We start from the raw sequence: 57,671 nt of genomic DNA on the forward strand, positions 1-57,671 counted from the left end.
CTTCTTCTTGCCCTTCGCGGCCGCACCCTTGCCCGCAGGCTTGCCCGGCCGGAAGCCGGTGGAGTTGCCGCCGGACGCGCCACCAGAGCCACTTCCTGCAGAGCTAAATCCGGAACCTGCACGGCCCGCACCGAAGGTACGCCCGCCGTCGAAACCGCCACTCCGGCTGCCGTAGCCGCCAGAACTACCCGAGCCCCAGCCCCCGGAGCGGCCCCAGCCTCCCGAGTAACCAGAGCCACCGCCGAAGCTGGAGCCATCGGCATAGCCACCACTGCCCCAGGATCCCGCCCAGTCCGGTTCCTCGCGGAGCCACTCCACCAGTTCCTCGGGCACCTCGGAGAGGAAGCGCGAGGGCGGGTTATTCACGGGCGCGCCCCAGCCGGAGCGGGTGATCGCGCGGCAGATGTAAAGCTTTTCCTTCGCACGGGTAATTCCCACGTACGCCAGGCGGCGTTCCTCGGCGAGCTCCGTCGGGTCACTGAGCGCACGCATGTGCGGGAACTGGCCGTCCTCCCAGCCGGTGAGGAAAACCACCGGGAACTCCAGCCCCTTGGCGGTGTGCAGGGTCATCAGCGTGATCTGGCCAGCGCCTTCTTCCGGGATCTGGTCGGCGTCGGCGACCAGGCTGACCCGCTCCAGGAAGGCCTGCACGCTGCCCAGCGGGGCTTCGCCCTCGTCGAGCATCGCGTCGGCGACGTCCTGCTTGAGCTGCACCTCGGGCTGCACCGCCTTGCCTGCGGGCATCTCCTCGTAGGCCTTCTGGTGGGCAGCCTCCTGGCTGAACTCGTGGCCCACGCTGATCAGCTCGTTGACGTTATCCAACCGGGTCTGGTCCTGCGGGTCATTGGACTTCTCCAGCTCGGCCCGGTAGCCGCTCTGCTCCACGATGGCGGCGATGATCGCGCCCAGGTCCGGCAGGCCCAGCGGGCTGCCGTCGGAGGCGCGCAATTCCGCATCCTCGACCGTTTTCCGCAAGTTCTCCATCATGCTGAGGAAACCCGCGATGGCGTTGCGACCGCGCCCACCGAGCCGGGCGACCTTGTCCTCAGCGGCATCCCGCAGCCCCTGCGCGAAGCTCACCCCCTGCGCTTCAGCGTGGACGGTGACCTGCGCAAGCGCCCGATCGCCGATGCCTCGCCGCGGGGTGTTGATGATGCGGCGCAGCGCGACCGTGTCCTCCGGGTTATCGAGCACCTTGAGGTAGGACACGATGTCGCGGATCTCCTTGCGCTCGTAGAAGCGGGTGCCACCCACGACCTTGTACGGCAGCCCGGAGCGCATGAGCACGTCCTCCAGCGCGCGGGAGGCGTTGTTGGTGCGGTACATGATGGAGATATCCCCGTAGGCCACGCCCTCGTCGACGAGCCGGTCGATCTCGCCTGCGATGAAGCGGGCCTCGTCGTGCTCGTTATCCGCCACGTAACCGGCGATCTTCTCGCCCTGGCCGAGGTCGGTCCACAGCTTCTTGGGTCGCCGCTCGGTGTTGCGGTCGATCACGGCGTTCGCCGCGGAGAGGATGGTCTGCGTAGAGCGGTAGTTCTGCTCCAGAAGGATGGTGTGGGCGTTCGGGTAGTCGCGCTCGAATTCCTCGATATTGCGGATCGTCGCGCCGCGGAAGGCGTAGATGGACTGGTCCGCATCACCCACCACGGCGAGCTCACCGCCCCCGCTGCCCTCTTCGCCGACCAGGGTGGAGACCAGCACGTATTGCGCGTGGTTGGTGTCCTGGTACTCATCGACGAGGACGTGGCGGAAGCGGCGGCGGTAATGCTCCGCGACCTGCGGGTTGTTGCGCAGGATGCCGACGACCTCGCCGATCAGGTCGTCGAAGTCCACGGCGTTCGCCGCCCGGAGGCGCTTTTGGTAATCCGCGTACAGGGAGGCGACGGTCTGCTTGTGGAAGTTGCTGTCCGCGTCCGCCTCAGCCTTCGCAGTACTAGGCCCGACGAGCTCGTTCTTCCAGTTGCTGATCGTGGACAGCACACCGCGGGGCGCGAATTCTTTGACGTCCAGGTTGTGGTCCTTGATGACCATGGTGATCAGGCGCTTGGAGTCATCCGAGTCGTAGATCGTGAAGTTGGTATTCAGCCCCGCCACGAGGTGAGCGTTGCTGCGCAGGATGCGCACGCACATGGAGTGGAAGGTGGAGACCCACATCCGCTCGGCGGCGGGGCCAACGAGGTCGGCGACACGCTCGCGCATCTCCGCCGCGGCCTTATTGGTGAAGGTGATCGCGAGGATCTGCCAGGGCGCAACACCGGTGGACAGCAGCCAGGCGATGCGGCGGGTCAGCACGCTGGTCTTCCCTGATCCCGCGCCCGCGACGATGAGCAGCGGGCTGCCGGTGTGCTGCACGGCTTCCTTCTGCTGCGGGTTGAGCCCGGCCAGCAGTTGCTCGCGGTTGTCCGGCGCGTGGCGTCGGTCGAAGGGGTTCACCGCGGTTGTGTCAGGACGTCGGTTCCCGCTGCTTGCAGTTCCCAGGAAGTCGTCGACGTCCCCGGCGTGCTGCGCTCCCTGACGTGGCTGGCGCTGCCCCTGCGACTGACTCTCCGTCGGCTGCGCGGGGGCGTGCTCGCCCTGCGCACCCGGCTGGGCCGTGGCCTCGTTCATGAGCGCGACCAGCTCCTCGTAGCCCGCGGGTGGGGCGTCCTCCGGGGGCGGGGCCGCATCAAACCCAGGGTCGAACTCAGGGTCGAACTCCGGCTCTGGCAGCGGCAGTTCCTCGGCCTGTTCTGCCTCCGGTCCGCTCGCACCGGTGGCTGGCTGCTCGCCGGCGTGGCTGGCCGCCTGGCCCGCCGGACGTGCGGCACCAGGGGTCATGGGAAAGAGGCTGTCTTGCTCATCAGGAGTGTTCATCGTCTACCAGGCTAGTAGATGCCCCAGACACGGCTGCGCGACGTACAATCAAAGCTATGACTAGCGAAGATGGCGCAGCGATGAACCCCGGCATCGGGGATGGGCCGGAGGCTCCGGCTAAGGACTTCGAGGTGCGCATGCCCTCCGGTACCGATGATCCGCTCTCCGATGAGGAGATTCAGAAGTATCGCCAGGAGATCAACCGGATGGACCGGACGATCATTGATGCGATCCACCGCCGCTCCGCCGTCTCGAAGGCCATCGGCAAGACCCGCCTGGGCTCCGGCGGTACCCGCCTGGTCTACACCCGTGAGGTTGCGATTATTAACCAGTTCCGCGAGGAGTTCGGCTCCGAGGGCGTGGAGATCGCCAAGGCGCTGCTGCAGCTTGGCCGTGGTCGGCTGGGCTAGCCCCGCCTTCACTCCCTGAGGCCCCTGCGCACCCTACCCCAACGCGCAGCTGCCCCCGACGATGTGTCGTCGGGGGCAGCTTTATGACCGAGGGTTCTGCGCTCGCGCTTGGGCGTCAGGGGCGTTGCTGTGCGCCGGCACGCCAGTGCTGCGCACTAGCGTTTTCCGCTCACGCTATCCGTTAGGGCAGGCGGAAGCCCGCGCCGGAACCGCCGAGCGCGTTCATGTCCGCCGCGATGGCATCCCAGGTGGTGGACACCGCCGGGGAGTGCAGCGGGCCCTGCAGCGGGGTGGTGCAGCTCGGCAGCGGCTGGAAGCCGCCGTTGAGGATGCCGACCAGGCGGCCGCCCGCGTAGACGGGTGCACCGGAGTCCCCGAGGGATGCGCAGATGTGGCTCACGAAGGTCTGGCCGAGTTGCCCCAGCACCGGACCGCACTTGGTACCGGTGGCCACACCAGTCTTGCAGGCCGCGTTTGGCACGCCAGGCACCGGGCCACCGATTCGGTTCAGCGCGACGCGGCCGTAGTTCCGGGTCAGCTGAACATCGGGGCGCAGGCGGATGACGGAATAGTCCAGGTTGCCGAACTTCACGACCTTGCCGATCACACCGGCCTCGGGGGCGTCGAGGGAACGCACCGGGCTGCCCGGCACGCCACAGTGAGCGGCGGTGATTCCCACCTTGTTGCCCGCGGCATCAATACCCGCCACCGAGAGGGTGCAGATGCTGTCGCCCACCATGATCGGGGTGGATGGACCCAGCAGAGCGCGAGGCTTGATGCGCTGCTGCTCAGCCGGCGCGGTGGGCGAGGTGAAGTAGTGCCCCGGCACGCGGTGCGGGCCCGGCTGACCGGTGGCCGTGAGCGCTGCGTCGAGGGAGCCCATCGGGTTGGCCGCCACCTGCCCGGCCGCGCCGACGCCCAGCCCAGCAGCCATGCCGAGGCTGGCGAGCAGGCCCGCAGCACCTCGCAGGATGCGCCCGCGCAGGGTGCGGTGGTGGCGGGCATGGGTCCGGGTGGTGCGCTGCATGGCGTGTTCCTTATGTGACAGGTGGGGCTCGATTCCCTCTAACCATAGCGCCCGCACCAGACACCGCCTACGCCAACGCGCATGGCGGTCCTGGCACTACCCCCAACACCACCCCACCCCAAAGTTCAATACATTGAACTTGGTGATTCATTGAACTGAACACTATTCTTGGCTGCCATGAGTATTAACGTCCAAAAGTTGAGCGTGAGCTACGGCGCGACTACCGCGATTCGGAACATCAGCTTCACCCTCGACTCCCCCGGCATGCACGGCATCATCGGCCCCAATGGCTCGGGCAAGTCCACCCTCATGAAGGCGATGCTTCAGATCCTGGACAAGCGTCACGTCCACGGCACAAGCACCACCGGCACCCCTGCCGACTACCCCGTCACCCTCGACGGCAAGGCCCCCGCCGAGCAGCGCCAAAAAATCGCTTATATCGAGCAGCGCTCGAACCTCGACCGCAACTTCCCCACCAGCGTCTTCGACACCGTCCTGATGGGCACTTACCCGCGCCTGGGGCTCTTCCACCGCCCCGGCAAGACCGAACGCGACGCAGCCACCCAGGCTCTCAAGGACGTCGACATGTGGGACTTCCGCCACCGCCACATCAGCGAACTCTCGGGCGGACAGTTCCAGCGCGTCCTCTTTGCCCGCGCCATTGTCCAGGACGCGGAATACATCTTCCTGGACGAGCCCTTCGTGGGCATCGACGTCCCCAGCGAGAAGACGATCGTGACCCTGCTGCGGCAGATGGCGGATGACGGCAAGCATGTCGTCGTCGTGCACCACGACATGAACACCGTCCGCGACTACTACGACGACCTCATCGTCCTCAACGGCGAGCTCGTCGCGGCGGGCCCCACCGAGGAGGTCTTCGTCCCCGACGTGCTGCAGAAAGCCTTCGGCGCGCTCGTCATCCGCGAGCCGGCGGCGGCAGAAAACCCCACGCCACGGCAGGCAGCACTCCAGGAGGAGAAGGCATGATCGCGGAGTTCCTCGACTCACTACTCAGCCACGGCTACCTGCAAAAAGCGCTGATCACCTCGGTGATCGTGGGCGTGGCCTGCGGCATCGTCGGCAGCTTCATCGTGCTACGCGGCATGGCCCTGATCGGCGACGCCATCTCGCACGCCGTATTACCGGGGGTCGCGGCCTCCTACCTACTGGGCACGAACCTCTTCCTCGGGGCGGTGGTCGCGGGCCTACTCGCCACACTGGCGATCGGGCTGATCAGCGAACGCTCCACGGTGAAGAATGATTCGGCGATCGGCATCGTCTTTTCCACCTTCTTCGCGATCGGCGTGCTGCTCATGGCGAAAGCACAGACGGCGACGGATCTGACGGAGATCCTCTTCGGCAACGTCCTGACCGTTCAGGACGCCGACCGCAACCTCTCGATCGGTATTGCCGCTGCCGTGCTGATTCTCACGCTGGTCTTTTACAAGGAGCTCAAGCTCAGCACCTTCGACCCCATCATGGCGCAGTCGGCTGGCGTGCCCGTGCGGGCAATCCACTACGGGCTGATGGTGGTGCTCACGCTGGTGACGGTCATTTCCCTGCAGACGGTGGGCGTGATCCTGGTGGTCTCCCTGCTGATCACTCCGGCGTCGGCGGCGTACCTGCTGACGAACCGGCTGGGAGTGATGATCGGGCTCTCAGTGGCGATCTCGGCGCTCAGCTCCGTAGTGGGGCTGTTCCTGAGCTATAGCTACAACGTGTCCTCCGGTGTCACGATCGTGCTGACCGCCAGCGCGCTGTTCCTGCTGGCTTTCCTCTTCGCGCCAGGCAAGGGACTGATTGCTCGCTCGCTGGGCAATAAGCCACTGGCCGCGCTGTTGGCCCTCCTGGTGGGCGGTGCCCTCGTGTTCGGGGCCGTGACCTTCTCGACGGAGGAGAAGGCAGACGGTGAGCAGCTGAACGTCGTCACCACCTTCACACTGCTGACGGACCTGGTGGAGGAGATCGGCGGCGAGGCGGTGAACGTCCATAACCTCGTGCCGACCGGCACGGACCCGCACGACTACGACCCCCTGCCCGCGGACCTGGATGCGACGAGCGACGCCGACCTGCTGTTCTACAACGGGCTGAACCTCGAGGGCGGCGAGCACGGCTGGCTCGCGAAACTGAAAAACACCGCGGGCCTGGACGATTCCCAGATGGTCGAGACCACCAAGGGCGTGGAACCGAAGTACCTCAAGGACGAAAAGGGCAATCAGGAGATCAACCCGCACGCCTTCCTTGACCCGACCGTCGGCATCGCGATGGCCGAAAACGTGACCGCGGCGCTGGCCGAGGCCCTGCCCGAGCGCGCCGAGCACATCGAGGAGAAGGGCGCGGAGTACAAGGCCATGCTGGAGAGCATCGACGCCGACTACCGCGAGCAGATCGGTGCGCTGCCGAAGGAAGATCGTGTGCTCGTGGCCAGCGAACACGCCTTCCAGTACATGGTCGATACCTACGACATGGAGCAGCTGTATATCTGGCAGATCGACACGGATGAAAACGGCTCCCCCGCGCAGATCGGACACCTCGTGCGCCAGCTGAAGGACAAGCGCCCGAAGCACCTGTTCGTGGAGTCGAACGTGGATACGCGCCCCATGAAGACCGTCTCGAAGGAGGCCGGGATTCCGATCTTCGACGAGCCACTGCACTCCGATGAGCTCGGCAAGCCGGGCACGGTCGCCGGGACCTACGAGGATTTCCTGCGCAGCAACTTGAAGACCATGATCGCGGGGCTGAAGCGCTAAAACGCGAATGCTCGAGGCCCCACATGCGTTGGGCTTCCCCGGTCGCATTCCCCCCCTGCTTTTCTTGCAGCAGGGTGGGTGGCGGGCCGCCCGCGGGCTTATTATTTGATGCATGGCTGAAACTATCTCCGAGCAGAGGCAGCGGATTCTGCCCTCTCGCGCTCACCTGCCGTACGGGCTGGTGCTCGCCGCCTGGTGGAGCGCATGCCTGCTGCTGATCGCGGGCGGGGCGATCGTCGGCGCCCGGTTGGTGGAGAAGCTCGCGGTGGTTGTGGCGCCGCTGGCCATCGCGGTGCTGTTTTCCGCGATGCTCACCCCGATCGTTAATTTTCTCGACGTCAAGCTGCGCCTCCCCCGCTCCCTGGCGTCTTTGCTGACGGTTCTGGGACTGATCGGACTCATCTCGGCCGGCGTGACGCTGTTTACCACCCAGCTGATCTCTGGGGTGCCCGCGATGCGGGATTCCGCCCGGGAGGGCGTGAATCAGATCGTTGATTGGCTGGAGAACGGCCCCTTCAAGCTCACCCAGGCGAAGCTCTCCGACATGGTCCACCACGTGCAGGGCGCGCTATCCGAGAACTCCAAGACCATCGCGGACGGCGCGGTGCGCACGGGCACGACGGCGGTGAACTCGGGGGCCGCGCTGCTGATCTTCCTGATCACCCTGTTCTTCTTCCTCTACGAGGGCCGGCGCATCTGGCTGTGGCTGGTGTCCCTGGCGCCCCGGGCCTCCCAGGTGCCGATGGATGAGGCTTTCCGCCGCGGGTGGGTCTCGCTGGGGACGTTCGCCCACGTCCAGGTGCTGGTCGCCGCGTTGAACGCGGTGTCAGTCGGCATTGGCTGCTGGGTGATGAAGGTGCCGTTCGCGATTCCGATTTCGGTGCTGGTCTTCATCGCTTCCTTCGTCCCGATCGTGGGCGCGCTGATCTCCGGTGCGGTGCCGGCGCTGATCGGCCTGGTGGACCAGGGCGTGTTCACCGCGATCGTCATGGTGATCATCGTGACGGCGGTGCACCAGATCGAGACGCACGTGCTGCAGCCCTTCCTGATGGGGCACGCGGTGGCGCTGCACCCGCTGGCGGTGATCGTGGTGGTGGCCGCGGGCACGTACCTCTTCGGCCTGGCGGGCGCGGTCTTCGCGGTGCCGGTGGCGGCACTGGTGAACTCGGTGGTGCGCTATCTGCGTGGCAATGACATGTTCCCCGCGCTCGGCGAGGCCTATGAGCTTCGGAAGCCGGGGACCACGAGGGGGCTGACCGACCCCAAGGAGGAGGCTTCTGGGGAGTCGGCGGCTGCCGATGCAGAGTCGGACGCCGAGGTCACAGCTCCGGCTCACAGCACCGAGCCCCGCGACTAGCGCCCTCTCCCCTTCACCACCGGCGCGCTCCTCCACCTCCAACTAGCAGGCTTCCCTAATGCCCAGCTGGGCACAGAAAATCCCCCACTCCGGTAAGTGCTGGCACTCACCGGATGGGGGACTTTTGCTGGATCTAGTAGCGCTCCGGCTCCTCACCGAGCTGGAAGCGCCGGCCGGAGATCTCCTCAGGGGTGATCTCCACGTAGTTGTACTTCAGGGTCGGCAGCCACGGCTTCAGCGGCAGCTCGTCGGCCTCCTGGATCTCGTCGGTCCTCTCCAGGATGCGAGCGCGTCCCTTCACGATGACGGACCATGCCTTGTCCTCGGTGTGATCATCGGCTTCGAAAAGCACCCGATCGTTGATGGACACGGTGAAGAGCTTGGAGCCCTCCGCGGTGCGGAAGTAGATCTTGTCCTCGTTCACCACATAGTTCAGCGGGTAGATGTCGAAGTCATCCTTGATGCGAACGACCAGGCGGCCGAGCTGCTGGTCGCCCATCAGCTCCAGGGCCTCGTCTTCCTTCAGGACCTCAATGGGGTTCTCAAAATCAGCCATACTTCCATTCTGGCACTGTTTTGCTTTTCGTGTCGTGGCGGAGTTTTTAAGCCTCAGGTCCGGTGATCAGCATCAAGGTCACCGTGGCTGGTCCGTCGACCGCGCGCAGTTCGTGGGAGACGTTCGCCGCCACCGAGATTGCGGTGCCCGGTTTGATGAGAAGTGTCTCCCCACCCACGTCGAACTCAACTTCACCGGTCTGACCAAGCACCATGATCGGCGCTGGTGCATGGTGATCCGCCATGACGTCGCCCTTTCGGAAGCTGATACGGACGACGGACGCGTGCCCAAGCTTTTCCTGGATGCGAACCTCAGGGACGGCACGGCCCTCCCCCTCTGCCTGGCTGTGTTCTGCGTCCAGCTGGGTGAGGTACGTCCAACCTTCGCCAGCGGAATTGTAGGGCTGCTTCGTGGAAGTGTCTTTATTAGCGCTCATGGCCCCCATGCTTCCACATAATTGCCACCGCAGGTATGACGAAGCCCCCCTTCACCAGCACCCGCTGTTCCTGCCGCAGAAGTAAAACACCGACAGCTCCGGCTCGGAAGCTGCCGCTTTTACCCGTCTACAGTATTCGGCCCCGACATCCTCGGGATTTCAGTTTAGGAAATGTTGAACCAGGGGGCGGATATCAGAAGATATGAGAAACAAGTACCCATGGGGCTTCACGCCAAAGTGGCGATCATGATCCAGCGGGCTGGCGCAACTGGGGCCTGTGTGTCGCCGGTGAAGGAGCGCAATTTACTTCGCAAGGTATATCGCCGACGTCGCTGAGCCTGCTCTTCTAACAGGCACGCTGGCACATCACCAGATCCCACTAGAAATGAAATGTAGAAGGGGGTCAGGCGCCGACAAACCAGATGCTTCTTCATCCTCGGATACAGTGACTCCATAAACCAGCAACGGCGATACCTATCACTAATTAGCTTCTATTTCCGAAAGGCTGACAGCTCGTCCCCATAATGATGCTGTCATTCGTGCCGCCTCCCGGCTGTGGGCTTCTTCTTCGACTTTCCCTTGGACGGCTTGCCATCCAGCAGGTCGGACACACTGTTCAGATTCTTCGAACAATTGCCTCCAGAAGCGCTCAATGGATTATAACCAACCGTGCTAGGCTCAGTTTATAATCCTTTCAAGTTAAGGAGCATGATGGGAATCTTCGGTCGGCTCTTCGGATCCGAGGATGAGGAAGTCCGCGACGATTCAGCCACTGACGCAGCCTACGAGGAAGAGACCGAAATCTGCGGAGTTTGTGGGGCAGTCGGTGACCGAAGTGACCTTTATGACATCGATGGCTTTCAGATCGACGGCCGCCCAGACCCAGTTAACGTCGTCTGTCACGACTGCTACGTCGAAAATGACCTGGACAGCGGCTACCCCAGCTACTGCTGCGGAATGATCTACGAAGACGGCGAAGAGTACTGCGCAAGCTGCGGCGATCCACTTTAGGTTGAGTCGGAGCCCGGGGACACGGAATCTTCCTGGGGTTCTTCGATCATTTCCTCTTTGACCGATTCAGTCTCCTCTGAAGGCACGGTGCCCGGTTTTTCGGCATCTTTGGCCCGCTGTTGCTTCCAATCCTTGAACTTCCGGTTCAGATAACGACCGCCCTCCAAGAAGGCCGCTGTCGCCACCACCGCAATCACAGCTCCTTCTTGCCTGCCGGTGGTACGGCCGTCGAAGAATCCCTTGCCGTAAACTGGGCTCCCCATGGACTATTATTCCTTTCGATACATCTATTCACCCCAGCCTAATGCAAGTGGCGCAGGTTAGTGCTGGGTTTGAGTGTCCATACGCTCGATGGCCCTGTAAATCATTGGCCCGGACACGTTGAACGTACGAGCTACGACGCTGACGGACTTACCGCCGTCGATTAGCTCCTTGGCGGCTTGCGCCTGTTCGTTACTGAGCTTCGGCTTTGGCCCGGCGCCCCTGCCCTGTGCTCGGGCATGTTCCACACCCTCACGGGTGCGCTGGATCAGAAGGTCTCTTCCCAGTCAGCAAGGCTTGCCATGGCGTTGAACACCACCTTGTCGCCAGGACGCGATGTGTCTAGCTCAGGCTCAAGCACCTTGACGTTGATATCTCGCCTAGCCAGATCAGCGATCGTATTCACAGTCTCAGCCAGGCCACGACCGAGGCGGTGGAGTCTGGTCACAACGAGAGCGCCATCAGGCCTCATGCACGCCAGTGCGTCGTCGAGGCCCGGCCGTTGCCACTTAGTCCCGGAAATTGTTCCCGCGTAAGCGTGGTTCGGATCGTAGCCGGCGTCGATGAGCGCCTCACGCAAGGTGCCGAGACTTTGCCCTGCTTCGACGTGGACACACACGCGCAATACCAACAAGCATGGTTATGCCTCCTCTGCTGCTTCTTGGAGGTCTGCTGGAAGGCTGTGATGCAGCACGTACTCGTGTAACAGCTTGTAGATGGCCGTGTGGACTTTAAAGCGCGATGGTTTCCTTCCCGCCGATTGATAGACGTACTGCGTTGCAGCGTCGAGATCAACAGAACTAATGACGTCATCGAAACGGCCGTATTCGTTGAGGTGGGCTTCATCCACGTGTGCGGCGAGGATTGACCGCAGAAGGTCAGGATCAACGCCGATAGCGCGCACAATCTGAGCGATCTCGCGGTCTTGCTGTGAGAGTTTGTACTCGTTGATGTAGTCCTGCACGGCCTTACCAGGCTCAAGAACAGCATCGCCGGACTGGATGTCATGGAGCCAGCGGTTAGCAAAGACCTGGTCGTCGGCGCTTAAGCGTGCAAAGCCAGCGTGCAGGGCTGAGAGCAGCTCATCAAGTTCAGCCTGCGGCAGGCCGGCCTCAATAGCGCGTAAGTACTTCGTGTACTTCGCGTTGAGGTAGTCCGCGTCGATACGTGCAGTGTCGATGTGGGTGATGTGGACGTTGATGTCGTACGGCGGGCGGTCATCACCGTCTCCTCCGCCTGGCGCTGGCTCTTGTTCGCCGTCTGACCGATCAAGTTCCTTGTAGCGCGACAGCAGCGCAATGTACACCGGCTCGGTTAGTTCCACTGCAAGCTCGGTGTCGGCAAACTGGTAGGTTCCCTGCTCCCAGGTAAAGCCCTGGACCTGGGCTGCTTGGAGATGCTCGTACAGTTCGGGAAGCACCTGTGCGAACTCAAGGCGATCAGCTTCATCGTCTGGCAACCGAGAAAAGTCGTCGATGCCAGCAAAAAGCCGCTTGATGCTCGTAAAGCACTGGTTGATCTGCATGAGGTGCTCGTCAAGGTGATCGACGAACAGCCCAAAGGGTTTATCACCGGAGTACAGTTTGACAGCATCGTCGATGTTGCGCTGCATCGTGTACGGCTTGCGGTAGTAGCGAATTGAGCCGAAGGGCTTTTCGGGGCCAAAGACACGGTTGGTGCGCGAAAACGCCTGGATGATGTTCTCGTACTCGATCTCCTTGTCGAGGTAGAGCGTACTGAGCCACTTCGAATCAAAACCCGTGAGCATCTGATTAACGACAATGAGCAGGTCAATCTGCTTATCGTGTGTAAACGCCGGCGTGTTGTATGGCGCCTTGTGCGCCAGCCGCGCAGCAATATCGCGCTTAAAGGCATCATGCGTCGGCATGGAGAAATGCTGACCGAACTTTGCGTTGTAGTGCTCCAGCACCTCGATAAGGCCGTCTTCTTTTCTGAGCTGGTCTTCCCCGGTGTTGTCGATGTTCGGATCGAAGAGTGCAGTGACGCTCAACTGCGGGTAGTTGTCGCGGAAGATGCGGAAGTACTCAATAGCCTCAGGGATCGACTGCGTGGCCAAGATCGCATGAAAAGCACTGTTACGGCTTAAATGCACCCAGTGCTCGGCGATGTCAGAAGCGACAGCAGCACGGTGTTCTGGCTGATTGTATTGCGACATCGGAACAAAGTCCTCGATGCCCTTGTCATAGGAGCCATCTTCGTGGCGCACGCCCGCCATCGGGACCTGTGCCTTGTCCATGTACTTCAGAAAGACCTTTTCCTTCTTCGGATCGCGGAAGGCCTCCTGCTCATCGACAGCCTTGGCCTGTTCGAGCGCGACAGACGTGCGCACGTCATGTGCGCGGTAGGTCTCGACCATCTCAGGGTCGAAGCCGAGCACATTGCCGTCACGGATACCATCGGCAATGGAATAGCGGTGCAGCTCATCGCCGAAGATCGTGGCAGTAGTGGAATGCACTTTCTGATTCTCGTCGTGGATCGGTGTGCCTGTAAAGCCAAAAAGCAGCGCGTCCGGCAGCGTGGTCTTGATGTTCAGCAGCATGTCGCCGAAGGTGGAGCGATGTGCCTCGTCGATGATGAAGACGATGCGCTTGTCACGCAGCTTCTTTAGCACCGGCTCACGCAGCGTTTCAGCCTGCAAGTGGTGGAACTTCTGCAGCGAGGTCACGATCAGCACAGACGTGTCGTTAGTCAGCAGCCGAAGCAGCTCGTCAGCGCTTGCGGTGTCTGCAACGTCGATGGTGTCGCCACCATAGCTGCGGTAGTTTGCCAGCGACTGCGTGCCCAGTTCCACACGGTCAAGCAGGAACACAACCTTGTCGGCGTTTTTGGAGTCAGCGATCAGCTGCGCGGTTTTGAAGCTGGTGATGGTCTTGCCAGAGCCGGTGGTGTGCCAGATGTAGCCACCCCTGTTACCGCTACCCCACTCGTGGCTTTCCACTCGGTCAGCGATGCGGTGGGCAGCAAAGTACTGATAGGAACGCATGACCATGAGCACGCCGGCTGCGCGGTCTGTCACCGTATAGAAGCCAATGAGCTGGTGCGCCATCGGGATCGACAGCAGAGAGGTCACAACTGTCGGCCAGTCATTGATCGGCTCATTGTTGAAGTCAGCCCAGCTGAAGAAGAAATCCGGGTTGAACTTGCCCCCAGGACCGGGATTGGCGAAGTAGAGCGTCTCTGTCGGCGTCATGCCAACGAAGATCTGCACCAGCGAAAACAAGCCAGTGAAGACGCCCTCGTGGGCGTATTTGATGATTTGGTTCGTCGCCTGCGAGACAGGCACGCCAGAGCGCTTGAGTTCCAGGTGGATGACCGGCATGCCGTTGATCAAGAGCATGAGGTCGCCCCTACGCTCCGGCATGAGCTTGTGAGCTGCAGTGGAGAACTTCGGCTGCCGTGCGATCTGATAACAGGACTGTCCACCCGCGATCTCGCGGCGGTCGTAGATTTTGAGCGAGACTTCTTTGCCGAGGTTGTGTGCCTCGGGTGCATCGCGGGTAATGGCCACGCTGCGTCCGTTAATGAACTCATTCAGACGCAACGGCGTGCGCAGCTCAGTGATCTGCTCGATTATCTGGTCCATCTCAGACGACGTCAGCGGCACATCGCCGAGCCGGTCCTGGTCACGATTGTTGTTATAGAGGATCTCAGCCCAGTTATCGATAAGCTGGCGCTCAGTGGGGCGGTCAAGCACCTCATCCCAGCCGTGGCGGCCCAGCATGGCGACAACGTCGTCTTCGAAGCGGGCCTCATCTGTGTACGTCAGTGGTGTAGTCATGGTGGGCACTCCTTAAACGAACATGCGCTGCAGCAGCGCAGTCTTCGCTTGGGTGAGTTGTGTGATGTAGCGGTGCTCAGCTGTGATAAGCGCATCAAGGTTGGAGAAGACCTCACCGATAGCACGCTGTTCTTCGAGGGTGGGAGGGATGGAGACAGAGGTCTGGCCGATAGTTACACTGGTGAGACTCGGCACGCCAGTAGCCGTGTTCTTGGATTTCCAATCAATCCGCTGGAACTGTGCGAGGAGAAATTGAAGATTCGCTCCTTCGCGGGCTGTTATGTAGAAAAGCGTGTCAACCGTCCAAAAAGGCGCTCGAAGCATGTACGGTTTATCGATTGTTCCCTTGCGTCCGATTCCAATTGCATCGGTTTTGTAGGACAAGGCTCGGTCTACTGACAACATGTAGCCGCCAGTCCCATAAACAGGGATATCACCTTCGTTGAGATGCTTATAGTCCAGCCCATTATTGATAGCCGTGAGTTCGCTCAATGTTCGAGACTCCCACACCCCGCTGAACACACCAAGCCGCAGCTCCGGCTCATCAGCGCCGTCTCGCGGGAACATGCGCTGCATGAGCGCAGTCTTAGTCTGCTGTAGGTTCGCGAGCTTGGCGCGGTGTTGCTCGATAAGGGCATCGAGAACAGCGAAGAGTACACCGATGGCGCGTTGTTCTTCAAAAGAGGAAGGAATTTTTATCGGGAGGGTACGTACCTTAAAAGCATTGAGATTCCGCTGGGTTCCGGTTGAAATATGCACATCCCACTCTGACATCAACTCCATTTTCGCAAGGTGGGCGTACACAAAACTTCGAGTCGCGTCATTCGAAAAAACCATGTTGTAGAACGCCTGGCTAGTCGTGAGCTCCATTCCCGCAATTCCTACTCGCCCTACACTGGCGTACATTGCGAGCGAGATCGCCCCTGCCGGTATTTTCCAAGCAGCACTATTTTTCAGCCCAAGCTCGGTAATAGTTTTGTTCGTGTGCGTGATCACTCGATCTCTGATATCCGCAATCCCGAGAAAAGGAATATCCCCACCATAGAATTCTGGACGTGATTTGGATGGCGTCCCACCAGACCCCCCATACTCAAAGAGTTGTTCCAGAGTAGTGTCACCCCACTCACCATCGAACCCATCAAACCGCAGCGCTGGTGTGTTGTACTTAGTCACGCTGACCACCGCCCAGCATCTGCTTCAGGGCTGCGACAGCCTGCATATCCGCATTCAAGCCAGTGAGCTGGTCCAGCGATGCAAGCAAGCTACGTTCAGTGGTAGCGATATTCGCATCTAGCTCAGTCAGTGGCGTGGCGTACTTATCCTGCAAGCGCTGCACCTTGCTTACAAATTTGACCAGCGCATACTCGGGCAAAAGCTCTAGTTCACTCTCTAAAGCCTTGATCCACTTAGTGTTAAGAACTTTATCAATCTGTTCTGGAGTCAAGCTCTCAAGGACCGCGCGAGTTTCAGATTCCAATTCTTCAGAGGCTTCCTTCAACTGCGCTTTAACTACTGACTGACGGTTAACGAGTTCGTATGCTTCCAGCACTACGGACTCAATACTCCCTTCAGGCCATTGCATCCCCATGGGTAAAGTATTGACCGTTTTTTCAAGACCACCCTTGAGGAAGCTATCTCCCTTCGCGTTAAGCAGGCCTGCGTGCTTACGCTTGTCCTCATCGCTGAGATCGTCCACCAGTGAACGTAGCCCGTTCTTAATGGTCTTAGCTTCATCTCGAAGTTCGTTCAGAGCATCAGGTTGCGAGTTTGACTCTTTAATCTTCTTCTTCACGACCGTTTGACGATTCATGAGCTCTAAGGCACGAAGCAACACAGCTCCCATGCTTCCATCAGGCCATTGGATGCTCTTAGACAAGGTCGCTATAACGACCTCTAGACCTGACTTAGTGAAAGCATCACCCTTGACATTGAGCGCTTCATCCACATCAAGCTTGTCTTCTTCACTCAAGCCTTCGATAATGCCATTGAGCTGGGCTTTGATGTCTTCCGCTTCGTCAGAAAGTGAAGCTACCTTCTCGGCTAGTTCGGGCAAATACAGACTGCGAACAATGGCAAACGGGGCTACACGGCCTTCCCAGCCAGTTTGGACTTCTTCCTTCTTCTTGTTCTTCGTCTTCCACTCCATCACAGGGTCAATGACACGCATTGCATCCCAGCCCTCGGTCTGCAGGATCGTTAGATCATTGGCAATGACAAGCCACTTCTCATGTAGCAGCTGGTAGCCCTGATACTCATTGACCAGCGGCACCGGGGCCAGACGCGCAAACAGATCAGCCTTGATCCCATCCTCTGCAGTGTTGACTGGAACAGACATCGCGTTGTCAATGAGGTCTGTTCCCAAGGACTCAGCAAACCCATCGAGTGTCTCGTTCAATGTGTCTGCCAGTGCTCCGGCAGCAGTGTGCCCTAAGACAGTGTTGCGAATATCGTCAGTGCGGATAGTTGCGTAACCGTTGTTATTCTCATCGAATAACGCCTCACGGAGGCCCGGCAGCACGTCCCAGTACTCAGCGAGAGCGTCGATCTCGCTAACGGGAATACCGCCATTGATGGTGGCAAAGAAGTCCACGGACTCCGGCGGCAGTGTTGCAGAAACGTAGCGCGGAATATTCAAGTTGTAGTCGTTGTCGCGAATCTCATCGCGAGACACAACACGTGCGAAGTGCTCTACGTCTCGGCGCTCATAAACAGTATCAACGATGCGCTCGATGTCACGCGCGCGCAGAAGGTTGTTCTTGCCGTCTTTAATAAAGCCCTGGGATGCGTCAATGAACAGCACGTCATCGTGACTGCGCTGCTTCTTGAGCACCATGATGATGGTCGGAATACCTGTGCCGTAGAAGATCGAACTCGGCAGGCCAATGATGGTGTCGATGTTATTGGCCTCGATAAGGCGCGTACGGATCGTCTCTTCTGCCCCACCACGGAAGAGCACACCGTGCGGCAGGACAATGGTCATAATGCCGTCTGGCTTGACGTGGAAAAGTTCGTGCAGCAAGAAGGCGTAATCAGCCTTATTCTGTGGCGCCAGACCATACTGCGTAAAGCGCGGATCGGTGTCCATGCCCTCTGGCTCCCACTTCTGCGAATAAGGAGGGTTCGATACAACAGCATCGACAAACAGCGGGTCATAGGTGTTTTTCGGGTCAGCCTCGTCAAACATCGGCCAGTCGTGTTTCAGGCTGTCTCCGTTACGAGCGACAATGTTGTCCGTCTTAACACCCCGCATAACCAAGTTCATACGCGTGAGGTTGAAGGTATTGTCTTTGAGTTCTTGGGCGTAGTACTTGATTGCATCTGGATCACCCATATGACGTGCAACGGCCTGGCCGATATTCAGCAGCAGCGAGCCAGAACCAGAGGTCGGGTCGTAAATGGTCAGGGTCTCACGGCCTTGGGTGTGCGCTGCAACAATTCGGCTCATCACCTCAGAGACCTCGTGCGGAGTGTAGAATTCGCCGGCCTTTTTGCCGGAGTTAGCCGCAAACTTCGAGATCAAGTACTCGTAGATAAACCCGAGCACGTCGTAGCCTTGGGCACCATCAGTGGGGATGTCGTTGATAAGGTCCAGCAGATCCTTAATCGCCTTGGTCTGCGAGACAGCACTACTACCCAGCTTCGACAGCCCTGTTTCTAGAGTGCGGAAGATGTCTTTGAACACGTGGCTGCGGCTCGGCAGGATGAGGCGTTCAAAAGCAGCGAGTGCATCACGCACATCAGCAACGTTGAAGTCACTACCGGCAGCACGCCACGTCGAGTGAAGGTTGTTATACGAGATGAAGTAGCCCAGCCGGTGCTGTACGAACTCCACTGTTTCGGGGTCGTCTTCGACGAGCACCTCAGCAAGCTCGTCAGGTTCGACGTCGTTGGCGTACATGAGTTGCTCGACCTGATCAGAGAGGAACTTATAGAAGATGAAGCCGAGAATGTAGTCCTTGTATTCCTGCGCCTCGATCTTGGAGCGCATGGTGTTCGCAGATTCCCAGATGCGCGATGCTAATTGTCGTTTATCCATGATGCAGTGTCTGTTACCTGTCAGTATTAAATCGCACCATCGCTTAACGCCGCCAAAACTGTTGAAGTGTCACCAACGTACATGGTGCAGGATTTTGAGCCTAGTGCACCATCTAGTGCACCAAATGGCGATTTCAGCACAAAATGAAGAAGGCCCCTACCAGCGTTTCCACTGGTAGGGGCCTTGCTCTTAGTAGCGGGGGCAGGATTCGAACCTACGACCTCTGGGTTATGAGCCCAGCGAGCTACCGAGCTGCTCCACCCCGCGACGCTTGCGAGTACAGACTCAACCAATTCCTTGGCTGACCTCTGTCTGCAACATCGACTAGCCTAACAAGGCTCCATACAAAAGCAAAATCGCCCGCTGGCCTGCACTCTTCCATCGAGCGCTGCGACCAACGGGCGATCAGCGGGCTAGCTACTGGGTCGCCATCCGGTCACCCAGCCTGCCCCTACTGCTGGGACTGCAGCTCGCGGACGGCCTTATCCAGCTCGTCGAGCGCCTTACCGAATTCCTCGAAGGAGCCGGACTGGCGGGTGCGGTTGACCTTGTCCATCGCATCCCGGACCTTGGCGGCAGCGTCGCCCTGTGGCAGCTGACCAGCCGCCCCGGAGCCCTGCTCCTGGCCCTTGTCCTCGTCCTTACCGGACTCGCCTTCGTCCTTCTTGTCGCCCTTGCTTGGATCCACGACGCTACCGTCGACCTCCTCCAGGTCCGTGGCGGCAGCCGGGTCGATGCCCACCTGCTCCAGGGCCTCGGCGATCGTCGGCGCGTAACCGACCTGACCGTTGTAGGACACCAGGACGCGCAGCAGCTTCGGGAACGCGGACTCCTGGTCCTTACGCTTGGAGTACACCGGCTCCACGTAGAGCACCTGGCCGTCGCCCACCGGCAGGGTCAGCAGGTTGCCGTTGATGACGTCGTTGGTGCCCTCAAGCAGGGTGCGCTCACGGGCGACCTCGTCGGAGGACATCATCGTGTCCTGTGCCTGCTTCGGACCCTGGGTCTGCGTCTGGGTCGGCAGCACGCGCACGTGGATCTTGCCGTAGCTCTCCGGGTCGGAGGAGACGGTCATGTGCGCAGCCAGGAACTCACGACGCAGACCACGGAACGGGGTGATCAGCTGGAAGCTCGGCTTGCCCGTCTCCGGGTCGGCGGCGACCACGTAGTACGGCGGCTGCGCCAGCTCACCCTTGTTCTCCTTGGCGGTCGGGTCGGAAGGCACAGACCAGAAGGCGTCGTTCTGGAAGAACACGCCCGGGTCACTGACGTGGTAGCGGGCGATGAGCTCGCGCTGCACCTTGAACATGTCACCTGGGTAGCGCATGTGCGCCATCAGCTCGTCGCTGATCTCGGACTTCGGCTTCACGACGTCCGGGAAAGCGCCACGCCAGGCCTTCAGCACCGGGTCCTTCTCGTCGAACTCGTAGAGCTCGACGGTGCCGTCGTAGGCGTCGACGGTGGCCTTGACGGAATTACGGATGTAGCTGACCTTGTCGGTGACCAGCTGCTCACGGCGGACACCATCGGGGTTGGTGGTGTCCGTCGTGGTCTCCGTCAGGCTGGTGCGCTCGGAGTAGGGCAGATCCGTCAGGGTGGTGTAGCCGTCGACGACCCACTTGATGCGGCCGTCGATGACGGTCGGGTAGGTCTTCGAGTCGGTGGTCAGCCACGGTGCAACCTTGTGCACGCGCTCGCGGGGGTCGCGGTTGTACAGGATGCGGGAGTCCTCGCCGATGCGGTCGGTGAGCAGCAGGTTCATCGACTCGAAGTGGGCGGCGTACATCAGGCGGTTGAATGGATTATTGACGTCCACCCCGCCCTTACCGGTGTAGGTGTAGTTGCTGTCCTCGGTGTCGTACTCCAGCGGGTTGCCACCGGTACGGCCGACGATGGCGTAGTCCGAGTTCGGCGTCGGGTTGGAGGCGATCAGCGGGCCGAAGTAGATACGCGGCTGCTTCAGATCCAGCTCCAGCTCGCCACCCTGGCGACCCCGCTCCAGGGACTGCAGGTCGGCGACGGTGTAGACCGGGTAGCCACCGCGGGCGGAACCGACGTCGCGGGCCACCTCGTCGACCTTGCGGGCCGGGGCGGCGATGAAGCCGTTGCCGTGGGTGTAGACGGTGTGGCGGTTAATCCAGTCCTGCTGGTTACCTTCCAGGGTGTTCGGGTTCAGCTCACGAGCGGCGACGACAAAGTCGCGCATCTTGCCATCAACCTCGTAGCGGTCCACGGCGAGCTCATCGGAGAAGCCGTAGAAGTTACGCAGCTGCTGTTGCTGGGTGAACGTCGGGGACAGAACCTGCGGGTCGAGAAGACGGATGTTGGAGAGAGTGACGTCGTCCTGGGCGATGGAGCGCTCCGCCTTCTTGCCGCCCTGCTTGGTGCCCCAGTTCCGCTCGTAGGTGACGTTATCGTCCCCGAGTCCGTAGGCGTGGCGGGTGGCGTCGATGTTGCGGGCGATGTACTCGCGCTCCTTCTCCGCGCGGTTCGGCGCGACGGAGAACTGCTCCAGGATTGCTGGCCAGGCTACGCCGGCGACCAGGGAGGTCAGCAGCATCAGGGCCACGGCGAGCGCCGGGATGCGCAGGTCCTTCATCACGATCGTGAGGAAGAACAGGGCGGCGACGAAGATCGCGACCACGAGCAGGACGATCTTCGCGGGCAGCACGGCGTTGATGTCCGTGTAGGAGCCACCGGTGAAGGTGTCGTGCTGGCGGTTGAGCAGGTCGTAGCGGTCGAACCAGTAGCCCACAGCCTTCACGATCATCCAGATACCCGCGATGATCGCCAGCTGGCGGCGGGCCACCGGGGCGACCTTGGCCTTCTCCCCCACCCGCGGGTTACCGGTGGTGATGGAGCCCAGCAGGTAGTGGCCAATGCCGTTGACGAAGAAGGCGATGATGATGATGAAGCTGAGCATCCCCAGGATGAGGTTCAGCATCGGCAGGTTGAACGCGTAGAAGCTTAAGTCCTTGCCGAACTGCGGGTCCTCCACCCCGAAGGAAGAGGAGTTCCAGAACAGCATCGCGCGGCGCCAGTTGCCCTGCGAGACCAAGCCGACGACGATGCCCGCCAGGATCGGCAGCCACACCAACATCGGTCGGACGGTCTGCCGGATCGTCGGTCGGTTCGCGGCCAATGGCGAGGCCGAGCCGAGCGACTCCAGGCTGGTCGGCCCCTTGCGGTAGGCGGCGAAGGCCGCGAGCCAGACGATCGCCCCCGCAACCAGACCGAAGATCAGGAATAGAATCACGCGGGTCACGATGACGCTGAAGAATACGCCCTGATATTCCAGGTCACGGAACCACTGCCAGTCCGTGTACGCACCAACCACGATGGGCACCAAGAAGAACGCCACGCCCAGCGCCATGACCAGGCCGGCGATAATCTTGGAACGGCGCGAGGGCGTGAAATTTGCAGATGAGGCGCCAGATGGAGGCTGTGCCGACATACTCAAGGGTTCACTACTTCCTACGCAGAATCAGATCTAACAGTCCAGGATACGTAGTAAAACTTCCCTCGCGAAATGAGTTTTTGCCCCTAGCGATGCTGGCTGCCGCCACATATGGGGCGGCGGGCTAAACTCGCGGCCATGAACCTCAACGATGACCGCATCTTGAACGCCGCCCTCATGGAGGCCGTGGACTTCATCCAGGCCGAGGGCTGGGATCGCCCCGCCACCCTGTTCGCCCTCGTTCCGACGGAGCTGGTCGCCGACGCCCTGGAACTCACCGAGGACCGCAACCCGCTCTCCCTGATCGTGCAGGACGACCTGCCGGAGCACATCCGCCCCGGCTCGGAGGAGCTGGGCGAGTTCGTCGCCTCCATCCGCTGGCCTGCGCAGGTGGTGGGCGCGATCCTGGCCCAGGAGATCTCCTTCGTGGACTCCTCCCTAGGCGAGGACGCAGCCCCGCAGCAGGCACGACTGTTCAGCGGCATCTTGGACGCGGGTGCCCGGGACGGCGCCGCGGCGGCGGGCGATGGTTCCGAGCGCACCTTGCTGCAGCTGCGCCCGACCGAGGAGGAGCTCGCGGCCGATCCCTTCGGCCAGGACCGCGTGGAGCTGCGGGGCGGGGAGGATATTGCGCCGGGCGTGATCGCCGCGCTGCGCGCCACCTTCGTGGACTAGGGCCTCGCTAGGGCCTCGCTGCGCCCTAGCTGCAGGTGTCGAAGTCGCCGCCGGAGCGGATGCCCTCCAGGTCCTTGACCGCGTCCTCGAGGGAGTCGACCTTCACCAGCTTCGGCCCGGCGTCCTCCACCGTGAGCGCCTCGGCGCAGTTACCGGCGGGCACCAGGAAGTATTCGGCCCCGGCGTCCGCGGCCGCGCGGATCTTGTGGGTGATCCCGCCGATGGCGCCGACCTGGCCGGCAGCATCGATGGAGCCGGTACCCGCGACGAACGCGCCACCCGTCAGATCTTGCGGGGTGAGCTTGTCCACGACGGCGAGGGAGAACATCAGTCCCGCGGAAGGGCCGCCGACGTCCTGCAGGTTATAGCGCACGCGGATCTCACCCGCGGGCTGGGATACAGAAGTCACGCCCAGGAAGGCGGAGCCCTGCTCGGCCCGCTGGAGATGCTTCGGTGGCTCGCCGAGCGTGACGGTCACCGTCTCCTCCTTGCCCTGCCGGTCGACCAGGACGTCGATCTCGTCGCCCGGTGAGTGCTCGCCGACCACCCGTGCGAGCTCGTCGGGGGTGGTGATGGTTCGGCCGCCAACCTCGCGGATGACGTCGTTGACCTTGATCTTTCCGGCTGCCGGCGCGTCGTCCAGGACGTCGATGACGGCGGTTTCCAGCGGCTTGTTGAGATAGTTCATCGCCGCGGTGGTGGCGTTGGATTCCGAGGCAGCAAAAGCCGCCTGGTTCTGCTGCTGGACTTCCTCGGGAGACTTATTCGCGGGGAAGATCTGCCCGATCGGCACGAGGGTGTCGTCGGTGGTCAGCCACCGGGCGAGCGCCTGGCCGAGCGTGAGCTTGGTGTGCACGGAGACGGTGGTCATGTTGAGGTGACCGGCGGGTTTATTGGTCTCCGCACCGGTGATCTCGACGACCTGCTTGCCGCCCTCCTCGCCGAGGGTGTTGAAGGTCGGCCCCTTGCCCTCTGCCGCGTAGGGAACCGTCAGGTCGATATCGGTGCCCGGGATGCTCGGCAGGCCAAGCAGGGTCACCAAGACGACGACCGGGGCGGCGCCCAGCGCGATCGTTCGGTTGCGACGGTTCCAGATTTTCATCGTTCATACCCTACCTGCTCGTGGGGACTGCTGGGTTGAGGCGAGGCCGGGCGGTGGGTGCGGGGTGACGTCCTCAATATGGAAAGGGTGACGGGAAGCGATGGCGGGACCGTTCGCTCACAGCACACGGAACGGGCGGTTTTTGGTGGGGCGCTGTCCGCTGCGATCAGTAAGGTTGTTGGCATGAGTAATTTCGGCTTCGGCATGCACCCCAATAACAACGGTGGCAACGGCGACGACAACGGCCGCGACGATGATGACCACAAGGATGGTCAGAACGGTGGCGACGGCCGTGGCGGCCAGGGCGACGGTCGAGGCAATAATCCTTTCGAATTCCTCTTCGGCAGCCCGGGCTCGGGTGGTTCTGAGCAGTCGAATCCCTTCGGCGGTGGCTTCGGCGGCGGGAATCTCGGCGACCTGCTGAACCAGTTCGGCTCGATGTTTAGCGGCTTCGGCGCGGATCTGAACAGCACGGGCGCAGATGATGCTGTGAACTATTCGATGGTGGAGCGCACCGCTCGCCAGCACATCCGCAGCAAGCAGCAGGCCAGCGAGGGTGGGCAGCACCCGTTCGGCGGTTTGTTCTTCGGCTTCGGCGCTGGCCCCCAGCGCGGATCGGGGTCCAGCACGCCGAGCCAGTCGGATTCCCAGGCCGTGGCGGAATCCGTGCGACTCGCGGAGCTGTGGCTGGACGGGGCGACCACGCTGCCTGCGGGCGCGACCGGCTCCGTCGCCTTCGGCCCGGAGCAGTGGCTGGAGGAAACGCTCGAGACGTGGAAGCGGATCTTCACCCCGCTGGCGGAGAAGCTCGGCGAGGCCGCGATGGGCGAGATCCCGGAGGAGATGCGGGATCAGATGGGCCGGTTGGCCGGCATCATGCGCCAGGTCAACGCGATGAACTTCTCCATGCAGTTGGGCCACACACTCGGCGAGCTGGCGACGGGTGTCAGCCACTCCACGCAGTGGGGTATGCCACTGGCAAGCGGCAACGTGGCGGCTGTGGCGACCGCACAACTGGAGTCCATGGCCGAGAAGCTGGGCACGGATAAGCGGGAGGCGCTGATCTACCTGGCGACCCGCGAGGCCGCACACCACCGCCTGTTCAAGCACGTCCCGTGGCTGGCCGAGCGCCTCATCCTGGATGTTGAGGAGTTCGCCCGCGGGCTGGCGCTGGATACCTCCGCGATGGAGGAGGCGATGCGGGAGTTCAACCCGGAGTCCATGAATGATCCCGCAAAGATGCAGGAAATGATGGCTCAGATGCAGGGCCAGGACCTCTCCCCCAAGGTCGTGTCCGCGAACGCGCACGCCCGCGAGCGGCTGGAGACTAGCCTGAGCCTCGTGGAGGGCTGGGTGGACTACGTGGTCGGCCAGGCGCTGGCGGACCGGATGCCGAATGCGTCGATCCTCACCGCGGCGTGGTCCTCTTACCGCAACACCGAGTCCCCGGAGATGGAGGCGCTGAGCAAGACCGTGGGCATTTCCCTGCTCGCGCCGCGCGCCAACGATGCCGCTGGTCTGTGGCACAAGCTGGACGAGGCCGTGGGCGCGGAGAAGCGCGACGGAATCTGGGATCACCCGGACCTGCTGCCGCTGGCCAAAGACCTGGACAACCCGGCTGGATTCATCGGCAAGGTGGCCTTCGACGGCGAGGACGAGGACTTCGACCCGATCAGCGAGATCGAGAAGCTGGAGGCGGAGCTGAACCGCCAGGGCGGGCCGCGCGAGGAGCGCACCAACCGCCGCCGCCCAGAGCAGGACGATAAGCCGGATAAGGGCTCGGAGTCTGAGGACGACGAGGACGATTAAGGCTGCGGTTCCGGGCCGTCGCCCGGGCAGCCCCAGCGCTGATAGGCCTCAAGGTAGCCGCGGGCCCGCTCGAGCTGTGGCGCGCGGCTAGCCCAGTGCCAGAAGTCCGCACCGTGGTTGGGGATCCACGTGTGCACGAGTTCGTGGATGATCACGGAGTTCAGGACGTAATCCGGCACCTGTTTAAGCCGGTGGGAGATGCGGATGCGCCCGGTGCTGGGGGTGCAGCTGCCCCAACGGGTGGTCATGTTCTCCACCCAGGTGATGGACGTCCATTCCGCCTGGCCGCCTAAGTATTTGTCATTCAGGGCCTCGGCCAGGGCCTGGAGTTGCTCGTCGCTGCGCTTGTGGTTCGTGGCGCGGGTGGCTTTCTTTTCTAGCCGGGCGATGAGCCCCTCCCCCGCGGCCACCAGCCGCTCCAGGCCCATCGCGGCCGGAGCCAGCATCACGATTGTTTGCCCTTCCCAGCGGGCGGTGATGGTCTTCTTCCGCCGCGCCGAGAGCCGCACCTCCACCGGGCGGGCCGGGGTGCTGAGCCGCGCGGCGGCCTGCTGGGCCTTGCGTTGCGTGGCGGTGGGCTGGGCTCTGGTCATGGAAGCACATGTTAGCCGCCGCGCTTGTCGCTAATCCTTCGCGGTTTCGCACTTTGCCCACGCCCCGGTGCCCGCGTGGCTAGAATTCTGCGCAGACACAGCACGCGGGCGGCGGGGGCCGCCCGGGCGCGGATCGGGCCGCGCCTCAGGGGAGCTGCAGATCCGAGGGGGAATCATGGTGCACGCAACCGCCGAAAAAGCCAGGCCGCAGGGCTCGCGAACCGCGAATGCCACAGCCAGCTCCGGTCCGCCTGCCCGGATGGTGCTCCGCCCGGGCACGGCGGTGCTGCTGCGGCCAGACCGCAGCATCCAGTTCGGTATCCACCCCGGCAACGCAGTGATCCTCCCGGTGCCGGCCGCCGTGGATCCCGGCCAGGTGTTGCAGGTGATGATGCAGGCTCGCGCGGGCATGACCGCCGAGGATCTCGCCGCCACCCTGGGCTACTGCGGCTTCACGTCTGTTGAGGCGGGTTCCATCGCCGAGGAGCTGGCCCGGGCCGGGGTACTGGTCGCCGCTGAGGATCAGGCTATCCCGCTGCTGCGCTTCGGCAAGCCCTCCCTGGCCCTCGCCGATGCCCTCTTCACCCACGGTGTGAAGGTGGACTGGTTGGAGGCGCCACGCACCACCAGCGAGGCACGGTCCGGGCAGGTCACCACCAGCCAGGGGCGTACGGCCCGCAAGGACGTCCTGATCCTGCCGGGCGGGCTCTTCCCGCCACCGGATGTGCAGTTCTGGCTGCACGAAAAGCTCATCCCCCACTATCCCACCGGGGTGATCGACGGGTACCTCACCTTCGGCCCACTGATTATCCCCGGGCGCACCGCCTGCCTGAGCTGCATCGACCAGGCCTACCTGGAGCGCGACGCACTGTGGCGCAGCACCCGTGCGCAGGCCACTGCCCGGCCGGTCAGCTACACCACTGCGGAGCACGGCCTGCTGGCGGAGATCACCACCCAGATCATCCGGGAGCACATCATCCCCTGGCGCGATGCCGGCTCGGACCCAGCCGCGCTCCCACCACTGCTCACCCAGCGGCAGTTCTTCGACACCACCGGTTTCGCGATCCAGCCCGAGGAGGTGCGGCGCGAACCGGAGTGCGTGCTGTGCCGCATGGCAGAGGCTGGGCTCGGGCTGGATGTGACTCGCTAGGCTCTGCTGCCCCGGCTCCCGGCTTCGGAGCGCACCTGCACCACCAGCCGCGGCAGCCCTATCCCGGTCGTAGCACCCCTCCCCTGCCCACCCAGCTAGCCCGCGGGCACCATTATCCCGTGGCGTAGTTCGCGGTGATGGCGAGGACGTCCTCCCCGAACTGCTCGATCTTCATCGGCCCCACGCCCGGGACCTGGATGAGCTCCTCGGGGCTGGCGGGCATCCGCTGCGCGATGGCGAGCAGCGTGGCGTCCGTGAACACCACGTACGCCGGAACACCCATGGACTTCGCGGTCTCCAGCCGCCACTGCCGCAGCTCCCCGATGACCACCTGGTCGGTTTCCAGCGAGTGCTGCCCGCAGCGGCCGAGGATCTTCGCCTCCGGAGTGGACAGGGGCGTGCCACAGACGGCGCAGGCGTTCTTCGGGGCGCCCGTTTTCCGACGACGTCGCGCCTGGTCCAGATCGATGGCCAGTTCGCCGTCGTCCTCGTCCTCCCACGGCACCAGGTCGTCGAGGAAGCGGGTGCGCACGCGGGATTGTTTGCCGCCCTCCTGCCGGGCGAGGGCCCACGAGAGGTGAAGGTGCTCTCGGGCGCGGGTCACGCCGACGTAGAGCAGGCGGCGCTCCTCCTCGATCGCGTCGGCGGCACCTGCGCCCTTGAGTGCGTGGTGGATCGGAAACATGCCCTCGTAGAGGCCGACGAGGAAGACGGCGTCCCACTCCAGGCCCTTGGCCATGTGGACGCTGACCAGGGTCACGCCCTGCACCTTCGGCGGATTCTTGGAACGCACCCGCTCCTGCAGCATGCCGATGACCCCGAGGTAGCTGATCTGCGGGTTCGCGGTGAGGATCTCCTCGATCAGCTCCACCAGGGCGTTGAGGGACTGCCAACGCTGGCGTTCCTGCGCGCCGCTGGGCTCGGTGGCGGTGAGTCCCACCGGGGCGAGTGCCGCCTTCGCGGCGTTGAGGATCTCCTCCCGGGTCTCCGGGCCTGTGCTGTCCGCGCCGGTAGCGCTGGCTTGTCCGCCAGCGCCGCCTTGTCCGCCAGCGCTGCCGGGTCCGCCGGGTCCGGCATCCGGCCCGCCGCCTGGCCCGCCGCCTGGCTGGCCGCCGAAGTTCCGCGCGCTCTTCGCCAGCGCCCCCAGTCCCTGGCGAATCTCAGCGCGGGAGAAGAACCCTTCTCCACCCTTGACCTGGTACGGAATCCCGGCCTCTTCCAGGGCGTACTCGAGGGCACCGGCCTGGGCGTTGATGCGGTACAGCACCGCGATCTCGGCGGGCTGCACGCCCTGTTTGATCAGCTGGGCGATCTTCTCCGCCACCCCCTTGGCCTCTGCGACCTCATCGGGGTACTCCACGAACTCCGGCTCCGGGCCGTCGGGGCGCTGGCCCTCCAGCTTCAGCCGGGTCCCGGCGGCCCGGCCCTTGGCCTTGCCGATCACCTCGTTGGCTAGCTCCACGACCTGCGGAGTGGAACGGTAGTCCCGGTGTAGGCGCACGGTCGTGGCCTCGGGGAACTTCGTGGTGAAGTCCAGCAGGTAGCTGGGGCTGGCTCCGTTGAAGGAGTAAATGGTCTGGTTGGCGTCGCCCACGACGGTGAGGTCGTCGCGCTCGCCGAGCCAGGCATCAAGCAGGCGTTGCTGCAGCGGGGTGACGTCCTGATACTCGTCGACCACGAAGGTGCGGTACTGGGAGCGGAACTCCTCGGCGATACCGACGTTGGACTCGATGGCGGCGGCCATATTCAGCAACAGGTCGTCGAAGTCCAGCAGCATGCCCTCGGGCGTGGCCTTGAGCTGCTCGTAGTTCTTAAACACCTTGATGAACTGCTCGGGGCTCACGGGGCAGTCGCGGCGCTCCGGCACCATGACCTTCGGGTAGTCCTCCGCGACGACGAGGGAGGATTTGCACCACTCCACCTCGCCGATCAGGTCCTTGAGCAGCGTAGTGGTGGGATCCAGGCCCGCACCTCGGGCGGCACGGGACATGAGCGGGAACTTGGAGTCCACGAGCTTCCACGGCAGGTCGCCGGCGTATTTCGGCCAGAAGTATCCGAGCTGGCGCATGGCGGAGGCGTGGAAGGTGCGGGCTTGGACGCGCGCGACGTTCATCATCGCGAGGCGTTCCCGCATCTCGGAGGCAGCCCGGGAAGTGAAGGTCACGGCCAGCACCTGGTCGGGGTTGACGAAGCCGCCATCCACGAGGTGGGCGATGCGGTGGGTGATGGTGCGGGTCTTGCCGGTGCCCGCTCCCGCGATGATCGCGACCGGCCCGCGGGGGGCGGTTGCTGCGCGTAGTTGTTCCGGATCCAGGTGGTCCCTGGTCTCCAATTACTCTCCCTCCTCGAGGTTGCCCATGCCGCGGACGTAGAGGATGCGGTCTCCCGGTTCGACGGTCTCGGCTTCGGCGGAGTCGATGCGGTACAGCGCGCCGGAGCGGACGATGCCAAGCACGATGTCCTCCAGCACGCGCGGGTTGCCGCCGACCTCTTCTTCCTTGGCGGGGCGTTCGGCGATGGAGAAGCCCTCGTCCGGGGAGAGCAGGTCCTCCATCATTTCAGTCACGGATGGGGTGACGGTCGCCAGACCCATGAGGCGGCCGGCGGTCTCACTTGACACCACCACGGAGTCCGCGCCGGACTGGCGCAGCAAGTGGGAGTTATCGGATTCACGCACGCTGGCGATGATGGTGGCCGAAGGCGCGATCTCTCGGACAGAGAGGGTGACCAGCACGGCGGTGTCGTCCTGGTTCGGGGCGACGACGACGGCCCGGGCGCGGTTCACACCGGCGAGTTTCAGCACGTCGGAGCGGGTCGCCGAGCCGTGGACGGTGACCAGACCCTGGGCGTTGGCGAGGTCGAGTGCTTCCCGGTCGAGGTCCACGACCACGATCTGGGATGGGGAGACGCCGTCGGCGAGGAGGGCTGCCACGGCAGACCGGCCCTTCGTGCCGTAGCCGATGACGATGGTGTGGTTGCGCATTCTTTTCCTCCAGCGGCGGATCATGAAGGTTTGGCGGGATTCCTTCGTCAGCACGGTCAGCGTCGTGCCGACCAGCAGGGCGAGGAAGACGATTCTTAAGGGGGTGACGATCAGGGCCGTGATGAGGCGTTCCTGCTGGCTGACCGGGGTGACGTCGCCGTATCCGGTGGTCGACAGGGTGATCGTTGAGTAGTACACCGCGTCGATGAAGGTTTCGATGCCGGTGTATCCCGCCCTGCCCCGGTAGGTCAGCAGCGCCACCCCGAGGATGAGGCCGAGGGCGTAGAGCATGCGGCGGCCGATGAGCCGCCAGGGGCTGCGGTATTCCTCCTCCGGCAGGCGGAGGATGTTGAGCAGCGCGTGCGGCGGGAGACCGTCAAGTTCGCCTTCCGTCTGGAAGCGTTCCCGCATTCTAAACCGCATGACTTCCTATCCTCAGATGGGTTTCGTGGGGTGGGTTCGTGCCCTGCCCCAGCAGTTACTGGACGCCCGGCCCGTGGGTCGGCCCGCCCCTGCCCCGAGGCTCGGGGCGGGTTGTCGTGAACCATCAAATCCTAGGGCTTAGGACTTGTTCAAGCCTAGCCGGGCAATGAGTTCTTCTTCGTTCGGCAAGTCTTGCACGTAGTGGGTGTGCTGGGTGCGCACATAGAAGAACGCGGTGCGCACGTTATCCACCGGCACCTCCACACCCAGCTGGCGGCTCAGGATTTTCGCCCAGGCCAGCCGGTAGGCGGCCAGCTGGAGCTCGGCATTCTTCATATCCCGGCCGGTCGGCATCTGCCCAGTCTTCCAGTCGACGACGAGCCATCCCGCGGCGGGGTCCTCGCCTTCGTGGAAGACGGCATCCATCCGGCCGTTGAAGACGAATCCGCCGATGTTAACCAGGTAGGAGCCCTCAACCGACTCCGGGGTGCGCTGCGCCCACTCGGAGCCAAGGAACTTGTTTTTCAATTCCTCGAGCTGCGGGTCCTGGAGGGTGGCGTCGGAGGCGCCGGGCATTTCGTCCTCGTCGAAGAGCATGGCTTGGTTGTAGTGCTGCTCCACCCAGTTGTGGAAGGCCGTTCCGCGCTTGGCGTAGGGCTGGGGCTGCATCGGGATGGGGCGACGACGCCGCCGTGCGAACTGTTCCGGGTCCTGGTTCATCGCGACCGCTTGGGTTGCGGTGAGCATCGGGTCGAGTGGGACCTCCACGGCGGTGAGGGTGCGCTGCTGGTGCTCTTGGATCAGCAGGCGGGTTTCCTCGTCCCATTGGCGGGTCAGCATGTCCTGGCTGGCGGCAGATTCAGTGGCGGAGTCACCGGTGGTTGCCGCGCCGATCGCGTCAATGACCATGCCCGCTCCGTCGGCAGCACCAGGTCTGCTGGCCAGTGGCGCGGGCTGCGGCCAGCTGGCCTGCTCGCCGTCGGCTTCGGCACGGCGACGCTCAAGCGCATAGTCCTCGCGCGCGATGAGCTGCTCTGGCGTGGGATAGAAGTAGTGGTCGATCTCGGTGGCGTTGCCCTTCTCCACCCTCGCGGCATCTGACTTACTTGGCTTGCGCCCCAGGTCGGACCAGGTGTGCACACTCGCCCCTGCCAGGGGCGCACGGGAATCGGTGATGCGGTTGCGCAGCAGCACCAGGTTCAGCGAGGGGTCCACGGCGGTAACGCCGGAACTATACGCGGAGCCACTCACCAGCAGCACACGTTCGGTGCGGGTGATTCCCACGTAGAACAGCCTCTCGCTCTCCTGGGCCTCCTTGGCTTGCAGCTGAACTTTGAAAGCATCAGCAGCCTTGGTGAGGTCCGCGCTCTTCTCGGCGTGGCTAGCGTCATAGAGCGGGTAGCCGCCCGGTTGGCCTTCGTTCTCAGCGTCGCCGCGCAGACTGGAGGGGATGCGCTCGGCCTTATGAAGCCATTCTTCAAGCCTGACGCCTGGGGTTTCGGCGTCGAAGAAGTTCTTGCGGTGCGCATAAGGTACGGCAACGATGTCCCACTCCAGCCCCTTGGAGCGGTGGACGGTGAGGATCTGGACGGTATCGGTTTTCGCCTCGACCTCGCCGGGTTCCAGGCCGGAGTCGTGCTCGTGGGCAGCGCGCAGGTAATCCACCAGGATCGACGCGTTGGAGCCACCGAGCTGGGAGAAGCTCTGGACGATGTCCGCGAACTCGTCGAGGTGGCTGGTGCCGATCGAGTCATCCGGGTTGCGGTGCCAGCGGGTGAGCACCTCGGTGCGGATGCCGATCATGTCCTCGATGTCCGCGATGAGGTCCGGCAGTGGCTTGGTGAGGCAGTTGCGGCGCAGGTGGCCGAGCTCGCGGGAGAGTTCGGCGATGGCTCGCGCACCCCGCGGGCTCATCCCTTGCTCTTCGGCATCCGCGAAGTCCGCGATGGCGTCGGCCAAACCAACGGTGGCGTCCGCGGGGTTGGGGATCGCTTCGAGGAGTTGCTCACGTAGCGGGGATTCGAGGCTCTTCAGCTCCTCGTAGGCGGGATTGTGGATCCACGGGTCCTCTCCCCCGGCGCTGGTCGTGTCCTGATTGACCTCTCCTGGGTCGGTGTCCCCCTTGGCGCGGCGCTGGAGCTGCTGAGCGCGGCGGGCGAGGATCTGCAGGTCCCGAGCCCCGAGGTTGAAGCGCGGGCCGGTGAGCAAGCGGAGCATCGCGGGGTCATCCTCCGGGTCGACGAGGGCGCGCAGGGTGGCGTAGACATCCGCGACCTCGGGGATGTCCAGCAACCCCGCCCCACCAGTGAGTTCCACCGGCACGCCCTTGGCGCGCAGGAGCTCGAAGATCGGTAAGGCTTCTTTGTTCTTCCGCACGAGCACGGCCGCACTGAAGGGGTCAACCTTCTCCCCCGATACGGCGGCGGCCTCCTTGCGCTTCTTGAAGCTCTCCCAGCGCTGTTGCAGCTGGTCGGTGAGCCATTCGAGTTCCTGGTCCTCTTCGTCGAAGAAGGCCACCTGGATTTCTCCATCCTCGGCTCCCGCGCGGGGCTTCAGCTCGGAGACGGTGCGGTTCTCACCCAGAGTGCGGGAGGAGACGACGTTTGCGAGTTCCAACACGGAGGCAGGGTTACGCCAAGAGGTGGTTAGCTCGAGCTTTTGGGCGGGTTCCCCGCGGAAAGGGAAGTCGGTTTCGAAGTTCCCGAGGTTGGAGGAGGTCGCCCCGCGGAAGCCATAGATCGCCTGCATGGGGTCGCCCACGGCGGTGACGGCGAGTTCGTCGTCCTGCCCATCCCCGAAAAGGGAGCGCAGCAGCACGCGCTGAGCGTGCGAGGTGTCCTGGTACTCGTCCAACATGACCACGCGGAAGCGTTCGCGCTGGGACTGGCCGACGATCGCATGCTCGGAGGCGAGCTTGGCGGCGAGGGTCATTTGCTGGCCGAAGGTGCGCACATCGAGTTCCTGGAGGCGTTCCCAGTACTTCTTAACCCGGGGCAGCAGGTCGAGGCGCTCCTGGTTGGCGTCGCGGAGCTTGTAGGCGTCCTTGGAAAGCGGCTTGCCCACGCCGTGTTCGACCTGCTGGATGGTATCGATCAGCGCTTCGGTTTCGCCACGGACGTCCTTAAGTTCTGCGAGGTGGTTATCCATCTCATCGGAGAGCCTGTGGATGAAATCGATCACGGTGACCATCGAGCGTGAGGTTTGCATCTCGCGGTCGTGATCAAGGAGCAGCTGACGGGTGATCATCCATTTTTCCGCGTCGCTGATGATCCGCCCGCTGGGTTCCACGGGGGCAAGCAACCCGTACTCCCCGACGATGTTGCCGGCGTAGGAGTCGTAGGTGGAGACCGCGGGCGAGATGTTGCGCAGCGCTTCGTGGCGCGGGTCGTCGGCTGGCAGCTGCTCGCGGAAGCCGCTGCGGGCCAGCGTTTCCAGCCGGCCGCGGATACGCTGGCCAAGCTCGTTGGCGGCCTTGCGGGTGAAGGTCAGGCCCAGGACGTGTTCGGGCAGGACGTAGCCGTTGGCGACGAGCCAGACCACGCGCGCGGCCATCGTTTCGGTCTTGCCGGCGCCGGCACCAGCGACGACGATGTAGCTGCCCTGCGGTGGCGCGCTGATGACTGCCGACTGTTGCGGGGTAGGTGGGTAGGGTTGTTTGAGCCACCGGGTGGCGAGTTCCTCGGGGCTGATGATTCCGCCGGCTGGTTCCTGCATTGCTGCCTTTCGCTGCTGTGCGCTGTGCGGGGTCGGGTGCTGGGCGTTGTGTGTGCTCTCGGAGCGTGGCTGGTGCGGGCTCATGAGCTCACCACGGTTTTCCCGGCGTCCTTGGCCGGGCAGATCAGGTGGTAGCTGCAGTACTTGCACTGTGCATCGCCTGGGGTGGCTATCTGTACGGGCTCGCTGATTTGCTCGGCGGCGGCGAGCAGGTTCTGCCTCGTCTCGGCGAGCTGCTCGGGAGAGAAGTCCGGCTGACTGGACTTCTTGAGCTTCCCTTCGCTGGTGGCGGGATAGATCAGGTGAGCACCGTATGCTTGCTTGCCGCGATTCACATGCACGAGGAATTGATAGGCGCCGAGCTGGCGGCTGGCCTGGGCTTCGGCCGCAGTTTTGGGGGTTTTCCCGGTCTTGAAGTCGTAGACAACCACCCGGCCGTCCGCATCGGTGGCCATGAGGTCAATTCGGCCGCGGAGAAAGACCTCCTCCCCAGTGGGCAGGGTTCCCAGGGTGGTGTCGAGCTGCTGCTCGACCTCCCATTCCGTCCCCTCGGTTTGTGTGCACGTCTCCGTAATCCAGCTGTGGAGGTTCGCGATGCCCTGCTCCCAGCGTTCGAGTGCTGCGTTGACTTCGAATGCTGGTCCCACAACGGCCCATTTCAGTGCGGTGCGCGCGGCGTATTGGGCGTCTTCCAGGCTGAGGTCTTGTTGGACGATGGCCTGGGCGATGGCGTGGACGACGGTACCCACCCGCATGGGGTTGGTTTCCTCCTGCGCCCCGCGGTTGTCGTCGAAGAAGGTTTTGAGCGCGCAGTTATCGATATTGTCCAGCTTGGAGGGGCTCAAGGAGACCCCTCCGCGCCGGTCGGTGACCCGCTCCATGGTGGTGGGTTCAGCCATGCCCCACCAGTCGACAGGGTGGCTGCCGAAGATCCCGGCCTCAGCCATCGCGGCGAGGTTGCGTGCGGCGGCAACCCGGCGGTGGTGCCGCTGGGTGGGGTCGGTAACCACGTCGCGCAGTTCGGCGATGAGTGGCTCGAGAGCGAGCACTCGTGGCAGGGCGCTGAGCTGTTCCGCTGGGCTCAGCTGGTCCGATGAACTCAGCTGCTCGGCCGGGCTGGCCTGCACTGCAGGCCCTCCCTGCTGCGCGGAGTCCCCCAGTTCCAGGCCCAGCCCAAGCTCCCCCTGCACGGGCTCGCCCGGCGTGGCCTCCTGACCCACCGGATCTTCCTGCTCAATCTGGTCCACGGTTCCCAGCGGCACAGCTGCTCCCGGCGCGTCGGTGATCTCCTCCACGAAGCGGGAGGGCACGCCGTTTTCCACGCTGGCGTTGTCGATACAGGTCACCAGGGTGCTTCGAGTAGCCCGCGAGATAGCGACGAGGAAGAGCCTCCGCTCCTCATGGACAGCACTCGCCACCCGCGAGACCCGCGTGCCGGGCTCAATCCCCCGGTCCAGCAGATCAACGAGTTCCAGCTGGCCGAAGAGCCCGCCCACGGTGGGCCCGGCGGGCCAGCTGCCTTCCTGCACGCGGGTGACGACCACGGTGTGCCACTGGCGACCCACGGCGGCGTGGGCGGGCAGGATCTCCACGGCGTTGCTGGCGACCCCGCGCTCACGGCCTCCGGTGGGCAGCTCCTGGGCGCGGACTTCCTCGCAGAAGGTGCGGATCGAGGCGTTGGGGTGGCGTTCGACGAAGTCCCCGGCCATGTCGAAGAGCATCATCACCGAGTCGAGATCCTGGTCCGCCTGCGAGCCGAAGGTCCCGCCGCGCAGGGCCCGTTCCTGCAGGCGGGTGTCCAGCCCGGTGGCCTTCCAGATCTCCCAGAGCACCATCTCCACGGATTGTCCCGCCCGTTGTGCCTCCCTGCCCGCGGTGAGGACGTCGCTCATGTCCTGCAGGATCTGCAGCTCGCGGTTGTTGAAGCCCGCGGTCCACTCGGCGGCGTCCTCCGCGCTGGCGGTGCCGTTGAGCAGGGTGCTGAGTGCGTCGCTGGACTGGAATGGCAGGCCCGCCGTGTTCTCCGGCACCGGCTTGCCCTGCAGGCGTTGGCGGGCCAGCGCTTGGGCCAGCACGCGCTCGAGGCGGCGCACCATGATCGGGTCGGCGCCACCGACCATGGATTCCATGAGTACCCGCACCTCGGAGTTCTCCAACGGCCGGTAGGTGGCCTCCAGTGCGGTGAGCAGCAGCCGGATCAGGGGCTGTTCCGCGAGGATGATGGAGGTCTGATCGACCCGCACCGGCACCCCGTGGGTGAGCAGGGCTCGCCGGATGGGTGCGATCTCCCCGACCGAGCGCACGATGACGGCCATGTCCTGCCAGGCCACACCGTCGCGGACGTGGGCGCGGCGCAGGGCGTCGGTGATGTGCAGCCGCTCGGCGGTCCCGGAGTTCGCGCGTAGCACTCGGATCGGCTGGTTCCGTTCTCCCGCGGCACCAGACGTGGCCCTAGCGCGGCCTGCATCCGGCGCGACCAACTCCCCTGCCGTTGCCTCAGCTTCCTGGGCCGCCTCAGCGCCCTCAGCCACGCGCAGCGGGATGCGGGTGTCCACGTGCGGTAGGTGCCCGGTCAGGGCATTGATGGCACGTGCGGTGGGAGCTCCAAAGCGTTGGGAGCCGCTCAGGACCACACGGTGATTCTCGTCGGCGGCGTATTTGCTGAGTAGCTCCTCATCGGCCCCGCGGAAGTGGAATACACACTGGTCGGGGTCCCCGGCGAGCACCACCCGCGTTTCAGGAGTGAAAAACTGCTCCAGGAACTCGGCAGCCGCCGGATCCAAATTGTGGGCATCGTCGATGAGGATCAGCCGCAGCTTCTCCCGCCACCGGTCGAGCTGTGCCCGCCCCGGACCATCGGCCATCTCCTGCAGCGTGGTGTGCAGCAGTTCGGAGGCGTTCAGGCTGATGGACTGGGCCAGCCGTCTCGTCTGGCGGTACTCGTCGAGGAACTGCCCAGCCCCCACCCACATCGGTTGGTCGTACTTCTCCCCCAGCGCGGTGAGCTCGCCCGGCCCCACCCCGCGCTCCTCGGCGCGCAGCAGCAAATCGCGTAGCTGGCGGGCGAAACCCACATACCCCAGCGCTGGTCTGATGTGCTCCGGCCAGGCTCCCGCACCGTCCTCCACATGCCCGGCCAGCAGCAGCCGCACATCCGCATCGTGCTCGGCACCGGTGAGCAACCGCGGTGCTTCCCGGTCACTGGCCAGCAGCATGCTGCGCAGCGCAGCGAAAGCCCACGAGTGCACGGAACGCACCGGCGTGCGCGTCGCCGCGAAGCTGCTCATGCTTGCCAGCCTGGCCACCAGCTGGGTGTTCACGGCCGTGGCGGCGTCCTTGGTGGGGGTGACCACCATGACCTCCTCCGCCGAACCACCCGCGGCGAGGAAGTGGACCAGCGTGTCGACGAGCAGGCTCGTCTTGCCTGTCCCCGGTCCGCCTAGGACGGTCCACGGCGCGGAGCTATCGATGCGCTCATCGCCGGTGACGATGGCCCCGGCAAGCCCGTCCCACTCGTGGCCTTCCTCCCCCACCCGGCGGGGCGGCTGCAGCACGACCTTCGCCGCCTCGCGAGCCCCCAGGCGGTCCTCCGGCGTGCTCGGGGAGGCCACGGCGGTCGGCTGTTGATTCTTGGCTGTGTCCGTCATGCCATCAGTATGGCACCCGGTGCAGACACGCCCCGCCGATTCCTTCGTCGGTGTTCGATTTTCTTACTCTCGCCCCTGCTCAGGTCGCTTATCGGCGTCCTCGGTGCCACCCTCGTCGGAATCCTCGGCGCCACGCTCGTCGGCATGCTCGCCGGTCTCGTCGCTGCCCTGTTCCCCGGCCGTCTCACTCACCGATTCCTCGGCCTCGTTCCCGACGTGCTCCCCGCCTTCTTCCGCAGGCTCGCCCTCGTCTTCCCACTCCTGCCGTGCTTCGTTCTGCTGCTCGCGCGCGGCGATGACGTCCGCGGTGCGCGACAGCCCCGGCCAGGCTTCTGGCCGCGAGTTGGGCAGCATGGCGTGCAGCGCGAGCCGGTAGAGCACCGCGCGCAGGGCGAGCTGCATGAAGTCCGGGATGTGGGACCAGCGGTCCAGCAGGGCGTCCTCCCCGTTGCCCCAGGCCATCGCGTCGACGACGAGCAGCGCGACCGACCAGCCCGTGGGATGCCACGCGGGCACCAGGTCGGTGATCGCGGGGTCGGCGGCGCCGTCGAAGATCATGCAACCAATGACGTCGCCGTGCACCAGCTGGTCCTCCGCCGTGATCTCGGTGCGCAGTGCGGTGATTTCCACGGCCTTGGCCAGCGCCTCGGCGATGTCCTTCCGGGGCACGGCGGTGGCGTCCATGGCCGGGGCGATCCACTCCTGGGGTTGCTCGGCGAAGGCGGCGGCATCCGCGGCGGCGAAGATCTCCGTCTGCCCCCACGTGCCCGTGAGCTCCGGAGGCGCCAGGAACTCCGGTCGTGGCAGGCCGCGGAGGGATTCATTAATGCGCAGTGCGGCGGCGGCCATCTCGTCGAAGCGGGGCGCGCGGTGCCCGGAGAGGAAGGTCCGTGCCCGCCACCCGGAGACCGTGTACCGGCCGTCGGTGGAGAGCATGGGGCGCGAGACGCCTACCCCGGCGGGCCGCATCTTCGCGGTGGTTTTGGCGATCCAGGACGCACGCATTGGCTCCTCAGCCAGGGAGATCACCGCGCGATCACAGCGCCAGCCATATGACCACGGCTGATCCAGCTGGACGGGGTTATCCACGTGCGCGTGGAAGCCGTTGAGGATGTGGGCTGGCGGCGGGGTTCCCAGCGCGCCAGCAGGGCTAGCTGCGCCGGGGCTAGCAGCACCGGCAGAGCGACCAGCATCACGGGCAGAGCGGGCGTCATTCACGGCGGGTCACCTCTTATTGTTCTTCCGCAACCGGGTAGGGCCACGGGTTCGCGCGGCAGGTGGAGTCGTTTTCCCCGTAGATGTCCTCGTTGCTGATCTCCCGGAGCACGCGGTTATCCACGCTCAAGGTCTGCTGCATCATGATCGGAGCGAGCTGCCCGTCCTTCGGGCAGGGCTGGTGGGCGGCGAAGCCGATGCCGTGGCCGACCTCGTGGTTGATGACGTACTGCCGGTAGGCCCCGAGGTCCCCCTGGAACGGGATTGCGCCTCGAATCCAGCGGGATTCATTGATGACGACCCGGTTGCCGTCGGAGTAGAAGCAGCTGGTCTCCAGCTTGAAGGTGTTGCCGCAGACCTCGTGGGTGTGGTCCTGGGAGGCCAGCTGGATCCGCAGGTCGGGTTCTTGACCCTCCGGCAGTTCACCGGCTGCGACGTGCTGGAAGGCGAACTTCCCGCGCCCGGTCCAGCCGCGTGGGTCGGAAAGGATCGCGTCCACCGTCGTGGCGAAGGCGTCGTCCCCGCCGAAGGCGGCGGTGTTGATCGTGTCCTCGATCTCGACGGTGTAGGTGAAGAGTTTCCCGTCGCCGACCTTCGGGCCCGGGGCGCCGACGGTGCGGAAGTTACCGCTGCTGTTCTCGGTCACCGGTCCGCCGGGCGGGAGCTGCCCGGTCGGCAGGTCGCCGTAGCCCGAGCCGGGGACGGGGCCGGCCGCGCCGTCGGCGGGGTCGTCGCTGTTGTTGGTGGCTGTCACGTCGGTGGCGGCGTCCTCCCTTGCCCCGCGGAGGGCGTCGACGAGGACGAGCAGACTGACCAGCGAGAGCACCGCGACGATCCCGATGCGGACGCGGGGGTCGCTGAAGTTGAGCCAGTGAGCCCCCTGCCCCTGAGATCGTCGGTCGATCCGGGGCGGGGTGCGGGCATGGTCGGGTTCGGGTAGAGCGAATTCCTCGCGGCGCGCACGCCGGTGACGGGGCCCTTCTTGCGTGTTCTCGCTACCCGTGCCCTGGGGGTTATTCACCTCGCTCAACCTCTATCTGCCCTTCAAATGGATCAGATGAAGCCCACGGAGCGCGGCTTCTCGGCGCCGACCTGGATGTAGGCGATCTGCTCGCGCAGCAGGACGGTCTTGGTGCCGCGGGCGTCCTCGACCACGGTGGTGGTGGCGGTGCCGTCGGTCAGGAAGTTCTGCAGCTCCTCGACGAGTTCTGCCTGCTTGACCTCGTTCTTATCGAGGTCGATGGCGAGCTCGCGCTGGGAGTTAATGAAGCCGATCTTCAGTTGCATGCTTGTCGATCTCCGTCCGTTGGTTCTTGAAAGATCTGGCGCACTCGGCGGTGCGCTAATGTGACCATCATAGTACTGCCTTGTTTTAGGGAGGTTCCGACCGTGCCAGCGCCCCATCTCCCCTCCGATGGTCACTCGGGGGCTGCCCCTGGGCCGACGTTCCGCTCCTTGGGGGTGGCAGCCGAAATCGCCGAGGCTTTGGAGCAGGCGGGGATGCCCACGGCGTTTGCGATCCAGGAGCTGACCCTACCGATCGCGTTGCGGGGCGATGATCTGATCGGTCAGGCTCGCACGGGGATGGGCAAGACCTTGGGTTTCGGCGTGCCGTTGTTGGACCGGATTTTCGACGACGCCGGCATCACCGAACTCGATGGCAGCGTTCGCGGCCTCGTGGTGGTCCCCACCCGTGAGCTGTGCCTGCAGGTGGCTGAGGACCTCACGCTGGCCACGGCGAACCTCGTGATTCCGGCGAACGACCACCGGGTGACGGTCACACCAATCTATGGCGGGGTGGGCTTCAACCAGCAGATCCGGGCGCTGAGCCGGGGCACGGACGTGGTGGTGGGCACACCGGGCCGCCTGTTGGATCTGCACCGCCGCGGTGAGCTGGAGCTGTCCGGGGTGGAGGTTCTGGTGCTGGACGAGGCCGATGAGATGCTGGATCAGGGCTTCCTGGACGATATTCGGCAGATCATGTCGCTGACCAGCCCGGACCGGCAGACTATGCTGTTTTCCGCGACGATGCCAGGGCCGGTCCTGAGCCTGTCGCGGGAGTTCATGAAGCAACCGGTGATGATCCAGGCGGACTCCACGGCTGCGGCGGATACGCACGAGCGGGTCACCCAGATCGCGTTCCAGTCCCACAAGCTGGACCGGATGTCCACGCTCTCCCGGATTCTGCAGAGCCCGGGCCGGGGCCGGACGATCGTGTTCACCCCGACGAAGCGGCAGGCCGCGATGGTCGCTGAGGACCTGGCCGCCTGGGGCTTTAGGGTCGGCGCGGTGCATGGCGATATGCGCCAGGCGGACCGCGAACAGTCCCTGCAGCTGTTCCGGGATGGTGCGGTGGACGTCATGGTCGCCACGGACGTAGCTGCCCGCGGCATCGACGTCACGGATGTCACCCATGTGGTCAACTACCAGGTCCCGGAGGACGAGCGGACGTATGTGCACCGGATTGGCCGCACGGCGCGCGCTGGTAAGGACGGCACCGCGATCACGCTGGTCGGTTGGGATGAGGTGCCCCGGTGGGATCACATCAGCGAGGCGTTGGGCTTGGGCCTGCAGGACCCGCCGCAGTGGTTCTCACAGTCCCCTGAGCTGCTAGATGTGCTGGGGCTACCCACGGACGGGGAGCTGAGCGACCGAGTGGGGCCGAATCGTCGGGTTGCTGGTTCGGCGGCGGCGACGGCCCCGGCTCGGCGTTCCCGCGGTGGTCGCGGTGAGCGCGGCGCAGGGGCTGGTTCGCGTGGCCATAGGGTTGCTTCGCGTGGCCACGTGTCTCGTAGCCACGGTCCGAGCGCGCAGGGCCGAAGCCGTAGCGAGCGCGGTCGGGGTGGGCGCTCGCGCGGCGGGAACGGCGGGGCAAAGAACTAATGGCGCCTCACTCCCCCGCCCAGACCACATCAACGCAGCGCCGCTGGCCCCGCCCGGAGCGGGCCTCGCGCAAGGATTACCTCGCGGTGGGCGCAATCATTCTTTTCCTCGTGGTGGTGCTGGTCACTAGCTGGTGGGGATCGGACGCGCGCCGGGTGGACCGCACCCAGGCCGCCACTCTATCCGCCCCGGCGGCGGCTGAGGCCGCCCCGACAACACTCCGGGAGCTGTGGCGGGGAACGTCCCCGCAGACGGTTGCCCCGATCCTACTTTCCGGTGGTGTGCTCACCGCCGAGGACGATGTGCTGTCCATGCATGATCTCCGCTCGGGCGAGGTGGCGTGGACCTACGACCGCGGGCTGCCACTGTGCGATGTGACTTTTAGTAACGAGCGGATCGTCGCGATCTACCGTGGCTCGAAGGGCTGCGGGGATGTGGTGAGCCTGGCTGCGAGCACTGGCGACTACGCCCACACCCGTTCGGCGTTGGCGCAGGATGCCGCCACGGCGCTGCGTTCGAATGACTCCACGGGCATCGTGTCCCCGCACCGGGTGGAGCTGTGGCGCAGCGACCTGGTGCGCACCACGGAAGTGGGCCGCCAGGAAACACCGGTGAAGAAGGAGGAGCAGCGCTACGCGGACTGCCCGTTTACTTCTGCCCTGACCCGCACCGAGCTGCTGGCGACAACCCAGCACTGCGAGGGTGAGGACAAGATCCTGCTGCGGTTGCTCAAGACGAAGCCGGAGCGCTCGGATGTGCCGGAGGATCTCCACACTTTCTACGTGCCCAGGGATGGGCAGTTGGTGGCGATCGCGCAGCACCACGCGGCGGTGTACGCACCGAAGGGCGCCCGTGGTGATGGGAAGCCGGAGCTGATCGTGGCCAGCGATTCCGGCGAGGTCAACCACTACCCGATGCCCGCCACCCCGGCGCTTGCTGGCACTGCTCAGGACACCCCGGCGCTGCCGGTCACGGCGGACCTGCCGCACAATATGACGTGGTGGACGGGCGATGCCGTCGTCGGCTTCCACCCGACGAGCCTGGCCCCGGAGTTCACGGTGCGCGGCGCGCTGGGCGCAGGCGCGAACATGGCCGACCGCCTGCTGGTGCCCATCGAGGACGGCATCCAGGTCTTCGACACGGAACACAAGAAGGCCGAACGGACACTCCCTGTTCGCCGCGACGGCCTAGCTGCTGGCGCGCCGGTGCACCTGCGAGTCAGTGGTGGCTTCGTGGTGGAGCAGCGTGGCGACGAGCTCGTAGTGCTCGGTTCTTAGTCGCGGTAGTGGTCCATCGTCCACCAATTGATCGCGGTGGGGTTGAACAGCAGCGCGAGCCCAAGAATCAGGACCAGCGTGGTGGGAACGGCCAGTTCGGGACGGCCGGACCGGAACATGTAATAAGCCACCGGAACCAGGCAGATCTGCAGCATGACCACCGGGCCGCGCCCCCAGGAGCGTCCCCGATAGAGGAAGTAGCCGCAGACGGCGACGGCCCCGAAGATGAAGAAGAACCACAGGGCGGTGCCGTAGCCGCTGATTTTCGCGGTGGGGTCGTGGAAGCCTTGGGCTTCGCGGACGACGAGAAAGATGCCGAAGGCGATGCCGATGAGGCCCTGGATCAGGCCGTAGAGGCCGGCGTATTGGATGACGGTGGGCGGCTTGGAGTAGTTCTTCGGGGAGCTCATGCCGATGAGTCTAGCCTTAGCGAGCTCGCTTCCCATTTCTGGCCACTCTGCTCTCATGGAAGGCCCCACGAAGCCTCGGCGAGGAACCGGCCGGTCCGCCCAGCAAGGGCGTGACTACCTAGCACTGAGGCACACCTACGTCACTCGGAGCCATTACCCAAATCGAAACAGTGTGAGCTTGGTTACATTTACTGGGTTAACTCTAGGCAACCTGGGAAATACATGCCATACTCCTTGATGTAACCGCGAAGGCGGTGGGGGAACAACAGCCTGCCCACGTTTATGTTGTGGTCCTTTGGTCATGCCATAGCGCGGGTATTGCAGTGCCACTTTCCTGGCGCTCATGTTCATTCCGCACCGCCCGACCAGCCCTTACCCCGCGATTCTTCGCACCCCAGCGTTGCACTAAGGCTCCGCGAGGCCATGTTCGCCCCTCCCCCGGGGCACCAACGACGACACCATCGGCCCCGCACACAGACCGCTCACAGGCGGCCGACGCCAGCAACCATCGGGACGCTCCAAAGGATCGCAGTTAACCGCCCGTTAACCTTTCTGCCGGTTCCCCGCCGGCAGAGACCTCCGCCAGGCCACCCCCGTGGCATGCCGGACCGCTACGACCGCCCGATAGGCATGAAAGGACTTGATCATGGATTGGCGCCACAAGGCTGTCTGCCGCCAGGAAGACCCCGAGCTGTTTTTCCCAGTTGGTAACTCCGGACCGGCTCTCGCCCAGACTGCGAAGGCGAAGCTGGTGTGCAACCGTTGCCCGGTGACCACGGATTGCCTCACGTGGGCAATCAGCTCCGGCCAGGACGCCGGCGTGTGGGGTGGCATGTCTGAGGACGAGCGTCGCGTGCTGAAGCGCCGCAACAACCGCGCTCGCACCCGCGCCCGCGCGAACGCTTAATAGTTCCCGCTGCCCCTGATTTCCGCTGCCCACTGCTGGGCGGATAGACTATAGCGGTTAAATAAATTTCATTGCCCGATCGCTGCGCCGGCTACTCCCCTGGGAACGCTGGTGCACATGCTTTAAGGAGAATTCATGAGCAAGCGTGGCCGTAAGCGCAAGGACCGTCGCAAGAACAAGGCGAACCACGGCAAGCGCCCAAACGCATAATGCCGATCACCCCACGCTGGGGTGTCGCCGAACGGGCCCGGGAGTTTTCTCCCGGGCCCGTTTTTCTTTCCCTAATCCCTGTCAGTCGGCCCCGCCGGCACCCCCTCCGACTGAACTTTAAACCCGCCCCGGGCTGCGCCCCCTCTGTGCCGGATGCCTAATCCGGGGAGTTCTTGCTACCCGCGGGAGGTTCGGTAGACCACCCTCAGCTGGGTGGTGATGCGGCTACGCAGCTCCACTGGGGCGGCTTGGGCGCAGCGAACTCGCAGCAGTTGACGGATTTCGCGTTCCACGCCGAGTTTCTCCACGCAACTGGGGCAGTTATCGAGGTGCTCCTGCAGCTGCGCCCGCAGGTTTTCGTCACATCCGCCATCGACATATTCGTAGAGGACGTCCACGAGGTCCCGGCATTCGATGTCGCGCCGAGGGGTGCCTGCATTCGGCTCAACGTTGTCACTCATTGTGCTTCTCGCCTATCCCTTCGCCTTGTTTTCTTCTTCGACGCCGATGCCGTGTTCCGCGGCGACGTCCTTCAGTTTCTTGCGCAGCGCCTTCCGGCCCCGGTGGAGGCGGCTCATGACGGTGCCGATGGGGACGTCGAGGATCTCCGCGATCTCCTTATAGGCGAAGCCTTCGACATCGGCGTAGTAGACCACCATGCGGTAGTCCTCACTGATGTCCATGAGCGCGTCGATGATGCGCTGGTCGGGGATCCGCTTGAGCGCCTCGATTTCCGCGGAAGCGAGGCCGTCCGGGGTATGGGACATCGCGTCGGCCTGCTGCCAATCGGTCATATCCTCCGCGGAGGATTCATAGGGTCGGCGCTGCTGCTTGCGGTACTCGTTGATGTAGGTGTTCGTGAGGATGCGGTACAGCCAGGCTTTGAGGTTGGTGCCAGGCTTGAAGGACCGGAAGGCTTGGAAGGCCTTGATGTACGCATCCTGCACGAGGTCCTGCGCATCGGCGGGGTTGCGGGTCATCCGCAACGCCGCACCGTAGAGCTGGTCCAGCAGCGGCAACGCGTCGCTTTCGAAGCGGGCGAGCAGCTCCTCGTCGGGCTCCTCGGTGCGCAGCGTGGCGGCGCGCTGGGGGGTGGGGGAACTCATGTTCTCCTCTCTGCTGGGTCAATAATTCCAACGTGGTGTGGAACCATTCTATTCCCCGCGCGACCAGCGCTCTCCTACAGTCCAACCCTTAACGCGCTCTTTAGGGGTGCCTAAGCGCAAACCTCAGATCTTGAATTCCTTCGTGTGGCAACGAACACGCTTCGAACTGCGGTTTTAAGGCTTTTTGCCCACATTTACAATTGTTTTCACACCCTGAGGGCAGTATAATTCTTGCTGTATTCTAAGGAGATTTTGCGCTTCAAGTGAATCAACGCTGCAGATGCAGATTTGGCCTTAGATAGCCCCCAACTGTGTATCTCCGCGCTGCGGAAGTACTGGGGCATCATCGTCTTCAAGGAAGGATCGAGGAATGAACTCCTCTCAGAACAGGGTTTCGCGGCGTCACGCACGCACAGGTGTTGCCGCACTGTCCGCCATAACCCTCGCGCTGGGCTCGCTCAGCATCTTCTCCCACGGCGACCTCGCCCCTGAGGCCACCGCCGCAGAACTCTCCGGCGGCATCCGCGACAAGTCGGGCGCGGTAGAGAAGGACGCCCAGAAGGCCTCCGACCTGCCGGCCGGATCGTGTGTTGTTCAGGCAGACAACTCTCAGCAGGGCAGCCAGGCTGGTTTCAGCTGGTATACCTCTGAGCCGAGCGCGAGCAGCCCCAACAAAACCCGGTGGGGCTTGAGTGTGGCCTTCGATAACTCGAAGGACCGCACGTTTGCCGATTGGAACTTTACCAATTCAGGCCTCATGAGTGCGTACCTCGATGCGGGACAGATTCCCTCTATGAATGCTGGTCAGACCTTTGTTGATAAGAAGGTTACGCAAAAGGCTACAGAAGCCCTTGCGATCGATCGCAGTGGCCGACAAACGAACCTTAACCTCAACGCTGAACTGACCGATGCGAAAGTCAAGCAGTTCGCTGAGGCCACTGCCTCGAACCCGGTACGTTACGCCTGGCAGGGCGACTATAAGCAGGAAAACCCTCAAGGGCCAAGGGCCACCCAGGGGGGGCAACGCATCGTTTGACGCCCTCGTGAACCCGTGGCCGAGCGAGAACATCGAATGTAACCCGATCACGGTCTCGTGGGAGAACTTCGAGAAGCACGTCATCGTCCCTGGCGCGGAAATCAAGGTCGGCAAGATCAACATCCCGGCTGTGACCGGCCAGGGCACGGATGATTCCATGTCCCGCATGGTCGTGGAGGCCTACGACGGCAACGGCAAGTTCATCGGCACCACCGACCCAGCGGCGTCTGGCGGCACCAAGAACCTGCGCATCGACGAAACAACCGGCGAGATCTACTTCACCTGGCCTGAGTACCGCGGCACCGACCTGGCTACCGATAAGAACGTGAATTTCTCCGTTCTTGCGAAACCGCGTAGCGTAGACGAGCTCAAGGCTGCAGCTAAGAGCAACAATGAGTTTATTGAGCATGACGCAGCCTTCAACAGCTCCAACTCGCTGACCCGCTACAACAAGGCGAACGTCATCGACTCCAAGGCATTCTCCTTGGATGACACCGAGTACCACTCCCCGAAGTACGACAAGACGGACGCCACGATTATCTCCGGCGTCGATAGCGCTACCGGTCCGATTGCTACCGAGCCGCAGAAGGTCACCTTCACCCAGACCCCTGACCTGATCAAGGACCTGGCGAAGAAGAAGGCAGACGGCGGTTACGAAGCCAAGGTCACCCTGGACGAGAAGTACGTCTACGAGGGCTGGACCGTCGAGATGGACGAGAACTACAACGTCACCGTCACCGCTCCAGAGGACCCGCGCCCAGGCACCTTCGCGCGCCCTGTGATCACGGTGGAGTACTCCAACGGTTCCACTGACAAGCTTGAACTCCTCGTAGTTGTTGACCCGAACAACACCCAGGTCACCGATCTGGTTCGCCCTGGTCTGACCAAGGGCAAGATCGGGGCTGACCTCACGGCCCAGGTGGGTACCAAGTCGATCATGAAGGGCTACAAGCCGGTTCACCCGGCGAAGTTTGAGATCGACGAGTCCACTGTGCCTGAGGGCTGGACCGTGACGGTCGACGAGACCGGCAAGGTCACCGCGAAGGCTGACGACACCGTGGCACCGGGCACGATCATCACTCCGAAGGTCAAGGCAACCTACCCTGACCAGACCACGGACGAGATTGAGGTCCAGTTCCAGGCGATCGTGGAAATCAAGATCCCGACCTACGACACGGTGGCCGGCCAGCCGAACGCGAGCGTCAGCCTTACTCCTGAGATCCCGGAGCGCGGTCTGAGCGGTAACACGACCGATGAGGCCCCGTCGCGCTACACCTTCGAGGACGGCACCAACCAGACCACCCTTACCAGCAAGGACGGTAAGACCTGGACCGTCTACGTTGACGAGAAGACCGGTGAGATTACGACCACGATTCCGAAGGGTGCGCAGGAAGGCGACATCCTCAACGTTCCGGTCCAGGCTCACTACAGCGATGAAGGCAAGCAGAAGCCACAGACCGTCGTTGGCACCGTCGTCGTTATCAAGGGCGACATCAAGGCGAACTACAACGTTCAGGCCACAGCTCCGGGCCAGGAAGTTAAGCACCAGGTTGAGGACACGCCTGACGGCTCCACGTTCTCCTTCGGAAACAAGAATGGTAAGCCGGTTCTTTCTCAGGAAGTCAACGGCTGGAAGTACACCATTGACCCGAAGACCGGTGAAGTTTCCTCCACCCCGCCGGCCGATGCTAAGCCGGGTGACAAGAACACCGTCACGGTGACCGTTAACGCTCCGGGTGGCTTGACCACTCAGGCGCCTGTCACCACCGTGGTGAAGCTGACCAACGCCTGGGAAGCCGAACCGTCCTACCCGGTACAGACCGTGTACCCGGGCGAAACCGCAACGCTGCCAGTTGCACTGGAGAAGCCAGACAACGTCAACGTCGCGGAGGAAAACCCATACAAGTTGGGTGAGATTCCTGCCGGCTGGAATGTCAGCATTGACGACAATGGCCAGATCACCGCAACCGCACCTGAGGATGCGAAGCCAGGCGATCAGGTCAAGATTCCGGTTACTGTGACCTACGAGGACGGCTCTACGGATATCACCTATGCTGTGGTCAACGTCCTCGGAGTGCCTGAACGCGAGGTTCCGTTCAAGGTCGAGTACAAGTACGACGACACCATCCCTGCCGGCGAGTACAAGGTTGAGACCAAGGGCAAGCCTGGCAAGGAGAAGATGAAGAAGGACGGCACCTGGGAGCGCTCCGAAGAGCCTCAGAATGAGATCGTCGTCATCGGCACCAAGCCTGCTGAGAGCGCCAAGGAAGTCACCTGGACGGTTCCGATCCCATACCCGACCGAGGTTCGCGAGAACCCGGACCTGAAGCCTGGTGAAACCCGGGTTGTTCAGGAAGGTGAGAACGGCGAGAAGACCTTCACCGCTAAGTTCACCGCTTCGGGCGATCAGGCTGAGGTCGTCGAGGAAGAGACCACCAAGGAGCCTGTCAAGCGGATCGTCGAGTACGGCCCTGGCATTGCTCCGAGCGAGCTCGTGACCAAGATCGAGAAGCCGATTCCGTTCGAGACCAAGGTGATCTTCGACGACACCCTCGAAGCCGGAAAGCAGGTTGTTGACCAGAAGGGTGAGGTTGGTACCGAGGTTGTGACCTCAACTCAGAAGCTCGTGGACGGCAAGCCGTCCGGCGACCCGGTCGTAACCTCTGAGCGCACCAAGGAACCGACCGAGCAGATCATCCGCGTGGGCACCAAGACCACCGGTACGAATACCGAGTCCATTGAGACTGAGGTTCCGTACGACGTGAAGGTCGTCTACGACCCGAGCCTGAAGCCGGGCGAGTCCAAGGTCACTCAGGAGGGTAAGCCTGGCAAGAAGAAGGTGACGATCGAACGCGATATCGTCAACTCCAAGCCGGGCGATCCAAAGATCACTGAGGAGATCATCGAGAAGCCGGTTGAGAAGATCGTCACCGTCGGTACCAAGCCTGCAGAGGCGACCAATAAGGCAACATGGGTTGCGCCGCTGCCGTACGACACGATCGTGCGAGTGAACCCGGAGTTGAAGCCGGGAGAGATGAAGGTCGTCCAGGAGGGTGAGTACGGCGAGAAGGAATTCACCGCCGACTTCACTGCAAAGGACAACACCTCCACGGTGAACACCACCGAGAAGGTAACCAAGAAGCCAGTTGCGCAGATCATCGAGTATGGTCCTGGTGTCAATGACAGCGAGGTCGTCACCAAGACTGAGAAGCCGGTTCCGTTCGAGACGGAGATCATCTTCGATCCGAATCTGAAGGCGGGCGAGCAGGTCGTCGATAAGCAGGGCGAGCTGGGTACTGAGGTTGTCACCTCCACCCAGAAGATCGTGGACGGTAAGCCTTCCGGCGAGCCGACCGTGACCACCGAGCGCACCAAGGAGCCGACCAACGCGGTTATCCGCGTCGGCACCAAGGCTGACCCTGTTTCCGAAAACGTCGAGTGGACTGAGAAGACTCCATTCGAGACCGAGATTCGCGTAAATCCGAACCTGCAGCCAGGCGAGACCAAGGTTGTCCAGGAGGGCACGCCTGGTGAAATCAAGCACACCGTCAAGGTGACCGTCGATAACGGCAAGGTGAACAAGGACGAGTCCACTGAGAAAATCAGTGACCCGACTCCGCGCATCATCGAGGTTGGCCCAGCTAAGGGCGTTGAGACTGAGCTGACGGATAAGCACACGGAAGAAATTCCGTACGATACGCTCATCGAGTACGACCCGAACCTCGAAGCCGGCAAGGTTGTCGAGGATCAGGCTGGCAAGACTGGTTCGAAGGAGATCACCAAGACCTGGAAGCTGGTCGACGGCCAGCCGGTAGGCGAGCCCGAGACTTCCGAGACGGTGACGCAGGAAAAGCAGGATCGTAAGATCCGCGTGGGCACCAAGTGCAACTGCGAGACTCCGGCCCCAGAGCCGAGCGAGCCAACGGACCCAACGGAGCCGACCAAGCCGACCAAGCCGAGCGAGCCGACGGACCCAACCGAGCCGACCAAGCCGAGCGAGCCAACGGAGCCGACCAAGCCGAGCGAGCCGACCGACCCGACGGACCCAACCGAGCCGACCAAGCCGACCGAGCCGACGAAGCCGAGCGAGCCAGGCAAGCCGTCTGAGCCGGGCAAGCCGAGCGAGCCGGGCAAGCCGTCTGAGCCAGGCAAGCCGTCTGAGCCGGGCAAGCCGAGCGAGCCGGGCAAGCCAGGTGAGCCGGGCAAGCCAGGGGCACCGAGCGAGCCAGGCAAGCCGTCTGAGCCGGGCAAGCCAGGTGACAAGAAGCCAAGTGAGCCTGGCAAGCCGGATGACAAGAAGCCGGGCGAGCCAGGCAAGCCAGGCGAATCCGAGAAGCCGAGCGAGCAGCCAGCCGCTCCGGGCAACTCGGGTGGCAGCTCCGGAACCTCCGGCAGCTCTGCCCAGCAGGGCAGCCAGCCAGAGCAGGCCGAGTCCAGCAGCCAGTCCGCACTGGCACGCACCGGCGCAAGCATCGCCATGCCAGCCGGGATCGCAGCACTGCTGATCCTCATCGGTACCGCGCTGATGACTCTGCGCAAGCGCCTGTACTAAACAGCGCACCCAGGGTCAGCGCTGAGGCCACCCGGCCTCAACACTGACCCAACATAGAAGCGGCGGGAGCCGCGGGGACCACCCCGCGCCCCCCCGCTTCCGCATCCCCCCCCCACAAAAACGCACCACTCCCCCTGCACCCCGCCACAGCTCCCCGGCAGGCGGACCCCGTCCTCACCCCGCTCCTTAGACCCCGCCCTCAACCCCTGCGCATCGGACTACCGGCCGATCAAATGCGGCCCATTATTAGCCACATTGCCGACCGCCTTATCCGCCTTCCCGCTCACCAGGCCACCCAACCCGTGCCCGGGCGGCCTTACTGCCATCTCCCGCAGCGTCGCCTCATCCCCCGCAAGCCAGCGGCGCACCTCATCGACCGCGTGGCTCGAGCCATCAGCGCGCCCCTCGCCATAGCCTCCCACAGCCCCCTCGCCCGGCACCAGCACCCGTGGCATCCGGTGATGCAGCCACTCCAGCTCCGGGGTAGCTGCCGTCGTCACCATCGTCGCGTACACCACCCCATCCACGGCCTTGCACAGCCCCGCAATAAAAATCGGCTCCCCACCGGCGTGCGTGAACCAGGGCTGCTTCCGCCGATCCCCCGGCGCGGGATCTTCATCGGCAGTCCACTCGTACCAGCCATCCATGATGAACACGCACGGCTCCGAGCCCGCGAAGGTCGGCTTGTCGAAAACCGTCTCCCCGCGGGCGTTAAAGACCGTCTTCGGCGGATAGCCCCACACCGCCGGCCCGAGTGTGGGCACCCCGCGAAACGGCCGCAGCACCGGCACCGTGTGGGTGGGCGCGATGTTGTAATTCTCCCGCGGCCCCTCCCCGACCATCGCGACCCGCTGCTGCCCGGTCCGGCGCCGCACCGCACCAACGAGCTGCTCGGGCGTGCTGAAAAGGACATAACGGCCACACATGGGACCCATTATCCCCAAAAAATGAGAGACTAGAGCCATGTCGACTAGCACCCACCCCACCTGGCCCGCCCCCACCGCACGTGGCCCCGTCACCGCGACGGTGCCCGTCCCCGGTTCCAAGTCCATCACCAACCGCGCGCTCGTCCTCGCAGCGCTCGCTGACGGGCCGGCCACCATCACCAACACCCTGATCAGTCGCGACACGGAGCTCATGCTCGACGCGCTGCGCACCCTCGGGGTGGGTGTAGAAATCCTAAGCTCCGAGGGGGCGGCTGCCACCGTGCGGATCACCCCGCCCGTCCAGTTCACCGGCGGGCACGTCGACTGCGGGCTGGCGGGCACCGTCATGCGCTTCGTCCCACCCATCGCAGCACTAGCCACCGCCCCCGTCAGCTTCGACGGCGACCCCCAGGCACGCCGCCGCCCCATGGACCAGACTCTGGACTCCATCCGCGGCCTGGGTGCCAGCATCGGCGAGGGCACGGACGCCACCGAGCCGAGCTCGGACACCGCTAGCCTGCCCTTCACCGTCCTGCCCGCCGCGAGCAACACGGAGCAGGGCTCCGCAGGGTCTACCACCCCAACCGGCGGCGAGGTTCGCATCGACGCCTCCGGCTCCAGCCAGTTCGTCTCCGGGCTGTTGCTGGTCGGCGCCCGCCTCGCCGACGGCGTGCGCATCGTCCACACCGGCTCCTCCGTGCCCAGCAAGCCCCACATCGATATGACGGTCGATATGCTCGCCCAGGCGGGCGTCGTCGTCGAAACGGGTACGGAAGAAGCCACCGGCAACCCGACCTGGACCGTCCAGCCCGGACCCATCAAGGCTGTGGACTGGGTGATCGAACCGGACCTCTCCAACGCGACCCCGTTCCTCGCCGCGGGCGCACTGACCCAGGGCGCGGTCAGCGTCCCGCACTGGCCTGCCACGACCACCCAGCCAGGCGACCAGATCCGCCCCATCCTGGAAGCCATGGGCGCGACCGTCACCCTGAACGAGGGCACCCTGACAGCCAGCGCCACCGGCCCACTGCAGGGCGTGGACTGGGACATGGGCGACATCGGTGAACTCACCCCCACCGTCGCAGCGGTGGCAGCCCTGGCCACCACCGAGACCCGCCTGCGAGGCATCGCGCACCTGCGGGGGCACGAGACCGACCGCCTCCACGCCCTGGCCGCGGAGATCAACGCGCTCGGCGGGAACGTCGCCGAAACCGAAGACGGCCTGCACATCACCCCCGTCCCCCTGGCCGGGGCCCGCTGGCGCTCCTACGCCGACCACCGGATGGCCACCGCCGGCGCCATCATCGGCCTGCTGGTCCCCGGCGTGGAAGTCGAGGACATCGCCACCACTGCCAAGACCATGCCCGGCTTCGAGCACATGTGGACCCAGATGCTGGACGGCACCGACACCACCGCTGCCAGCGGCAACGGGGAGGCCTAAACGATGGCACGCTACCAGTGGGATGAATCCGACGTCCGCGTGCGCCCCAACCGCCGGGGGTCGCGGCCCCGCACCAAGCAACGACCCAAGCACAAGGACGCCAAGTGGGGCATGGTGATCTCCCGCGACCGGGGCCGTTGGGGCGTGGTTCTCGACGAGACCGGCGTGGAAGTCACCTGCATGCTCGCCCGGGAGATGGGGCGCACCCCCATCGTCGTCGGCGACCGCGTGGGTGTGGTGGGCGATACCTCCGGCCGTAAAGACACGCTGGCCCGCATCGTCCGCCAGGCCGAGCGCGACACCGTGCTGCGCCGCACCGCGGACGACACCGACCCCTACGAGCGCATCGTCGTCGCGAATGCGAAGAACCTGCTGATCGTCACCGCCGTCGCCGACCCACCACCGCGGGCCGGGTTCGTGGAGCGCGCGCTGATCGCCGCCTTCGTCGGTGGTCTGCAGCCCGTGCTGTGCCTGACAAAGACCGACCTGGCCGACCCGGAGGCCTTCGCCGCCGAGTTCCGGGAGCTCGACGTGCCCGTCCACTACACCGGCACCAGCAACGACCTCGCCGAGCTCACCGAGGTCATCACCGGCGAGGTCTCCGCCCTGATCGGCCACTCCGGCGTGGGTAAGTCCACGATGGTCAACCGGCTGGTGCCGGACGCCGACCGGGAAACCGGGGACGTCTCCGGGGTCGGCAAGGGCCGCCACACCTCCACCCAGTCCGTCGCCCTGCCCCTGCCTGGTGGCGGCTGGATCATCGACACCCCCGGCATCCGCAGCTTCGGGCTGGCCCACGTGGACCCGGACACCGTGGTGCAGGTCTTCGACGACCTCCGGGAAGTCGTGCAGGACTGCCCCCGCGGCTGCACGCACCTCGGCCCACCAGCGGACCCGGAGTGCGCGCTCGACACCCTGGAGGGCGCCTCCGGGCGCCGGGCCGCCGCGGTACGCCGCCTGCTGACCGCCCTGCGCAGCAACAACGAGTGGGAGCTTCCCTTCGAGACGGAATAGCCCAGAGAAGGTCAACAGAAGGAACAAGCCCGCGCACGCTGCCTCAATGGCGGCGCACGCGGGCTGTGGCTTGCCGCGTAGCTGCAGTAGCTCCCGTACCTTTCAGTAGCCCCCGCTACATCAGATCGACGAGCACCCCCAGCTCCTTGCTGTCGTACCAGCTCATGAGGTTATCCTCGCAGTCCCCCAGCGCGAGCTCCGCGTCCTCATCCCCCAGATCCGCATCATCGATGCACTCCTTGGCCCGCTGCGTGGCGGCTTCCGCATCCTCGTCATCCGTGTGGATCGCGCGCAGCTGCTTCAGCTCCAGCTGAGCAGGGTCCACGCGCAGCACGGAATCCCCGCCAGTCGGATCGGCGGTGAGGTTGGCGTCCGGAATATCCGCAGCCAAGACGACCCGGCGGTTCGGGAAGGCCTCCTCGGCACCGGAGGCGTCCTCCGTCGCCAACAGCCGCAAGGACGCACGCGCGGCGTCCAGGAAGGCCGTGTACTCCAGCTCCTCGTCGTCCCCGGAGGTGTAGAAATCACGTACCGCCTGGGTCAGCCCGAACACCACCCCGGAGCGGATCGGCAGCACACTATCGCGGGCGAAATCCGCGAGCATCGAGTGGGTCGCCGGGATGAAGACGCGCATCCTAGAACTCACCCTCCAGCTCGAAGATGTTCTGCACCTCGACGATCATCCGGTCGAACTGCTGGTAGTACACGCCGATCATGCCGGCCTCCACCGCACCCTTGACGTTGATGATCGAATCATCCACCAGCACCAGGTCATTCACCGGCAGCTCCAGGCGGCTCGCGACCTCCTGGAAGATCTTCTCGTCCGGCTTCTCGACGCCAACCTCGCCGGAGAGGACGACGGTGTCCACGTAGCCGTCCTTCTCCCACTGACGGATCGGATCAGAGGAGGCATCATCCGGCGCGTTGGAGACGATGGCCACGGCCAGGCCCTCCTCGCGGACAGCGCTCAGCAGCTTGCGCCAACGGCGGCGGTCTTCTTCGGCTCCATCGAGCACACCATTATGGTCAACAACTAGTCCTCGCATGCCCTATATTCTGCCATTTTCCGGCACGGGCGCGCAGCCCTCGGCTACGCTGAGGTCCACAGTCTGCGTGCATCGGGGGGATGCGCGGGACACAGCGTGGGGACGAGGGGGAAAGATGACGAGCCCAACACTGACTAAACCGGGGAGCACGCCCGCGAAAAAGCCGAAGAAGATCCCGCCGCTGGCGTCCAGACCGAAGCCGGGATACAACTACCTGCGCGTCCCCGCGGGGCTGCAGGCGGAGGGGCCAGCGGCCCGCTTTCTCACCACAGCACCTGTAGCTCCAGTGGCTAGGCCGGGTGCGGCAGAGTCTAGGAAACCCCACCGGGAACCGGGAGCTCTGCCGGCAAACGCCGCGGCGTCGCCGTCGTCGCCGGTCAGCAACCCGCAGAGCACCCCGCACAACACCGTGGACTTAGGTACCCTGAGCCGCTGGATCGTCCTGTGGCTGGAGGCCCGGGAGGGCCGCCGCGCGCCGATGAGCCTGCGTCGCGGGCCCTACTCCCCGGCCGTCATCGAGGACCTGCGCCGCGCGAGCAGCCCGGCCACGGGTGGTGCCCGGCTGCTGCGGGTCCACGCCCAGAAAACCCGCTTCGGGCAGATCCGCTTCTCCGCCTCCGCGTTCTACGACGGCCGCGTGCGCGCCATCGCGGGCTTCCTCGACGACGGCGAAGGCCGGCACGGTACCCGATCCCCGCAACGTTCGCGGGGCGAGCTCCGTGCCGGCCTGTGGCGGGTGGAACACATCCACCTGATCTAGTTAGCCGCCGATGGTGTGCTCCGGCTTGGCGTTCTCGTCGCCATGGCCCTCGGCCGGGTCCTCCACCTGGAAGGCGCCCGCCTGGGCGAGCTGCGTGCGCACCAGGAAGAGCTGACGGATCGTCTCCTCGCGGATGCCCTCCTTCATGCGGTTGAACATGTCGCCACCCTCGCGCTGGTACTCCACCAGCGGGTCGCGCTGCGCCATCGCGCGCAGGCCGATGCCCTCCTTGAGGTAGTCCATCTCGTAGAGGTGCTCGCGCCACTTCTGGTCCACGACGTTCAGTAGCACGCCGCGCTCCATGCCGCGCATCTGCTCCTCGCCGCCCATCTCGATGACGGCGTCCTCCAGCTTGTCGTACTGCGCGTTCGCATCCGCCAGCACGGCCTCCAGCAGCTGAGAAGAGCTCAGCTCGCCCGGCTTGCCGTACTCACTGCCGGAGATCAGGGACTCGTAGCTCATGGTCGGGCCGTACAGGGACTGCAGCGCCTGCCACAGCTCGTCCAGGTCCCAATCCTCCACGTACCCCTCGGCGGTCGCCGCGGTGACGTACGCGGTGACCGTGTCCTCCAGCATCCCGCGGATCTGACGCTGCACGTCCTCGCCTTCGAGGATCTGGCGGCGCTCGGCGTAGATCACCTTGCGCTGCTCGTTCATGACCTCGTCGTATTTCAGGACGTTCTTACGCATCTCGAGGTTCGCGGCCTCCACCTGGGACTGCGCGCCCTTGATGGCGTTGGTGACCATCTTCGAGTCGATCGCCTCGTGGTCCGGGATGTTCAGGCGAGTCATCATCGCCTCCATCGACTGGCCCACGAAGCGGGTGATCAGGTCGT

42 protein-coding genes and 1 tRNA gene (1 of these 43 running past the window's edge) are annotated in these 57,671 nt (G+C 64.0%); 16 read left to right on the plus strand and 27 right to left on the minus strand.

Annotated features, from left to right (window positions below):
• Positions 1 to 2,856 (minus strand): ATP-dependent helicase (locus tag QP413_RS02080; RefSeq protein ID WP_284780342.1); only part of this gene is annotated, 2,856 nt, incomplete at its 3' end.
• An 80-nt stretch (positions 2,857 to 2,936) separates the two neighbouring features.
• Between QP413_RS02080 and QP413_RS02085 the strand changes: the two genes are divergently transcribed.
• A complete protein-coding gene (locus tag QP413_RS02085) occupies positions 2,937 to 3,266 on the plus strand; it encodes a chorismate mutase (protein ID WP_210398572.1) in 330 nt (109 codons plus the stop codon).
• Between the two features lie 181 nt (positions 3,267 to 3,447).
• On the opposite strand, the gene QP413_RS02090 is transcribed toward QP413_RS02085, so the two are convergent.
• A complete protein-coding gene (locus QP413_RS02090) occupies positions 3,448 to 4,293 on the minus strand; it encodes a S1 family peptidase (RefSeq protein WP_284780344.1) in 846 nt (281 codons plus the stop codon).
• A gap of 177 nt (positions 4,294 to 4,470) precedes the next feature.
• Between QP413_RS02090 and QP413_RS02095 the strand changes: the two genes are divergently transcribed.
• From QP413_RS02095 to QP413_RS02105, 3 genes are all read left to right on the plus strand, one after another.
• The gene (locus tag QP413_RS02095; RefSeq protein WP_284780347.1) at positions 4,471 to 5,280 is read left to right on the plus strand and encodes a metal ABC transporter ATP-binding protein; all 810 of its coding nucleotides are present in this window, start codon (positions 4,471 to 4,473) and stop codon (positions 5,278 to 5,280) included.
• A complete protein-coding gene (locus QP413_RS02100) occupies positions 5,277 to 7,043 on the plus strand; it encodes a metal ABC transporter solute-binding protein, Zn/Mn family (protein WP_284780349.1) in 1,767 nt (588 codons plus the stop codon). Before QP413_RS02095 ends, QP413_RS02100 begins: the two co-directional genes overlap by 4 nt.
• A 112-nt stretch (positions 7,044 to 7,155) precedes the next feature.
• Positions 7,156 to 8,400: an AI-2E family transporter gene (locus QP413_RS02105; RefSeq protein WP_284780350.1), complete on the plus strand. Its 1,245-nt coding sequence runs from the start codon at positions 7,156 to 7,158 to the stop codon at positions 8,398 to 8,400.
• A 133-nt stretch (positions 8,401 to 8,533) separates the two neighbouring features.
• On the opposite strand, the gene QP413_RS02110 is transcribed toward QP413_RS02105, so the two are convergent.
• Both QP413_RS02110 and QP413_RS02115 read right to left on the minus strand, forming a co-directional pair.
• The gene (locus QP413_RS02110; RefSeq protein ID WP_284780352.1) at positions 8,534 to 8,956 is read right to left on the minus strand and encodes a pyridoxamine 5'-phosphate oxidase family protein; all 423 of its coding nucleotides are present in this window, start codon (positions 8,954 to 8,956) and stop codon (positions 8,534 to 8,536) included.
• Between the two features lie 46 nt (positions 8,957 to 9,002).
• Positions 9,003 to 9,392 (minus strand): hypothetical protein, encoded by a 390-nt coding sequence (locus tag QP413_RS02115; protein WP_284780354.1) that lies wholly within the window; start codon positions 9,390 to 9,392, stop codon positions 9,003 to 9,005.
• Positions 9,393 to 10,100: 708 nt separating this feature from the next.
• Here QP413_RS02115 and QP413_RS02120 point away from each other — a divergent pair.
• Positions 10,101 to 10,403, plus strand: a complete 303-nt coding sequence (locus QP413_RS02120; RefSeq protein ID WP_284780356.1) for a hypothetical protein — start codon at positions 10,101 to 10,103, stop codon at positions 10,401 to 10,403.
• Here the strand turns inward: QP413_RS02120 and QP413_RS02125 are convergent.
• The 7 genes from QP413_RS02125 to QP413_RS02155 form a co-directional block, all read right to left on the minus strand.
• Complete coding sequence (locus QP413_RS02125; protein WP_284780357.1) at positions 10,400 to 10,666, minus strand: hypothetical protein; 267 nt, start codon at positions 10,664 to 10,666, stop codon at positions 10,400 to 10,402. The genes QP413_RS02120 and QP413_RS02125 overlap by 4 nt on opposite strands.
• Positions 10,667 to 10,932: 266 nt before the next feature.
• Positions 10,933 to 11,298: a recombinase family protein gene (locus QP413_RS02130; RefSeq protein ID WP_284780358.1), complete on the minus strand. Its 366-nt coding sequence runs from the start codon at positions 11,296 to 11,298 to the stop codon at positions 10,933 to 10,935.
• Between the two features lie 6 nt (positions 11,299 to 11,304).
• A complete protein-coding gene (locus tag QP413_RS02135; protein WP_284780360.1) occupies positions 11,305 to 14,463 on the minus strand; it encodes an HsdR family type I site-specific deoxyribonuclease in 3,159 nt (1,052 codons plus the stop codon).
• Between the two features lie 12 nt (positions 14,464 to 14,475).
• A complete protein-coding gene (locus tag QP413_RS02140; protein WP_284780362.1) occupies positions 14,476 to 15,636 on the minus strand; it encodes a restriction endonuclease subunit S in 1,161 nt (386 codons plus the stop codon).
• Positions 15,629 to 18,499, minus strand: coding sequence for a type I restriction-modification system subunit M (locus QP413_RS02145; RefSeq protein WP_284780364.1), 2,871 nt, complete (start codon positions 18,497 to 18,499; stop codon positions 15,629 to 15,631). The genes QP413_RS02140 and QP413_RS02145 overlap by 8 nt, the downstream gene beginning before the upstream one ends.
• 193 nt (positions 18,500 to 18,692) lie before the next feature.
• A tRNA-Met gene (locus QP413_RS02150) sits at positions 18,693 to 18,766 on the minus strand.
• Between the two features lie 184 nt (positions 18,767 to 18,950).
• Complete coding sequence (locus tag QP413_RS02155; protein ID WP_284780477.1) at positions 18,951 to 21,953, minus strand: UPF0182 family protein; 3,003 nt, start codon at positions 21,951 to 21,953, stop codon at positions 18,951 to 18,953.
• Between the two features lie 141 nt (positions 21,954 to 22,094).
• On the opposite strand from QP413_RS02155, the gene QP413_RS02160 reads away from it, so the two are divergent.
• On the plus strand, positions 22,095 to 22,631 hold the full coding sequence (locus tag QP413_RS02160; protein ID WP_043951981.1) for a PPA1309 family protein: 537 nt from the start codon (positions 22,095 to 22,097) through the stop codon (positions 22,629 to 22,631).
• A 25-nt stretch (positions 22,632 to 22,656) separates the two neighbouring features.
• Here QP413_RS02160 and QP413_RS02165 read toward each other — a convergent pair whose 3' ends face one another.
• Complete coding sequence (locus QP413_RS02165; RefSeq protein ID WP_284780365.1) at positions 22,657 to 23,733, minus strand: PDZ domain-containing protein; 1,077 nt, start codon at positions 23,731 to 23,733, stop codon at positions 22,657 to 22,659.
• A gap of 183 nt (positions 23,734 to 23,916) precedes the next feature.
• Between QP413_RS02165 and QP413_RS02170 the strand changes: the two genes are divergently transcribed.
• Positions 23,917 to 25,542, plus strand: coding sequence for a zinc-dependent metalloprotease (locus QP413_RS02170; RefSeq protein ID WP_284780367.1), 1,626 nt, complete (start codon positions 23,917 to 23,919; stop codon positions 25,540 to 25,542).
• Here QP413_RS02170 and QP413_RS02175 read toward each other — a convergent pair.
• Positions 25,539 to 26,135: a M48 family metallopeptidase gene (locus QP413_RS02175; protein ID WP_284780369.1), complete on the minus strand. Its 597-nt coding sequence runs from the start codon at positions 26,133 to 26,135 to the stop codon at positions 25,539 to 25,541. The two genes, QP413_RS02170 and QP413_RS02175, sit on opposite strands and share 4 nt — an antisense overlap.
• Positions 26,136 to 26,310: 175 nt before the next feature.
• Here QP413_RS02175 and QP413_RS02180 point away from each other — a divergent pair, with 175 nt between their 5' ends.
• Positions 26,311 to 27,285: a hypothetical protein gene (locus QP413_RS02180; RefSeq protein ID WP_284780371.1), complete on the plus strand. Its 975-nt coding sequence runs from the start codon at positions 26,311 to 26,313 to the stop codon at positions 27,283 to 27,285.
• 112 nt (positions 27,286 to 27,397) lie between these two features.
• Here the strand turns inward: QP413_RS02180 and QP413_RS02185 are convergent, their stop codons facing one another.
• From QP413_RS02185 to QP413_RS02215, 7 genes are all read right to left on the minus strand, one after another.
• Positions 27,398 to 29,617 (minus strand): ATP-dependent DNA helicase UvrD2, encoded by a 2,220-nt coding sequence (locus QP413_RS02185; RefSeq protein WP_284780372.1) that lies wholly within the window; start codon positions 29,615 to 29,617, stop codon positions 27,398 to 27,400.
• The gene (locus QP413_RS02190) at positions 29,618 to 30,691 is read right to left on the minus strand and encodes a TrkA family potassium uptake protein (protein ID WP_012359758.1); all 1,074 of its coding nucleotides are present in this window, start codon (positions 30,689 to 30,691) and stop codon (positions 29,618 to 29,620) included. It abuts the gene before it with no gap.
• Positions 30,692 to 30,829: 138 nt separating this feature from the next.
• Positions 30,830 to 34,489 (minus strand): UvrD-helicase domain-containing protein, encoded by a 3,660-nt coding sequence (locus QP413_RS02195; protein ID WP_284780373.1) that lies wholly within the window; start codon positions 34,487 to 34,489, stop codon positions 30,830 to 30,832.
• Positions 34,486 to 38,052: an ATP-dependent DNA helicase gene (locus tag QP413_RS02200; RefSeq protein WP_284780375.1), complete on the minus strand. Its 3,567-nt coding sequence runs from the start codon at positions 38,050 to 38,052 to the stop codon at positions 34,486 to 34,488. Before QP413_RS02200 ends, QP413_RS02195 begins: the two co-directional genes overlap by 4 nt.
• A 63-nt stretch (positions 38,053 to 38,115) precedes the next feature.
• Positions 38,116 to 39,270 carry a TIGR02569 family protein gene (locus QP413_RS02205; protein WP_284780377.1) on the minus strand — a complete coding sequence of 385 codons (1,155 nt, stop codon included), beginning with the start codon at positions 39,268 to 39,270 and terminating at the stop codon, positions 38,116 to 38,118.
• A 13-nt stretch (positions 39,271 to 39,283) separates the two neighbouring features.
• The gene (locus QP413_RS02210; protein WP_284780379.1) at positions 39,284 to 40,288 is read right to left on the minus strand and encodes a DUF3152 domain-containing protein; all 1,005 of its coding nucleotides are present in this window, start codon (positions 40,286 to 40,288) and stop codon (positions 39,284 to 39,286) included.
• 32 nt (positions 40,289 to 40,320) lie between these two features.
• Positions 40,321 to 40,554, minus strand: a complete 234-nt coding sequence (locus tag QP413_RS02215; protein ID WP_070761653.1) for a DUF3107 domain-containing protein — start codon at positions 40,552 to 40,554, stop codon at positions 40,321 to 40,323.
• Between the two features lie 102 nt (positions 40,555 to 40,656).
• On the opposite strand from QP413_RS02215, the gene QP413_RS02220 reads away from it, so the two are divergent.
• Positions 40,657 to 42,150, plus strand: coding sequence for a DEAD/DEAH box helicase (locus tag QP413_RS02220; protein ID WP_284780380.1), 1,494 nt, complete (start codon positions 40,657 to 40,659; stop codon positions 42,148 to 42,150).
• A complete protein-coding gene (locus tag QP413_RS02225; RefSeq protein WP_284780381.1) occupies positions 42,150 to 43,427 on the plus strand; it encodes a hypothetical protein in 1,278 nt (425 codons plus the stop codon). Before QP413_RS02220 ends, QP413_RS02225 begins: the two co-directional genes overlap by 1 nt.
• Here QP413_RS02225 and QP413_RS02230 read toward each other — a convergent pair.
• Positions 43,424 to 43,837 (minus strand): hypothetical protein, encoded by a 414-nt coding sequence (locus tag QP413_RS02230; RefSeq protein WP_231837727.1) that lies wholly within the window; start codon positions 43,835 to 43,837, stop codon positions 43,424 to 43,426. The genes QP413_RS02225 and QP413_RS02230 overlap by 4 nt on opposite strands.
• 646 nt (positions 43,838 to 44,483) lie before the next feature.
• Between QP413_RS02230 and QP413_RS02235 the strand changes: the two genes are divergently transcribed.
• A complete protein-coding gene (locus tag QP413_RS02235) occupies positions 44,484 to 44,744 on the plus strand; it encodes a WhiB family transcriptional regulator (protein ID WP_012359749.1) in 261 nt (86 codons plus the stop codon).
• A 386-nt stretch (positions 44,745 to 45,130) separates the two neighbouring features.
• Here QP413_RS02235 and rsrA read toward each other — a convergent pair whose 3' ends face one another.
• Complete coding sequence (rsrA, locus tag QP413_RS02240) at positions 45,131 to 45,415, minus strand: mycothiol system anti-sigma-R factor (RefSeq protein ID WP_015381348.1); 285 nt, start codon at positions 45,413 to 45,415, stop codon at positions 45,131 to 45,133.
• 12 nt (positions 45,416 to 45,427) lie between these two features.
• Positions 45,428 to 46,060, minus strand: a complete 633-nt coding sequence (locus QP413_RS02245) for a sigma-70 family RNA polymerase sigma factor (RefSeq protein ID WP_284780382.1) — start codon at positions 46,058 to 46,060, stop codon at positions 45,428 to 45,430.
• Positions 46,061 to 46,430: 370 nt separating this feature from the next.
• Here QP413_RS02245 and QP413_RS02250 point away from each other — a divergent pair, with 370 nt between their 5' ends.
• Together QP413_RS02250 and QP413_RS02255 are read left to right on the plus strand one after the other, a co-directional pair.
• A complete protein-coding gene (locus QP413_RS02250; protein ID WP_284780384.1) occupies positions 46,431 to 47,096 on the plus strand; it encodes an adhesin domain containing protein in 666 nt (221 codons plus the stop codon).
• Positions 47,097 to 47,103: 7 nt separating this feature from the next.
• Positions 47,104 to 51,648: a G5 domain-containing protein gene (locus tag QP413_RS02255; RefSeq protein WP_284780386.1), complete on the plus strand. Its 4,545-nt coding sequence runs from the start codon at positions 47,104 to 47,106 to the stop codon at positions 51,646 to 51,648.
• A 218-nt stretch (positions 51,649 to 51,866) separates the two neighbouring features.
• On the opposite strand, the gene QP413_RS02260 is transcribed toward QP413_RS02255, so the two are convergent.
• On the minus strand, positions 51,867 to 52,574 hold the full coding sequence (locus tag QP413_RS02260; RefSeq protein WP_015381346.1) for an SOS response-associated peptidase: 708 nt from the start codon (positions 52,572 to 52,574) through the stop codon (positions 51,867 to 51,869).
• 37 nt (positions 52,575 to 52,611) lie between these two features.
• Between QP413_RS02260 and aroA the strand changes: the two genes are divergently transcribed.
• Positions 52,612 to 54,015 (plus strand): 3-phosphoshikimate 1-carboxyvinyltransferase, encoded by a 1,404-nt coding sequence (gene aroA, locus QP413_RS02265; protein ID WP_284780387.1) that lies wholly within the window; start codon positions 52,612 to 52,614, stop codon positions 54,013 to 54,015.
• 3 nt (positions 54,016 to 54,018) lie between these two features.
• On the plus strand, positions 54,019 to 55,029 hold the full coding sequence (gene rsgA / locus QP413_RS02270; protein WP_284780388.1) for a ribosome small subunit-dependent GTPase A: 1,011 nt from the start codon (positions 54,019 to 54,021) through the stop codon (positions 55,027 to 55,029).
• A gap of 115 nt (positions 55,030 to 55,144) precedes the next feature.
• Here rsgA and QP413_RS02275 read toward each other — a convergent pair whose 3' ends face one another.
• Positions 55,145 to 55,663 (minus strand): hypothetical protein, encoded by a 519-nt coding sequence (locus QP413_RS02275; protein WP_012359741.1) that lies wholly within the window; start codon positions 55,661 to 55,663, stop codon positions 55,145 to 55,147.
• 1 nt (position 55,664) lies between these two features.
• Positions 55,665 to 56,075 carry an HAD family hydrolase gene (locus QP413_RS02280; RefSeq protein WP_070758707.1) on the minus strand — a complete coding sequence of 137 codons (411 nt, stop codon included), beginning with the start codon at positions 56,073 to 56,075 and terminating at the stop codon, positions 55,665 to 55,667.
• A gap of 115 nt (positions 56,076 to 56,190) precedes the next feature.
• On the opposite strand from QP413_RS02280, the gene QP413_RS02285 reads away from it, so the two are divergent.
• A complete protein-coding gene (locus tag QP413_RS02285; protein ID WP_284780390.1) occupies positions 56,191 to 56,835 on the plus strand; it encodes a hypothetical protein in 645 nt (214 codons plus the stop codon).
• Here QP413_RS02285 and secA read toward each other — a convergent pair whose 3' ends face one another.
• Positions 56,836 to 57,671: the 3' portion of a preprotein translocase subunit SecA gene (secA, locus tag QP413_RS02290; RefSeq protein ID WP_284780393.1), read on the minus strand. Its footprint extends 1,759 nt past the window's final position; the window shows 836 of its 2,595 coding nt (coding positions 1,760-2,595); the start codon falls outside the window, past its right edge; the stop codon is at positions 56,836 to 56,838. It lies immediately after the preceding gene.

The sequence above is a fragment of the Corynebacterium sp. UMB4614 genome, from assembly GCF_030217065.1.
Taxonomy (GTDB): Bacteria; Actinomycetota; Actinomycetes; order Mycobacteriales; family Mycobacteriaceae; genus Corynebacterium.

What these genes read in the sequence shown, in the direction of transcription:
- QP413_RS02085 (WP_210398572.1), top strand. Translation starts at nt 2,937, where the DNA reads ATGAACCCCGGCATCGGGGATGGGCCGGAGGCTCCGGCTAAGGACTTC.
- QP413_RS02090 (WP_284780344.1), bottom strand. Translation starts at nt 4,293, where the DNA reads ATGCAGCGCACCACCCGGACCCATGCCCGCCACCACCGCACCCTGCGC.
- QP413_RS02095 (WP_284780347.1), top strand. Translation starts at nt 4,471, where the DNA reads ATGAGTATTAACGTCCAAAAGTTGAGCGTGAGCTACGGCGCGACTACC.
- QP413_RS02100 (WP_284780349.1), top strand. Translation starts at nt 5,277, where the DNA reads ATGATCGCGGAGTTCCTCGACTCACTACTCAGCCACGGCTACCTGCAA.
- QP413_RS02105 (WP_284780350.1), top strand. Translation starts at nt 7,156, where the DNA reads ATGGCTGAAACTATCTCCGAGCAGAGGCAGCGGATTCTGCCCTCTCGC.
- QP413_RS02110 (WP_284780352.1), bottom strand. Translation starts at nt 8,956, where the DNA reads ATGGCTGATTTTGAGAACCCCATTGAGGTCCTGAAGGAAGACGAGGCC.
- QP413_RS02115 (WP_284780354.1), bottom strand. Translation starts at nt 9,392, where the DNA reads ATGAGCGCTAATAAAGACACTTCCACGAAGCAGCCCTACAATTCCGCT.
- QP413_RS02120 (WP_284780356.1), top strand. Translation starts at nt 10,101, where the DNA reads ATGATGGGAATCTTCGGTCGGCTCTTCGGATCCGAGGATGAGGAAGTC.
- QP413_RS02125 (WP_284780357.1), bottom strand. Translation starts at nt 10,666, where the DNA reads ATGGGGAGCCCAGTTTACGGCAAGGGATTCTTCGACGGCCGTACCACC.
- QP413_RS02135 (WP_284780360.1), bottom strand. Translation starts at nt 14,463, where the DNA reads ATGACTACACCACTGACGTACACAGATGAGGCCCGCTTCGAAGACGAC.
- QP413_RS02145 (WP_284780364.1), bottom strand. Translation starts at nt 18,499, where the DNA reads ATGGATAAACGACAATTAGCATCGCGCATCTGGGAATCTGCGAACACC.
- QP413_RS02155 (WP_284780477.1), bottom strand. Translation starts at nt 21,953, where the DNA reads ATGTCGGCACAGCCTCCATCTGGCGCCTCATCTGCAAATTTCACGCCC.
- QP413_RS02160 (WP_043951981.1), top strand. Translation starts at nt 22,095, where the DNA reads ATGAACCTCAACGATGACCGCATCTTGAACGCCGCCCTCATGGAGGCC.
- QP413_RS02165 (WP_284780365.1), bottom strand. Translation starts at nt 23,733, where the DNA reads ATGAAAATCTGGAACCGTCGCAACCGAACGATCGCGCTGGGCGCCGCC.
- QP413_RS02170 (WP_284780367.1), top strand. Translation starts at nt 23,917, where the DNA reads ATGAGTAATTTCGGCTTCGGCATGCACCCCAATAACAACGGTGGCAAC.
- QP413_RS02175 (WP_284780369.1), bottom strand. Translation starts at nt 26,135, where the DNA reads ATGACCAGAGCCCAGCCCACCGCCACGCAACGCAAGGCCCAGCAGGCC.
- QP413_RS02180 (WP_284780371.1), top strand. Translation starts at nt 26,311, where the DNA reads ATGGTGCACGCAACCGCCGAAAAAGCCAGGCCGCAGGGCTCGCGAACC.
- QP413_RS02190 (WP_012359758.1), bottom strand. Translation starts at nt 30,691, where the DNA reads ATGCGGTTTAGAATGCGGGAACGCTTCCAGACGGAAGGCGAACTTGAC.
- QP413_RS02195 (WP_284780373.1), bottom strand. Translation starts at nt 34,489, where the DNA reads ATGAGCCCGCACCAGCCACGCTCCGAGAGCACACACAACGCCCAGCAC.
- QP413_RS02200 (WP_284780375.1), bottom strand. Translation starts at nt 38,052, where the DNA reads ATGACGGACACAGCCAAGAATCAACAGCCGACCGCCGTGGCCTCCCCG.
- QP413_RS02215 (WP_070761653.1), bottom strand. Translation starts at nt 40,554, where the DNA reads ATGCAACTGAAGATCGGCTTCATTAACTCCCAGCGCGAGCTCGCCATC.
- QP413_RS02225 (WP_284780381.1), top strand. Translation starts at nt 42,150, where the DNA reads ATGGCGCCTCACTCCCCCGCCCAGACCACATCAACGCAGCGCCGCTGG.
- QP413_RS02230 (WP_231837727.1), bottom strand. Translation starts at nt 43,837, where the DNA reads ATGAGCTCCCCGAAGAACTACTCCAAGCCGCCCACCGTCATCCAATAC.
- QP413_RS02235 (WP_012359749.1), top strand. Translation starts at nt 44,484, where the DNA reads ATGGATTGGCGCCACAAGGCTGTCTGCCGCCAGGAAGACCCCGAGCTG.
- rsrA (WP_015381348.1), bottom strand. Translation starts at nt 45,415, where the DNA reads ATGAGTGACAACGTTGAGCCGAATGCAGGCACCCCTCGGCGCGACATC.
- QP413_RS02245 (WP_284780382.1), bottom strand. Translation starts at nt 46,060, where the DNA reads ATGAGTTCCCCCACCCCCCAGCGCGCCGCCACGCTGCGCACCGAGGAG.
- QP413_RS02250 (WP_284780384.1), top strand. Translation starts at nt 46,431, where the DNA reads ATGAACTCCTCTCAGAACAGGGTTTCGCGGCGTCACGCACGCACAGGT.
- QP413_RS02260 (WP_015381346.1), bottom strand. Translation starts at nt 52,574, where the DNA reads ATGTGTGGCCGTTATGTCCTTTTCAGCACGCCCGAGCAGCTCGTTGGT.
- aroA (WP_284780387.1), top strand. Translation starts at nt 52,612, where the DNA reads ATGTCGACTAGCACCCACCCCACCTGGCCCGCCCCCACCGCACGTGGC.
- rsgA (WP_284780388.1), top strand. Translation starts at nt 54,019, where the DNA reads ATGGCACGCTACCAGTGGGATGAATCCGACGTCCGCGTGCGCCCCAAC.
- QP413_RS02275 (WP_012359741.1), bottom strand. Translation starts at nt 55,663, where the DNA reads ATGCGCGTCTTCATCCCGGCGACCCACTCGATGCTCGCGGATTTCGCC.
- QP413_RS02280 (WP_070758707.1), bottom strand. Translation starts at nt 56,075, where the DNA reads ATGCGAGGACTAGTTGTTGACCATAATGGTGTGCTCGATGGAGCCGAA.
- QP413_RS02285 (WP_284780390.1), top strand. Translation starts at nt 56,191, where the DNA reads ATGACGAGCCCAACACTGACTAAACCGGGGAGCACGCCCGCGAAAAAG.